Below are 57671 nucleotides of genomic sequence, written 5' to 3'. Positions count from 1 at the left end.
AACTAATAAATAGCTGTTCTGCAATTTCATTGGTATTTAACTCTGAAGCAATAAGCTTAATAATCTCTACTTCTCTTTTGGTCAGTTGTACTTGATCTACAGCATTCTGAGTTTTTTCTAAGCTGTCAAAAAGTGATTCAGTCACATCTTCGCTATAAATTCTTCTGCCCTGTGATACTTCGTTAATCGCGAAAATCAATTCCTTCTTTCCTGAATTTTTAAGAATACAACCTTGGACTCCCAGCTCAATCAGTTGCTTGGTAAACTGTGCATTGTTATGCATTGTGAGAATCAGCACATTCACTTTAATTCCTTTCTTATGCAGCTGTCTTACCACCTCGATTCCATCCATTTCGGGCATATTGATATCGAGCAATAAAACATCAACCGCACAAAATTCGAGTTTGCGTAGTGCGTCTGCTCCAGTTAAAGCGCTATCGACCACTTTTATTGAAGCATCATCTTCAAGGATTGAAGATATGCCATCAATTACCACTTGGTGATCGTCAACTATAAGAACTCTAATCATTATTTATTGGTATATCAATTGAAATTGTTGTGCCTGCCCCTCTTCCAGAATCAATATGGAAATTACCATTGAGCTTGCTAACTCTTGCCTTTAAGTTAATTAAACCTATTCCGGTTTTTTTATTTACTTCCTTCAAGTCAAAACCTACCCCGTCATCTTCCACAATAAGGTTAACACTATCTTCACCTTTTGTAAGTTGAATATTGGCTTCTTTAGCATGAGAATGCTTTAGAATATTGCTAATCAACTCTTGAACAATACGATACAACTGCAACTCTTGTTCGGCAGTCAAAACATTATTCAAATCGTTTGAATACAGACTTACCTTGAGTTTACCTGTCTGAGAAATCTTATCTTTCAAGTCTTCTAAAGCTGGCACGAGTCCAAACTTTGTAAGCACCCCCGACATTAAATTGTGTGAAATACTTCTTACCTCACCCGTAGCCTGATCCAATAAATCAGAAGCCTTCATAAACTTAGCATGAGCCTGATCATCCTTACTTAAGCTTTCAGTAACTACACTAAAGTGTAATTTAACCATCGAGAGTATACCTCCGAGTCGGTCATGAAGGTCAATAGCAATCCTTCTTCGTTCAGTTTCTTGCCCTTCCAAAACCCCTTGTAGTGAAGTTATTTCCTGTTTCTGCAAGAGCTCGTCAATTTGCTGCTTATTAATCTCTTCGTTCTTTTCCGCTAGGGTTTTAATGTTCTTCCTACGCTGATTAATGACATAAATCATTATCAAGGCAGCCACCACAAGTGTAATGGAAACGACTAATATAATAGTCTTATATTTTCGTTGCTGAAGTGCTAAATTCTTCTGTCTTTCAGATTCGAGAGCCAAAGAAGCTGTCATCACCTGCGCCTTTAACTCTAGAATTTCATCGTTTTTCCCATTTACATAGATGACTTTTGCAAGCGAGTCTGATGAGTCTGTATATCTGGCCGCCTCTTCAAACTCACCCTCGCTTCTTGCTATTTCAGATAGAAGCGTCAATACCTCTCTTGCATCATCTAAGTATTTCAAAGAATCTGCTATTTCATATGCTAGGTTTGCGTAGACTTTCGCACTATCAAGATTATTGAGCTTGAAGAAAGACATTCCTATCCTTCGGTAATCGAGCCCTACAACTCTGAAGTTATTTAATTCTTTGTTTTGTATTGAAGACTCATAACTCTTAGCAATTGCTAAATCATATTCCTCTTTTAAATAATGAAGTGACCCAATATTTGAGAGCAAAGACGCAACCATTTCCTTGTTCTTTTCCTCGTCAAACAACACCTTGGTCTTATTGTAGTAGAACAGTGCCGAATCGAGATTTTCTTCTATCTGATGAGTCACCCCAATCCCATACCATGCGTTATTCTCTAAACGCCCATTATCAATACTTTGGGACAACTTAATGGCTTTAAGGTAGTATGTTCGAGCAAAATCCGACTGTCCTAATTCAATAAACACAGCAGCGACCCCTATTGCGGAGCGAACTTGAAACTCAACATTGTTCATCTCTTCTGCCAAATCATTCACCTGACGAAAAGCAATTAGAGCCGAGTCATACTTTGACTCAGCCCTATACTTTTCACCCTGCTTCCTTAAGTTTTCCAAGTCGTTTAAAACTTGGCTAAATAGAGGTATCTGGCTGAAAAAAATTATTACAGTAATTATAACCTTCATTATTCATTACCAGAGTTAGGAGGTATTGGAGGAGGAGGATTATTAGAACCTCCTTCTTCTTCCTCTTCGGGATCTTCAGGGTCTGGATCATACCTATTGGTCATAAAGGCTTTAGATTGAAACATCAACCCAAAACTCTTTTCAATTGAACTTCTTCTTTTTGGTTTTAACATAACACACTTTTTTTGATTGAAGATTAAATATACACACAATGAATCTCTTACTTTTCAATGAAGGGAGCAAACTCGATTCAAGCCTAAAATAAGCATAATGGGCTTAGGAAGTAAATACCCATAAATAGTGAGAATAATAATTTAATATTTCTGCCCTCAAGTTTTCCTATTAGCAATTTCTTAATACCTTTGCGCCCGGCAGAGGGGTGCGACCAGCTCCCGCTGAACTCCCCCAGGCTGGGAACAGAGCAAGGGTAGGCGGTTGTAGCGGTGCGACATCCTGATGCCTTTTTTTATCCCCTTCTTTATCGTATTATTACTTCCTAGACTTTTTGATTATGTCCGTTTATCTCGCAGAATTTGTGGGCACGGCCATCCTTATCTTTTTTGGGAATGGAACCAACGCTGCCACTACACTAAATTTTTCTTACGCTAAAAACTCAGGCTGGATTGTCACCACAATTGGCTGGGGGCTGGCCGTTACTTTTGGCATTTACGCAGTTGGTCAAATTAGTGGAGCACATATCAATCCTGCCGTAACTCTTTCGCTTGCCATGACCGGTGATTTTGAATGGAACTTAGTGCCTGGTTATATTATTGCCCAAGTACTTGGCGCAATGGCAGGAGCTTCGTTTACTTGGCTACAGTATTTACCACACTGGGGTAAGACTGAGGATCAAGGAGCTAAGCTTGGCATATTTTGTACAGGTGGAGCAATAGACCAGAAAAGTGCAAACCTATTAAGTGAAGTTTTAGGTACAATGGTGTTGATTTTTGGCTTACTCATGATTGGTGCTAATCAGTTTGTCGAAGGCTTAAACCCTTTAGTTGTTGGTGGTCTTATCGTTGTTATTGGTATGGCGCAAGGTGGTACAACGGGTTATGCGATTAACCCTGCCAGAGATTTCGGACCCAGACTCGCGCATTTTCTATTGCCCATAAAAGGAAAGGGGAATTCGAAATGGAGTTATGCTTGGATTCCAATTATTGGACCTATCATCGGAGGCGGACTTGGTGCTGGACTCTATCAATTAGCTTTCAATGGTAAAACAGGGATTCTTACATGGGCCTGTATTGTTAGTAGTGTCCTAGTTATTGCTTACGCCATTGCAGAAGAGGCAAAGAAAAAATAACAACTCTCGGTTTCAAGGCTTATACAGCAATCCCAAAATGGGATTTTATTTGAACCAAAAACTGCGTTAGAATCATTTAAACGTAATGGCACTCCATTTGAATACTCAATATTAGTATATAAACATGAGTATTATGAGAACTGCAACATTACAAAACCACGGTCAAGCAAGAGTAAGAAGAACTGCTTTAAAAAAATCCAATTCCTTTATCAAACTTACCTTTTGTATTCTTGCCGCATTCATCGTTTATCAAACGTTTATTTCGGTAATGGGGCTTATTGGCTAAGATAAAACATCAACCAAGGATTATTAAAATGCATAGACAATTTCTTGTTCTATGCATTTCTGCTTTTTGAGAAGGCCTATTTATTCCCACAGGTCAAGACGATTCCCAATTCGGGACAAGCTCAATAAGAAAAAGTGGGTTTAAACCCGCTCAGGGCACTGGCACCCTATTTGGATACTTACTACTGAACTTAAATACAGAAATTATGAAAGCTGCAACAACACAAACTACCACTTCTAAAAAAACTAATTCATTAACAAAATTAGTAGTTGCTGTTTTCGTAACCTTCATTGCTTACCAAACACTCATTTCAGTAACGGGAATTATAGGCTAAGCCGAAAAAATAAAAAGTAGAGTAATTAAAAAATGCATAGACAATCCCCGACCGTCTATGCATTTCTGTTTTAAAAGAATTGGGTTTCATTTCTTCCCACCCATCATCAACAATTCGTTTAGGTTAATCTCAGTCACGAATCGTTTTTCACCAGCCGAGTTTTCGTACGACCTGTGCACCAACTTTCCTTCAATACAAACTTCCGCGCCTTTCTTTAAATATTCAGCGGCTATCTCTCCTACCTTGCCCCAAGCAATAATATTATGCCATTGTGTGTCTTCGATTTTATCTCCGTCTGCATTTTTGTAGGCATCTGTAGTGGCCAATGAAAACGTAGTAAGCTTTTTACCTGATGTTAAGTTTTTCACTTCTGGATCTTGACCTAATCTTCCGATCAACTGTACACTGTTTCTTAAATTTCTCATGATATAAAATGTTTAACGTTTGTTGTCCGTTCGGTTTGTATTTCCGAATTGACAATGGCAAAGTAACAGCAGACCGAAAAGCAAAGTCGGTTGCTAAACGTTTGTAGTCGGGTAACATTCGTTTGTAAACGTTTACAATTGGATATACCACTCTTTTACAATAACTTAACTCCCAATTCAGAAAAGTGGTAGTTTTTGTTTTTTAGATTTTTCAGCATGGAAGAAAGACAATGTTTAGAATGTGGAGACGCGATGTACGGCAGAATCGATAAAAAATTCTGCTCAGATCAGTGTCGTAACACCTTTAATAACCGCCAGAATAGCGACTCAAATAATTATGTACGCAATGTTCACAACTTGCTAAGAAGAAACAGGCGCATTTTAGAAGAACTCAATCCAGACGGCAAATCAAAAACCACCAGAAACAAACTTATAGAAAAGGGCTTCGACTTTAATTATCACACTTCTACTTACACTACAAAAGCAGGCGCCACCTATTATTTTTGCTATGAATACGGCTACTTGCCATTAGAGGGCGATGCTTTTGCCTTGGTGAAAAAGCTCGAAGAACTGAACTAGGTTTAGTTTCAAGATAATTTCTACCGTCAATAAAAAGTTGTGTTTATAAGGGCGCTTCAAGCAAACAAAAACATTAGCTTTGTAATGCATTGCAAATCAATCTAAAATAGATCAAAATGAAGTTCTTTATCGACACCGCGAATCTTGATGAAATAAGAGAAGCCTACGACTTAGGCGTGTTAGATGGTGTAACCACCAACCCTTCTTTAATGGCTAAAGAAGGCATTTCTGGCCACGATAACGTAATAGCCCATTATAAGGCGATTTGTGATATTGTAGACGACAACGTAAGTGCCGAGGTAATTGCTACCGATTATGAAGGCATGTTGAAAGAAGGTCGTGAATTGGCTCAAATCGATGACAAAATCGTTGTAAAAGTGCCAATGACTAAAGATGGTATTAAAGCCATTAAAACTTTTACAGCTGAAGACATCAGAACCAACTGTACATTAGTATTCTCTGCTGGTCAAGCTTTATTGGCTGCCAAAGCAGGTGCATCTTATGTTTCTCCATTTATTGGAAGACTTGATGACATTGGGTATGATGGTTTAGAGCTTATCGAGCAAATCTGCCAGATTTACGACAACTACGGTTTTGCTACCGAAGTACTGGCTGCCTCAGTACGTCACACTATGCACTTATTGCAGTGTGCCGAAATTGGTGCAGACGTTGCAACTTGCCCGTTGAAAGTAATCACTAGCTTGTTGAACCATCCGCTAACAGACAAAGGTTTGGCACAATTTCTTGCCGACCACGCCAAAGCAAATGGATAAAACTTTAGTTCCAACTTCGGGTTATGCAAATGACCCGAAGTTTTTAAGGAATATGTATATCATTAAAGTAAAAGGGAAAGCGAAAATCCCAGATTACATTCAGTTAAGAGACGAGAATTTCGTGCTCATAGCATACTTTCGTGCCGACCGACCGTTAAAAAAGTTAGAAAAGTATGACCTTGAAGGGAAAGAAACTGAATTGCAAGAAGTAATCAATAACTTACCTTTCGGTAAACTTCAAAAGCTGGATATTTAAATTATGCCTTTTTCAGGAGAACCCATTGTTCGCATCGAAGATGCCACCATTTTTCAAGACGATAAAACTGTATTGAACAACATTACCCTTTCCATTAATAAAGGAGAGTTAGTGTATTTGGTTGGAAGAACAGGAAGTGGTAAGAGTTCTCTGTTAAAAACGCTTTATGCCGATTTGCCGCTTCGTTTGGGTAAAATTAGAATTGCTAATCATGACATTCAGAATATCAAACGAAAGGATGTTCCACTTTTAAGAAGAAAACTAGGAGTTGTATTTCAAGACTTCCAGCTCTTCCCCGATCGCTCAGTTGCCGAAAACATCTACTTTGTAATGAAAGCCACTGGCTGGAAAAACAAAGCCAAGATGAAAAGTAAGTTGGCCGAGGTACTTATGCGTGTTGGTTTGGGAGTGGTTGCCAATAAAATGCCTCATCAACTTTCTGGCGGTGAACAACAAAGGGTAGTAATTGCACGTGCCTTAATTAATGATCCTGTGCTTTTAATTGCCGATGAACCTACCGGAAACCTCGATCCTGAAGTTTCTGATGGTATTTTCCAGACTTTTATGGAAATCAATAAGGGAGGAACTTCAATTTTAATGGCAACACACGATTACAACCTCATTAAGAACTATCCTAAACGTGTTTTAAAATGCGAAAAAGGTAGTATTCTTGATTCTAACGAAGTTGAATTAAGTCTATTTAAAGTGAGCTAACGTCTTCTGATGTTTCACTCTTACTTTCTTCTAAAACTTCCAATTGCTTTTCGAGCAAATAGAGCTTTTGTTTGAGCAAATGCACCAAAGCGCTTTTAAGCTGAGGCGTTTCTTGGCCGTTTTCAAATGCACTTTTCAACTCTTCATAATTCTGATCTAAAGATTGAATATCGGCTTCCAAAAAGCTGAAATGTCCTCCTGTTTCCACCTCTTCCGAAAGCATCATTTTCTTATCAGAAATCATTTGGGTGTAAAAAGTTTCAAGTTCCTTGAACTCTTCCATGGCAGTGCTTTCTTCTCTCATTTCTGACCCAAAATATTTTTCTGAGCCCAAGTAGGCTACTGCAATAAGCAACACCGCAACCGCTACTTTCCAAAACCAATGAGTCGAAGTTCCGGTAGTTTTATCATTCGTGTCAAGCCCTTTTTGGATTTTATTCCACACCTCTGCTCTTGGCGCTTCGGTATCGAAATGTTCCTTATTATCTTTTATGAAATCTTCTAGCTTATCCCGCATGTTGAAATTCCTCTTTTAATATTTCCCTCAATTTCTTTTTCGATCTATTGAACTGCGACTTAGAAGTTGATTCTGTAATGTTCAATATTTCTGCGATCTCTTTATGGTCATAACCCTCAATCAAGTAAAGAGTTAACACCAACCGATATCCATCAGGCAAAAGCTCAATCGCTTTTTTTACTTGACTGACATCAAAATCTCGATCATCCGTTTCTTCATGATCAAAACGCTCATCATAAGCTCCGTAATCTTCAACGGACTCAAAATCTAAACGTCTTTTCTTAACTAAACTAATGGCATTGTTAAGCGTAATTCGCTTTAACCAACTACCAAAAGCTGCCGTTCCTTTATAGCTGTGAATATTTTTGAAAGCCCTTAAAAACGACTCTTGGAGCACATCTTCAGCTTCTTGTTCATTTTGGGTTACCCGATAAGACACGTTGTACATGGCTTTCGAATAAAGCTTGTACAACTGATACTGCGCTTGTCGGTCGCCCAACATACACAGGTCAATTACCTCTTGATGAAGATTTTGATATTTCGGTTCCAAATTTCTAATCCTTGCGCTAAAGACAGCCCGCTTGTATGAGGGTTGCTTAGGAAAGGTAAAAAATTTAAAGAAGAGTTGAAGAAAGGAATGGTCTAATCTTTAACATACCCCTTCCTTAACTATTCTCATGAGCGAAAAGCCAAATAGATTAACAACAGCCTCCACCATCATAGAAGTAAGTAGAAGGCGAAACCCAAATATTTGAGTCATTCAAGGCTTCTAAATTTCCCGCTGTCTTATCACAAACCGATAATGGCTGATTCTGCAATAAAATATGACCACCGTGATCATCGAAATGGGTTTCTGTTCCATAATAAATTGCGGTTCTGCCCGTAAACACACAAGGACCATCGGCTGGCATTGGATCCTTAATCGCGCAAACCTCTACACTTTCTATATATATTGGTTCGGCAGTATCATATTGATTGGGATGCAAAATTCTATAAGGTCTTTTGGCTCTTATTTCTACTGTACCAAAACCGACATCGGTAATCATTTTAATATAGTCTTTTAAAGGCAACGAGCCGCTCAAGCAAAGTCCGCGCAATCGATCATCATTCTTGAGGTTTTCGGGCATGGTTTGCTCCGCTATTGGGTCAGATAACACCAATCGGCCATGAGGTTTCAAAACCCTATACATTTCTTGCAGTGCCTTTTTCAGGTCTTCTTCATGAAAGATATTAAACAGACAGTTTTGTGCTGCTACATCAATTGAAGCATCTTCAATAGGCAAGTTTAGCGCATCACCTTGTCGGATATCGATAAAAGAAGCATCTAGCCAATCGTTTGTTAATTCCGCTTCCTTGATGTTTTTCCTGCAAGCATCAAGCATTTCATCCACCACATCTACCCCAATAACCCCCGCTTTCTGACGGCTAAAATACGAGAACTGAAGGAGCTCCATTCCTCCGCCCACACCTACATAAAGTATTTTAGGTGAATTGACTAAATCCCGTGGGTGGACAGTACTGCCACAACCGTAATTCATTTCAAGCATGATTTTAGGGATTTCCAAACCTGGAAATGACCAAACTGGAGTAGTGGTGCAACAGAGTCCAACGTCTGGTTTTTCGGCAGCGGCTTTATATATATCTTTAGTCGTTTTTAAGTAGTCGTTCATTTGCTAGTTTTTTGTTGTGGTTCCTCCACAGCTTGAGCCTGCTCCTGCAGTACAACCGAAACAGTGTTGGTTAATCATTATCTCTCGCGCCATTAATTTATCTAGGTTGAAATCCTTGATGTGATCTGGCGCACCATCTTTCAGTTTCATTTCAAGCATTTGGTTGAAATCGCAATCATATAAATAGCCATCCCAACCAATTGACACCATAGAACGGCACATTACACCTGCCACGGCAGTAGGGTTAAAGGCATTCACCAGCTCATTCATGTATTCCTCATAATTATTGCTGTTGACGAGGTAATCCAAAAACCGACTCACTGGCAGATTGGTTATCGCATACAAGTCATTGAAAACGATATTGAAATTCTCTTTGAGCTTTCTTTCAAACTCACTTTGCAGTATCGTCTGATCGTCTGGCAGAAATGCCCCCGATGGATTATAAACCAAATCTAATTTCAAGTCCGTACCCTCCTTTCCGTAGCCAATCTCATTCAGCATTTGAAGTGCTTTAATGGACTTTTCAAACACACCATCACCGCGTTGAGCATCGGTTCTTCTGGCCGTGAATGATGGCAGTGAAGACACCACATTCACTTTGTGCTTTTTGAAAAAATCAGGCAAATCATGGTATTTCGGGTTGGCCAAAATTATGGTCAGGTTACAGCGAACAATGATGTGCTTACCCAACTTAGAAATCTCCTCTACAAACCAGCGAAAATCAGGATTCATCTCTGGAGCACCTCCTGTCAAATCCACCGTACTGGCCTTAGAAAGCTTAAGCGCATCCAAGCATTGCTGCATGGTTTCTCGCGTCATGATTTCCTTGCGATCAGGCCCAGCATCAACATGGCAATGTTTACAAACCTGGTTACACATTTTTCCCACGTTGATCTGAAATACATCGACAGAAATAGGCTTCAAGGGCATCATGCCGATAGGATCAATTTTCCGTTCGAAAGAATCAATGCCAATAGCTTCGTGATCTTCTAAAATTTTGATTTGCCTTTTAGCAACAGAAAGTGCGTGTTGTTGTCTTTTTAATGTCTGTAAAGTCATAGACTACATTAATTTTTCTTTCACCTGATTCATCATCTGCACTCCATGAGCCAATACCGCCCCGCCTTTTATAGCAGCAGCTACATGTACCGCCTCCATCATTTGTTCTTCATCGGCTCCTTTTTTCATGCAGGTATCAGTATAGGCGTCAATACAATATGGACACTGAACAGCATGCGATACTGCCAAAGCGATCAATGCTTTTTCCCTGGCCGTTAAGGCACCCTCTTCGAAAACGCTGCCGTACCAATCGAAGAATTTGTTTCCCATTTCAGGTTGGAATTCCGTTATGTTTCCAAACTTTTTAAGGTCGCTTGGGTCGTAATATTTTTTAGACATAGTCTTATTTCTTAAGTAGAAAGCCCCTTTGAATTTCAAAACAGAAGTAGTTTCAAGTCATTCGACATGAAAAACATTGCACATTGAGACTGGGCTCTTTTAAATAATTTAATTGAAAATGATTGCTCTTCGACAAATAGTAACTGCAAAGAGAAATTAGAGTAATTAAGAAACGAATGAGGGTGGCCCTCTAAGCTCTATCTGTTGAAACCAAATGGATTTTGGAAGGGTGAAATCGAAATTAGTATGTAAAGTATAAGTTCCGAAAATTGCTTTCAGAATTTGTTTAAAAGCCTTCGGTAAGTATAACCCACTCTTTATAATATTTTCAAAATCCGATCGCTTATTTATGTCAATTAGGCACTTCTCTAATTCTTCTGAAGACAATAGTGATTTGAGTTGATCGAAAACCAACCCAGTATTCCAATCAATATGAAGGAATGCACTGGCATTAAAGTCATTTTTTGAAACACCTATTAAATAAGCTCCACCATGGTTATCTCTACCTAAAACATTCTTTCCATTTTCGAGCTTATCCTTAACCCAAAGTAAGTCTTCGGAAGTGAGCTCTGGAGCATCATTACCAACAACGATTACGTTTTCAAAACCTTCTGAGAACAAGTTCGAGATGCCGTTTGTGAGTCGCTCTCCAAATGAACTACCAATTTGTTCATCAGAAAAAAGAGCTTTTACCGGAATGCTAGTTTGATCAATCGTTCTCTGAGTTTTCTTGACCAGAAGATTAAACAAATTAGAAAACTGCTGAACGTTTAACCCTACATTTTTCGCCAAGAATTCCTCTTTAAGGTTTCTTGAAAAAAATAGAATAGCAGTATTAGTAACTTGAGACATTCAGTTTTCTTTGAACTTATCAACTCGTTTTCGAGCAAAAAGATTTACCCAACTTAGAAAAGTATTGGGACAATGTCGTACAAAATACTTTTAAAGTTGCTGGCTGGTAAAAAGCCATTCAACAAAAGAAATTAAAATCTAGGGTCAGTATCCAGTATTGCGTATTCGAAATTATCGGACCAGCCTGTTTTTAATGGCAGCACTTTCCTCTTCCTTCCCTCCTTAATCATTCCTGTCTTTTCTAAAACTCGGGCAGACCCCACGTTATCTACTGCGCAGCCCGCTTCAACTCTGTGAAGTTTTAAATCATTAAAAGCAAAATCCAACATTAATTTTAAAGACTCAGTACCATATCCTTTACCCCAAAAATCAGGATGGAGTTTAAACCAAACTTCGCCAATCCGAAATTTAACATTCCCCAATTTTAGAGCAATGAGACCTACAAAATCATCCGTCTTCTTTGTCCATATTGTAAACGTATACTGTCTGGCGTCAAGTTTTTGATGTTCTGAAATCCAAGGTTCAATGATTAATTGAGTATGGGCTATGTTTTGTGGAATACCAAGCGTATTGAATTCGTCTACCTCTGGAATACTATGAAGCGCATGAACTTGCCGCAAATCCGCTAAGGATAATAAATGAAGATCAAGTCTTTTGCTCTCAAGGTGAATCATAGAGGAAAAGTAGAAAAATACCGCTACTAGTTTCTAAATCAGAAGTTAATATTTAATAAACACGGCTAAAAAACAAAGCCCTTTCCACTTACATGGAAAGGGCTTTTATGTGACCTCGGCAGGATTCAAACCTGCAACCTCTTGAGCCGTAATCAAGTGCACTATTCAGTTATGCTACGAGGCCAAAACTAAGATTCGTTAAATCCCGTTAAATTTGGTCTGCAAAGGTAATTAATTCTTCTACTTTGCAAAAGCTAGTTATTAATACTTTCAAAAAATACTATCTTTGCCCAGCTCAAAAAAGCCAATAAACATGAGGAAATTAGGAATACTACTTATAGGAGTTTTAACATTAGGATCAATTGCCAGAGCTCAAAGACCAGACCTTCCGGGAAGTCTTGTTGTAGACTGGGGTTTGAATACCTTTTTAAACGCACCAACAGATGTTAAGCTTAGCAGTTTCAATTCAAAAACAGTAAACGTAATTTATTATTACGACTTACCGATTGGCGATAATGGACTAACCTTTACTCCTGGTATTGGCTTAGGTATGGAAAGATTTACTCTTGAAGATGGAAAAACTCTTAGAACAAGTGTAAACAACTCAAATGTAAGAAGTGTAGCTGTAGCAGATTTAGCAACGGTTTATCCTCAGGCAAATACTTTTGATAAGTCGAAGGTTGGTTTAAACTACTTAGACATCCCATTGGAGTTCAGATACTACACCAGCAAGAACAATTTAAGCAGAGGTTTTAGAGTAGCTTTAGGTGCGAAAGTGGGTGTTCTTTATTCTTCTTTTACCAAAGTGAAATTTGAGGATGATGCTGCAGACCAAAGAATGGTTAAAGACCGTCAAGATCTTGGGTTTCAAAAATTTAGATATGGAGTACAAGCTAGAGTAGGATTTGGAGGATTTAGCCTTTTCGGATACTACGAACTTTCAGACAAATTCGATATTGCTCCAGCTGGCGGAGTAGATACTCAAGGTTTATCTTTTGGCATTTCACTCACTGGGTTCTAATGAAAGACTCAAACGATATAGTCACAAAAAAAGGGAAGATTTAACTTCCCTTTTTTTGTGACTTAAACTTTCTAGATTTTATTCACCTTTGAATGCTGCTTTTCTCTTTTCTAAGAAAGCGGTAGTTCCTTCCTTATAATCATAAGTAGCGCCTGCAATATCTTGACAATAAGCCTCATATTCTAGCATTTCTTTTAAACTAGAATTCTGCGACTTGTTTAACATTTTTTTCATTAAACCAATTGCCTTTGTTGGAGCCGAAGCATAATAATCGGTGTATACTTTTACAGCACTGTCCAATTCTTCATCTGGAACACACTTAGATATAAGCCCCATTTTTTCAGCATCAGAAGCCGAAACCCTAGTGCCCATAGTGGCCAATTCAAAAGCTTTTGAACTCCCTACCAATCGGGGTAAGAAATAAGAGGAGCCTGAATCTAATACCAAACCAATATTCACGAAAACTTCAATCAATTTTGCGCTTTCACCTGCCACAATCAGGTCGCAAGCCAAGGCAAAAGAACAACCTGCTCCTGCGGCTACCCCATTCAGTCTACAAATTACTGGCTTTGGCATTTCAGTAATTGCCTTAATAATTGGGTTGTACCTTTTGTGTAATGAATCTGAAAACGAACGACCAGGGTTTTTAGAGGAAGCCTTCAAATCCTGCCCTGAGCAAAATGCTTTTCCTTCTCCAGTCAATACTAATACTCTAACCTCCTTATCTCTCTTTGCATCTTTTAAAGCCGCTTGGATTTCATAGGTTATTTCATCGTTTAGGGCATTATACACATCTGGTCGATTTAAAGTAAGCGTAGCTACGCCATCTTCTTTCTCAAACTTTATAAATTCATACATATACTAAACAAACAATAATACAGAACTGAAACAAACTAAAAAGCCCAAAACAAAACCAGCCAATGATTCAGAGGGCTTATGGGCATTTAAATATAATCTAGACCAAATTACGATACCCGTTAACATAACTGCGATAACCAAAGGCCAAAACAAAGAATTACCGCTGGAATAGACTCTGGTAAACACTATAATAAAACCCAACCAGCCTGCCACACCAGCAGCATGTGCACTTATTTTCCAGAAGTAAGTAATCAGGTTGGTGCTTATTACTACAGTAGTCATTGAAATCATAATTACAGCCATGCTTGGACTAAACCAAACCTGACGACTCATTAAATAAGTAACCAGAATATAGAAAACTGAAATGAATGCAAAAGGCAGATATCTATCACGCCTTTCTTTCATGTGTAGATCTTTAATGACTTTAGTAAACATAAAGAGCAAAATAATAAAAACAGGAATAACACAAGTAGTAAGAAAAATCAAAAGTAGCACAGTAGAGCGGCCTTTTTCAGTAAGGTTCGAACTATTGTCAATATGAAAGAGATAAGTATAAAAAACCAGCGTTGGCATTAGCAATGGCTGGAAAACAGTAGATACAATTTGAGCAAGTAACTTCAACCTTATAGTTCTTTTCTTAATCTTGCGACAGGAATATTCAATTGTTCTCGATATTTGGCCACAGTTCTTCTGGCAATATTATAACCTTTTGCCTTTAGTGATTTCTCTAATTTATCATCAGATAATGGTTTACTCTTATCTTCATTATCTATAAGCTGATTTAAAATATTCTTCACTTCACGGCTACTCACATCTTCACCAGAAACTGTTGAAATACCTTCTGAGAAAAAGTACTTCAGTGGAAATATACCAAAATCTGTTTGAACCGATTTTGAGTTGGCCACACGGGAAACCGTAGAAATATCCATATTGATTTCGTTGGCAATGTCCTTCAAAATCATTGGTCGAAGTTTCGTTTCATCACCTTCTAAAAAGAATTCATACTGAAACCTCACCATCGCGTCCATGGTGCGCAAGAGTGTATTCTGACGCTGCTTTATGGCATCAATAAACCATTTGGCTGCATCTAGTTTTTGTTTTACAAAAGAAACCGTCTCTTTCAGTTTCTTGTCTTTTTTATCGCTCTTATCATAAGCCGAAAACATATCTGAATACGACTGGCTCACTCTTAATTCAGGCGCATTTCTTGAATTCAAGGTTAAATCGAATTCACCATCATTATTGGTAAGAATAAAATCAGGGATCAAATACTGGGTTTTAGCCATCCCGCCAGAAACGCCTCCTGGCTTCGGGTTTAATTTAGTAATGAGGTGAATTGCATCCTTCATCAACACTTCATCCTCAATATTGAGTTTCTTTATAATCTTATCGTAATGTTTCTTTGTAAACTCTTCAAAACAAACAGACAGGATGGCCTTTGCCATTTCTACCGCTGGATCAGGGTCATCTTCTTCCCACCTTCTCTCGAGTTGAATTAGAAGACACTCCTTTAAATTTCTTGCCCCAATGCCGGGCGGATCAAACTGCTGGATTTCACGAAGTAAGTCTTCAAGTTCATCAACGTCTGTCTCTATATTTTGAGCAAAGGCCAAGTCATTTACAATCGCATCTAACTCTCTTCTGATATATCCATCGCCTTCAATACTTCCAATAAGTTGTTTAGCAACTAAAGTTTGACGTTCATCAAGACCCAAAAATCCCAATTGCATTTCCAATTGATCATTCAAAGAGCTTTGCATAGCTACAGGCATTTCTCTGTCGTCATCCTCAGAGTAATTACCATCACCTTGCATTTTGTAACCTGCATATTCATCATCTCCCAAATAATCTTCAACATTTAGGTCTTCAGTTGAAGAAATATCGTCAGATGGTTCATCAAAATCCTCTTCTGTTGTTGGGGCTTCAGGCTCTTCTCTTCCTTCTTCTAAAGCTGGGTTGATTTCCAACTCTTCCTCAATCCTAGTGTCCAACTCAGCAGTTGGCACCTGCAACAGCTTAATAAACTGTATTTGCTGTGGCGACAGCTTTTGGCTAAGAGACTGATTTAGACTAAGTTTTTGCATTGATAGAAAAATCCTATTGGTTATAAGCAAATTTAGAATAAAGAATTGAGGAACAAATTAGATTAGCCGACTTTTTAACAAAAATCATGCAAATTTAACAAATGTGTCAAAAAACTATTTCAAGTAGGTTTTACGAACACTCCACAACATTGTTCGGAATATGTTCTCAATGCTTATTTTTAGTAATCACGTTGTGAATCACTTCAAAAAAGACTTGTTTTGCATTCGTTTTTTTTACTAAAAACCAACTCGGGTTTATTATGACAAAAAGAATCAAAATTGAAGCGTTATTAAAGAACAGTCAAACCAATATTGAGGTAACTGTAAAAGGATGGGTAAGAACCAAAAGAGGTAATAAAAATGTAAATTTCATTGCCCTAAATGATGGCTCCACAATCAATAACCTTCAAATCGTAGCCGACCCTAATTTGATTTCAGATGAAATTCTTAAACTAGTTTCTACAGGAGCATGTATTGCTGTGAACGGAACCCTTGTTGAATCTCAAGGCGCGGGACAGAAGTTTGAAATCAATGCAAAAGAAATTGAAATTCTTGGCGCTGCCGACCCAGAAAAATACCCCTTACAGCCCAAAAAGCATTCTATGGAATTCTTGAGGGAAATTGCACACTTAAGGCCTCGCACCAACACATTTGGGGCTGTGTTCAGAATTCGCCATGCCATGGCTTTTGCAGTCCATAACTTCTTTAACGACAAGAAATTCTTCTACATGCACACCCCAATTATTACGGGGTCAGATGCAGAAGGCGCTGGTGAAATGTTCCGCGTAACTACCTTAGACGCTAAAAACCCTCCTTTGAAAGAGGACGGATCGGTCGACTTTAAGGAAGACTTTTTTGAAAAGGAAACTAACCTCACCGTTTCAGGCCAATTAGAAGGTGAATTAGGCGCTTTAGCACTTTCCGATATTTACACCTTTGGACCGACTTTCAGAGCTGAAAATTCAAACACAACAAGACACCTTGCTGAGTTTTGGATGATAGAACCAGAAATGGCATTCTATGACCTTCAAGACAACATGGACTTGGCGGAAGAATTTTTAAAATACTTAATCAATTACGCTTTAGAGAACTGTGCCGATGATTTAGCATTTCTTGAACAACGATTAATCGATGAGGAGAAAAATAAGCCAGCTAACGAAAAGAGCGAAATGACGCTCACCGAAAAACTGAGGTTTGTGGCAGAAAACGACTTTGAAAGAGTTACATATACTGAAGCCATTGATATACTCAGAAACTGCAACCCCAACAAGAAAAAGAAATTCCAATACTTAATTGAAGGCTGGGGCACCGACCTTCAGTCGGAACATGAACGCTATTTGGTAGAGAAGCATTTCAAAAAACCAGTAATCCTAACCAACTACCCAAAAGACATCAAGTCGTTCTATATGAGAATGAATGACGATGAAAAAACAGTGGGCGCAATGGATATCCTTTTCCCTGGAATTGGCGAAATAGTTGGCGGTTCTCAGCGCGAAGAAAGGCTTGACAAGCTTGTTAGCAGAATGAACGAAATGGGAGTACCTACTCATGAAATGGAATGGTATTTAGATACCCGAAGATATGGTTCTGCACCTCATAGCGGCTTCGGATTAGGTTTTGAAAGGCTGATTATATTCGTGACAGGCATGGCCAATATTAGAGACGTAATTCCTTTCCCAAGAACGCCAGGAAATGCAGAGTTTTAATTGAACCACCCTTGAAATGAAAAAAGGTTTGAACTTGATTGGTTCAAACCTTTTTTTTTACACCATAGACTTACTACAGCAATGTCTTTAATCAAATCTATTTCTTGGAAAAACGAATCGTTTGCTGAAATTTAGACTGATCGTCTTTTACCAATACAAGATAATAACCTCTTGGGTAGGTAGTAACATCAACTCGATGCTTCTTATCACCAAGATCTTCAGAAGTCATTTCCATTTTACTACCAATAATATTTCTGATTTCAATTTTTGGTTGTTTCAAATCTAACTTCGATAAGTCGATTGTCAGAAAATCAGATGTTGGATTGGGGAAAACTTCTACTTTAACCTTTGGGTCATTGTTCATCTTTAAATTGGCTAAAGTCTCATTTTGAGCATTGGCCATAACCGAAAACAGCATTAATGACAGAATCATTAATGTTTTTGAGATTGATATGTTTCGGTTTAAAAGATTCATCGTCTATAAAGACCCCTAAGTCACGCTAAAGGTTTAGTTAAAGTTACAGTTTTTTCAAATAAAATCACTACTCTCTACGTTGCTAAAAACTTTTGGTAATGCAGACAGCAAATCTGATGCCATCAATGCGGTTTTCCCTACTGTTTTTTCAGCTAAATCGCCAGCCCATCCATGTATACATACCCCGACTTTTGCAGAAGTCGAAGTATCACCTCCTCGTGCTATGAATGCGCTGATGATTCCTGTCAACACATCTCCACAACCAGCAGTAGCCATCCCCGAATTTCCTGTGGAATTAAAATGAACTTTACCGTCTGGTGTAGCAATCACAGTATGTGCGCCTTTCAATACTATTACCAATTGCTTTTCAATTGCTATCGACTTCACTTTCTCAATTCGCTCCAATCCGTTATCGCATTCTCCAAATAACCGATTGAACTCTCCTATGTGGGGCGTAAGTACAGAACCCTTGGGTACTAAATCAATCAACTCTTTATCTAATGCAATTAGGTTTAAAGCATCCGCATCTATTGCCATAGGCTTGTTAAAAGATGTGAATAATGACTTAAGTATTTTCCCCGTCTTTGGGTTAGTCCCCAGCCCAGGCCCAATCCCAATGGCATCGAAGGCGTCAACATTATCTACATGAGTAATAAATTCCTCTTCTGAATCTAAAGAAACCATGGCTTCAGGTAAAGATGTCTGTAATGGCCCATAGCCTACTTTAGGAATATGTACGGTAAGAAGTCCCGTTCCGGATTTAAGAGCAGCCTTGGACGACAAATAAGCCGCACCTATTTTGCCTAAACTACCCACCACCATCAATACTCGGCCGTATTTGCCTTTATGGTCATACTTTTTCCTAATAAAAAGAGAACGATCGATGTCACTCTTTTCAAAAATTGAGTAATCAGAATTTTCTGTTATTAAAAAACTTGGATCTAAACCAATGTCAACTGCCGACCATTCGCCAACATAAAAACCAGATTCAGGAGTTAGAAATGAAAGTTTCGGAACTTGAAAAGTGATGGTCCAGTCGGCCTCTACAATCCTCCCCGTCAAATTCACTTTATCCGCAAAAAGACCTGAAGGCATATCGACAGAAACAGTTTTTGCACTGCTCTGATTTATCAATTGTATAATTTCTGCTGCAAGACCTGTTGCAGGCCTGCTCAAACCAGAACCAAACACAGCATCAATAATAAGTTCTCCGCTGAGGTCTAATTCCTTAGATTGTTTAACAATATTTACCTGACTGATATTTAAATATTTTCGATAGCTCTTTCGGCAATCTTCCGAAAGCTTCACTCCAAAATCGATCAAGTGACAATTCACTTTCAACCCATTTTCAATAAGCAACCTCGCAATAGCAACCCCATCTCCCCCATTATTCCCAGGACCACACACCACATCGACATTAGGCCTATGGTTAATTTTGGTTAATAACAGTTTGACGAAAGCTTCTGAAGCCCGCTCCATCAAATCAAATGATGAAATAGGTTCGTTTTTAATTGTATACAAATCCCATCTGCGAATTTGTTCAGCACTTAAAATTTTGATCATTGAAATTGAAGATATGGAATCAATTTAACGATTTGAATTGAATCGAAGAGGCTTAAACGTTTCAAATCCTCGGCAGACCGAAATTTCCCAAACTTGCTTTTGGCGTTCATGATTTCCTTAGTTTGCTCGTAACTGATATAAGGATGGGCGTTTATCTCTTTAAAAGTTGCTATGTTGATATTGATTTGAACAGGTTGGTAAGCCTCATCCACCCTAAGTTGTGGAGCAATGCTTTGGTACAATGAGTCAGTAATACCAAAAACTTCCTTGACTTGATCAATACTACTAAAACCACCTAACAATTGGCGAAATTTCACTATTCTACTTGAATAAGCAGGCCCAATCCCTCTCAATTTTTGTAAATCCAGAGAATCAACCTCATTAATATCTAAAATAAAATTCTCAAGTTCCAAAGTACTTTCCGTTTCCTCATTGTACGGTTTACGCTCCCTTTTAACAGGCTTTTCACTAGGGCTAGGTTGTGCAACTCTCACTTCAGACTGAGGCAGTTCGTCTGGTAACTGTATATATTTTTCTAATACTTGATAAAGACTATCGGGAAATCCATAAATACGTTTCAAATCTGACTTGACCTTGAAACTCCCACCCGCATTTCTGTAATTATTAATTCTGCTTGCCAAACGCTGACCTAAACCTACTCCCATCAACTCTTCTTCAGTTGCTGTATTGGGCTCAAAGAAAGTAAGCCGAATATTGACGTCTGGCAATACATCTTTCTCCAAGCTAGGCTTCATATTATTTCTCCATAAACCAACTAAGCTGTCTAAATGTCTTTTGTCAGAATCGAACTCATTGTATTCAATTTGAGTTAGGTTACGGTAAATACCTGGGGCAAAAAGTAGAACAAACATTAACGGAGTCAAAACCATAAAACCATTGGTCTGAGTTTTAGAAAACCCAAAGTAGTTTCTCACTAGGCGTTTTATATTCATCATCGATTGACTCAATTTATAAAATTGCGATTTAATATAATATATTCTTACTTTAAGATCAATTACATTTAATTGAAACGAAATCATTAAATAAGCAACAAGAACCAGTAGAGTTGTTTAAACTGATTCTAAATAAGAATACATGATTTTGATCACTTTTTTTACAGATAGTTAGAGGCTATTTTTGCACATAAGAATTTAGAGGAAAGGCGTAAGCAATAATGCAGGGTAAATTCAGAGCGATAAGTTTGTCTTATAAAAAGGCACCAGTTGAAATCAGGGAAATTATTTCCATTGATGAGCTCACAATCAAATCTATTCTTAGTGAAGTTTCAGAGGTTCTGTCCTTAACAGAAGCCTTGATCCTTTCTACCTGTAACCGTACAGAGGTTTATTATTCTGCAGAACAAAACCTAGATCTTGAAATCATTAAATTGATTGCCATCAAGAAAGGGATTTTAAATGCCGATGCCTATATTAATTATTTCAATTCATTTGAAAGTGAAGAGGCAGTTAATCACCTTTTCAGAGTATCATTAGGCCTTGAAGCCCAAGTAGTAGGTGACCTCCAAATTTCAAATCAAGTAAAAAGAGCTTATCAGTGGGCAGCAGACGCACAATTGGCAGGGCCTTTTTTACACCGCTTAATGCATACCATTTTCTTTAGCAGCAAAAGAGTAGTTCAAGAAACTTCATTCAGAGATGGCGCTGCAAGCGTTTCTTATGCTGCTGCCGAACTGGTTCAGAATTTAGCATCTACTATTATAGAGCCTAAAGTACTTATTTTAGGCATTGGAGAAATTGGTGCAGACGTTTGTAGACACCTTTCTGAAACCGATCTTACTGTAGCTATCTGCAATAGAACAACAGAAAAAGCAGAAGCATTAGCATTAGAGTGCAACCAAGCTGTAATTCCTTTTTCTGAATTGAAAGAAGCTATTGCAGAATACGACTTGATTATCTCTTCAGTAGCCCACAGCACCCCAATCATTAACAAAGAATTGGCAGGGGAAATAAATAATGGTTTCAAATTCTTTGTTGACCTTTCTATTCCTAGAAGTATCAGCCCTGAAGTTGGGAAATTGAGTGGCGTTACTTTGTTCAATATTGATGAAATCAACGACAAAGCATCAGCGGCTGTCGAAAAGAGAAAATCATCAATTCCATTGGTAGAAGCCATTATTGAAGAGGCCATAGCTGAATTTAATGACTGGTCGAAAGAGATGGTTGTTTCACCCACCATTCATAAACTCAAGAATGCGCTGGAGCAAATCCGTCAAGATGAGATAACCAGACACTTAAAAAATGCTTCCCCCGAAGTACAAGAATTTGCTGAGCGATTCTCTAAGAGTATCACACAAAAGATCATTAAACTTCCTGTATTACAATTAAAAGCAGCATGTAAACGTGGTGATGCTGAATCTTTAATTGATGTGCTTAATGAGCTTTTCGATCTGGAAAACACTCCGAAAGAAAAATAATCGAGTCGAAAGTCATTCAGCCTCCTTCTAATTCGTATCAAATTTTATTAAGCTTGCGTTTTGATATTGAGAATTGCGCGTTTTAATCTGTCTCATCTTAGCCTTACTTTTCATTCACCCCATATTGGGCAATGATTCCTATGAGAAATTCTCTGAAAACGGCAAGGTAGGACTCCGAAATAGCACCACCAATCAAGTAGTAATTGAAGCCATATATGATGATATTGGTTGGTCGAAGGGCAAACTTGAAGCCGCTAGTGGACTCATAGGCCTTAAGCAAAATGAGCGCTGGGCCTTGGCCAATGTTGATGGATCAAAAATTACACGCCACCTCTTTTCTGAACTTTACCCTTTTACCAACACCATTTTCATAGTGGGCGAAAGAAGCCGATTTTCGATTCTGAATGACTATGGAGCCATTAATGCAAAGGGAAACCAGATAATTCCTACCGAATATCAATGGATAGACCCTGTAGGTGAAGCCCTTATTGTTGCAAAAAAAACAGGAAAGGATAATCAGTTTGGTGTACTCAATAAGAGTGGAAACGTTTTACTTCCTTTAGAGTACAATCACATAGAACGAATTGATAGTGAAACACTTTCAGTTAAGAATAATCAAGGGCTTTATGCACTATACAATTTACAAGGAAAGCCTCTTTCCGATTTCCTTTACGAATTAATCCTGCGGTACAATGAAAACACTTTCAGAGTAAAATACTATAACAAAGAAGGCCTGATCGACAGAAAAGGAAGTTTAATAATCCCTCCTGAATACAAATCCTTAAACTTAAGAAATGGCAAGGCAGAGGTGCTCCCCTTCAACAAATGGACTGTATTTACGCTAGAATCAAATCCAAAAACTCTTGCCCATGATGAAATTTGGTTCATCGACAAAAATTTAATGGGTATTCAGACCAATGGAAATATTGGAATAGTTAACATTACTGACGAAAATTCTTTTGTGCATTATGTGCAAGGAATGCAAATTATGCATACACACTCAAACCTATTGGCCGTAAAAAAAGATGGTTTTGAAGGTGTGATCAACTTTGAGGGAAGAAACATTCTTCCCTATCAATTCGATTCAATCCAGTTTTATAAGTCTGTAATTCTTGCCCAATCAAAAAGAAAAGATGGCCAAAATTGGATTCCTTATGACCTCAGTGGAAAACGAATTGGAATTCAATTTTATGAGGAAATTACCCCAAGAAATGACGGTTCCTTTTTAGCACTTAAAAACGGAAAATACGGCTTACTCGACCATGAAGGCTACGAGCAAACACCATTTATTTTTGATAAGATTAATGATTTTGAAAAGGGGATGGCCATTGCTGAATATTTAGGGAATCAGGGTATCATTAAACCCAACGGCAACTGGTTAATAACACCCTACAAGGACAGCATCCAGATTATTGATAATCGAATTTTCTACAAACAAGGAACAGAGTATGGAATTTATGATTTATTCGAGCAACAGATTTTCAGAAGTATTGATCGCCTCATCCCCTATCAAAAAGCTTTTTCAGAATTAACCGATGGCGGCTACAAAATTTACGACTTTGGTGCGAACGAACTCAGTCCAAACACCTATGATTCGGTGTATCAGATAGCACCGGATTTCTTGGTTTTAAAATCGAAAAGCAAATTTGAATTACTTCAAATCTCAACTACTCAAACCTTTAAATTAGATTCAAAAACACAGCAGGTTAGGGCTTATAGTGAAGGCCTTATTTCGGTAATGATGGAAAATGAATGGGGTTTTGTTTCGGAACAAGGCTTATTGACCATCGCCAACCGATACCAACAAGCCAAGGAGTTTTCGCAAGGCCTTTGCGCCATCATGATCAACGGTAAATGGGGCTTTATTAATACAGAAGACCAAATCACAATTCAACCCACTCTTCAATCTGTGGAATCTTTCAGCAATGGGCTTTCACTAGTGAAAACCAATGATTTATATGGGCTAATCAACCTAAATGGAACCTTTGTGTTAGATGCTATTTATGATCAGTTGATAAGAAAGCAAGACTTTATTCTACTTGAGAAAAATAACCAATTCGGTTTAGCAAACCATGAAGGCGCCTTGGTTCGAACACCTCAATTTGATTCCATTTCTACCACCGACAATATTAACTTTATCGTCAGCCGAAATGGTAAATATGGAGTTGTCGATATTGAAGGTCGCGACCGTGTACCTGTAGCTTTCGATGAAATCAAACAATCAGGCAATACTTTTCTAGCCATGGAAAGGCAAGGATGGGTTGAAATCAGTATCAATAAGTAAAACCATTTCAACATAAAAAAACCACCCGAAGGTGGTTTTAATATTATAGGTTAAACTCGCGTCTCTTAAGCCAACTCTCTCATTCCAACCCAAGTAAATCTTCCATTTACATAACCCGGGTTAGTAAATGAAGCATTACCTGCTGGGTTTCCTCCTGTTACATGGTAATCAGAGAATGCTGCATTCTGATTCACGAAAAGACCGCCAGTCAAATTGAAGGAAACTGGAGTTGCCGCCAACGACATTTGATCAGCAATATGCTCTTTCATGGCCTCATCTGTAGTGTAAGCACCACAAGAAATAGCACCATGTTCTTCTGCCAATTCTCTAGCCAAAGCCACAGACTCTTCCGTATTTTTTGTCTTAATCAGCAACGCAATTGGCCCAAAAAGCTCCGTTGCGAACTTGTCCTTATCCGCAGAACTTAGTTCGATTACCACTGGAGTTTGCGTTCTCGTAGTTGCGAAAATCGGATTTTCAATGGTTCTGGTTTCTAACCAAACCCTTCCACCCAACTCTTTGGCTGCGTTTTTAGCTCTTTCGCCTGTATTTGGGTTTTGAATGGCTCCCAATACAAATGGTCCAGCCTTAGGATTATCGATCAAACCGTTGGTGAAGTCAGCAAATTTTTGAGCCACCTCATCGAATGATAGCACACCATCTGGTGTTTTCACTCCGCCTTCTGGAATAAAGAAGTTTTGAGGTGCGGTACACATTTGGCCCGAATACAAACATACCGAGAAGGTAATGTTCTGAATCACTTTATCGATATCGACTACCGAATCCAAAATAATTGAGTTCACACCCGTTTTCTCCGTAAACACTGCTTTCGGAAGTTTTTCTAAATAGCTACCAAACTCCGAGTTCCCAGTAAAGTCTACTAATTTCACCTTAGGGTGTTCAGCCAATTCTTTAGTGATTGGTGCGCTCGGCACGTCAACCGCTAGTTGACAGGCATCGGCATCGAAGCCAGCATCTCTCAGTGCATTTCTAATTTCAGCTACCACAATGGCCATTGGTAAAATAGCACCTGGGTGTGGCTTCACCAATACAGAGTTACCCGTAATTAAATCGGCAAAAACACCTGGCACCGAATTCCAAGTAGGGAAGGTTGAGCAACCAATCACCAAGCCAATACCTTTTGGCACTGCCCTCCACTCTTTGTTCACGACCAAGTTGTATTTACCCATTGGTTTGTCCCAAGTGGTTTTAGAAGGAAAACGACTCAATTCATCATATCCAGCAGCAACAGCTTCTAATGCACGGTCGGCAGCGTGTGGGCCAGAAGCCTGAAATGCCATCATATAACCTTGCCCTGTAGTGTGCATAGTCGCGTAGGCATTCTCGAAGAAGCGCTTAGAGAAACGATCTAAGGCATCAATCAACACAGCCGCTCTATCATCCAAGCTCACTTTTCTCCAAGAATGGAAAGCCTTTTCGGCACGGTTTATTAATTCTTCGGTACTGAAAGCTGGATACTTGGGGCCTACAGGCGCATCAAAATAAGGAGAATGCTCCTCGCCTATCCATGAAATTGCTCCTTCTTGCTTTAGTTCTTCAAAATTCTTTTTTCTTAAGGCTTTGAAAGCCTCTTTTCCATCGGCATCGGCCGTTTCGCCATAAATGGCTGGTGCCGGATGCTCAGGGTATTGTGAGTGAAACCCACGAGTATGTAAGGCTTCTACCGCCTTATCTAGTATGTCTTTTTGTGCAGTGGTCAATCCCATAACGAACGTTTGTTTGGTCGAATTTAATGGAATCGATTCACATATAACAGAAAGCTAAGCTGAATATTCGTATATTGCACCCTCTAAGAGCACAACTCTTGGAATTCCTCATTCCAAATTTTAATTAGCCCACAACAAGCAATTCTTGTAAATGCTGTTATACTAATTTGCCTTTACAAGGGCAACAAGATTGTATTATTTTAAAAATCGTTATCTTATTCCACGCTATCCCTATGAATGCCTATTTCAACCTTAGGCAAACAAACAGAGATCGTGAATAATCAATCTTAATTACTAAACAAAAAAAGCTAAACATGAAAGAATTTAAGAAATTCCTCATCCGCGGAAATGTACTAGAAATAGCCGTGGGTTTAATTATGGCCACTTATTTTGGCGCCATCGTCAAGTCATTTGTAAATGACATTTTAATGCCCCCAATCGGAATTCTCCTAGGCGGTGTTGATTTTTCAGAAATGAAATTAGTTTTACAAGAGGCCGTTGCAGAAACTGCTGCTGGTGCTGGCGATGCTACTGCCGAGGTAGCAATTGCCTACGGAGTGTTCATTAACACCATTATTACTTTTATAATTGTGGCTTTCGCCATTTTCATGGTAGTGAAATCTTACAATCATTTGAAAGAGAAAATGGAGAAGAAAGAAGCCGCAGCTCCTGCCGCTCCAGCAGCGCCTTCTAAAGAAGAAGTGCTTTTAACCGAGATAAGAGATCTATTAAAAAAATAAAACAACCACTATTCATTCTAAAATGCCGCTTTTTGCTTTTGCAGAGTCGGCATTTTTTATGCATCTCTGCCAATAGAATTCTGTAATTTGCATCGAAATAATGCATGGTTGATTTTCAACCCAGACACATCAGCACTCAATAATTAACGAATGACTACTGACCAGCCTGTTAGAATCAATAAATACCTAAGTGAAATTGGCTACTGTTCGCGCAGGGCTGCCGATAAACTGATTGAAGAAGGTCGAGTAACCATTAATGGCGCAGTACCCGAAATGGGAACTAAAGTTACAAAGGAAGATAATGTTGCTGTAGACGGAAAACCTGTGGTCGAGCCAAAGGATAAGCCTGTGTACATTGCATTTAATAAACCTGTAGGGATTGTTTGCACCACGGATGTAAAAGTGGAAAAAGACAACATCATTGATTTCATCAACTACCCTAAACGAATTTTCCCGATTGGCCGATTAGACAAACCCAGTGAGGGCCTCATCTTCCTTACCAATGATGGAGACATTGTGAACAAGATCTTACGTGCCAGAAACAATCATGAAAAAGAGTACATCGTTACGGTGAACAAGCCCATCACACGAGACTTCATTTCAAAAATGAGTAATGGTGTACCTATTTTAGATACGATTACGCGTAAATGCGAAGTAGAACAAATCGGCAAACTCAAGTTTCGGATCGTGTTGACGCAAGGGCTTAATCGGCAAATACGCAGAATGTGCGAGTACTTAGATTATGAAGTTCGACAATTAAAAAGGGTGCGCATCATGAATGTGATATTAGATATACCTGTTGGTGCTTGGCGCGACATTACCCCTAAAGAAATGGCTGAAATCAACCGATTGATTTCTACGTCCTCCAAAACTCATGATGATTAATGAATCATGGAATCGAATAGACAAACTGCCATCAATACCGCTATTTTCAGCGCGATTGCCAATGCATTTTTGGCCATTGCAAAGGGAATTGCAGGTGTGTTTGGTAATTCTTATGCCCTTATTGCCGATGCCATTGAATCCACCACAGATGTATTTGCTTCATTATTAGTTCTTTTCGGGTTAAGATACTCTACCCGACCTGCGGATGAGAACCACCCTTACGGCCATGGAAAGGCAGAGCCACTTATTACTTTTATTGTGGTTGGAATTTTAGTGATTTCAGCCACCGTAATTGCTTATGAAAGCATCCAACATATTCGCACGCCACACAAAGTTCCAGAAAAATTTACGCTAGTAGTTCTAGCTTCCATTGTCATTCTAAAAGAGATTTTCTATCGGTTTGTTTCTAAGAAGAGTGACAAAACTAAAAGCACTTCTTTGAAAGCCGATGCTTGGCATCACAGAAGCGATGCCATCACTTCCCTATTGGCCTTTATCGGAATTTCCATTGCGATTTATATGGGTGAAGGGTATGAAACAGCAGACGATTGGGCTGCTTTAATCGCTTCTGGTTTTATTGTCTACAATGCATTTCTGATTTTTCGCCCTGCCCTTGGCGAAATTATGGATGAGCATGTTTATGATGATTTAATTGTCGACATCAGAAAAGTAGCTGAAACAGTTTCCGGGGTTCAGGGCACAGAAAAATGCTTTGTTAGAAAAACAGGTATGTCGTTCCATGTAGATTTACACCTTACAGTTAAAGGTGAAATCTCAGTTAAAAAAGGACATGATATAGCCCATGATGTGAAAAATGCAATTCAAAACGAAATGCCCGAAATAGCCGATGTGCTAATTCACATCGAACCCGAAGAATAAAGCCGACAATTTTTATATTTAGGCTCAATCTCATTTAAACATGAAGAAATTCCTCAAAGCAACACTAGTACTCCTCCTCATTTTTGTGGCCTATGTGCTTATCAAAACCTTTACTTTTAATTCGAAACAATTAGAAGTTGAGCCAGTCTCAAAAATCGACATTCCTGATTCTTCAATTCAAAGGCTTACAGAAGCTTTGAGAATAAAAACCATTTCTCACGAAGACCCAGCCAATTTTGACTCTACAGCTTTCGAGGCTTTCAATGAATTTCTTAAAATCAGTTATCCTCTAATTGATTCTGTTTTGGAACACAAAACTTTTAACCAATACAGCCATTTATTTAGTTGGAGGGGAAAAGACCTAACGCTTAAGCCTATCGTTTTGATGGGCCATATTGATGTGGTTCCTATTGCTTCCCCAGAAAAATGGTCGGTTGATCCTTTTGGCGGAATTGTGAAAGACGGAGTGATTTGGGGCCGTGGCACTATTGACGATAAGTTTTCGGTAATCGGTATTTTAGAAGCTGTAGAAATGCTTCTTTCTGAAGGTGCCCAACCTGAAAGAACTATTTATTTGGCTTTTGGTCACGATGAAGAAGTGGGTGGAGAAAAAGGCGCTGTAGCCATTGCCCGATATCTTGAACACGAGGGAATTCATGCTGAATATATTTTGGATGAAGGATATGCCATCACCCAAAAGCTTGTACCGGGCGTAGATTCTGATGTGGCCTTTATTGGCGTAGCCGAGAAAGGCTCTACCACCATTGAACTGACAGTTGATATGGATGGCGGTCATTCTTCTCGACCTGACGCGGAAACAGCCATTGATGTATTAGCCAAAGCGGTAGCTAAGGTAAAAAGCAATCCATCCAAAGGAACAATTTCAGAACCGATGCAAGGTTTTATCAATCAAATTGGGCCGGAAATGGGTTTTGTGAATAAAATGGCTTTCGCCAATCTTTCTATCTTCAAACCACTGGTACTAAGCACTTATGAAAGTGCAGGTGGCGCAGGAAATGCCTTGATCAGAACAACCACTGCACCAACGATTTTTAATGCAGGGATTAAAGAGAACATCATTCCAACGCAAGCCCGAGCACTGATCAACTTCCGAATTATTCCGGGAGAAACTTCCGAAGATGTGCTGAACCATGTCAATCAAACCATTGACGATTCACGTGTTAAAACCAGATTCTCTGGTTTTAACTCAGAGCCATCCCCAGTTTCTCCGGTGGAAACCAGTGGTTACAATGCAATTAATATGTCTATTAAAGAAGTTTTTGATGGAGTTTTAACCGCGCCTAACTTAGTCATCGCAGCTACAGACTCTAGGCATTTTGGAGCCATCAGCCCAAATATTTATCGCTTTGTTCCATATCATATTAATAGTGAGAACATCAGCACTTTCCATGGTATTGACGAGCGAATTCCAGTAGAAGATTATGAAAACGCCATTCGTTTTTACCGACAGCTGATCCTAAACAGTAAAGGGCAATAAAAAAGCAGAAGAGTTGACTTCTGCTTCATTTACAAATTTTCGATGGGTATGCTTAGAACCAACCCGACCCTAAGTTTCTGAACGGCCAAGGAATAGAGGCTAAAATCAGAATAAGTCCGATAAGATAGAAAGTAGCAATAGCTCCAAATTTCTTAGCGTCAGTTACAGCTTTTTTAGACTTACTATGACCAATTGTGATTAAGACAATCGCAACCACCATTAGTAAAACGTGCTCTACAGCAAAAAAGCGAAGTACATCATCTTTCATAAAGCCTTCCACAAAATTCACTTTCGGGCTAATAAAATAGAGTACCAAGCCAATTAAAAGCTGAACATGGGTAAAGACCATAGCGAAAAGTGAAATTTTCTTGTCTTTGGCTGTCCATACTCCTGATTTCTTTTTAGAAAAAGCATTAAGAATGGCGGCCAATAATAAGATCAAAACGATCCACCTTAACCCAGAGTGCGCGTGAAGTAATCCGTTATACATAGTTTCTTGGTTTAGACTAGAAAGTTAAGCACAAAAGGCTTCTAGAAAAGAAATAATATTAAATAAGTATCAGTTGCCCCCCAATCGAGTGAGTTCTTCCATGGTCATAGCAGTATAACCTTCAGGTACACCAAAATGCTCGTCACCAAGCTTTTTTTCTTCTACTTTTAAAGCTGAAATATGCATTATCATTCCCTCTTGTTCTGTTTCATATTCAAGAGGAAAGCCATTCAAATACTGAAAATCTTTGTGTTTTACAGATATCTTATCCGTAATCCACATTACCGACTCCGAACCATCCTCAGTTTTAACCAATACCTTTTTACAGGTAAACCCAGCCAATTTTTTTGTTTCATTGAGATAGGTGACTTCTGGGTTTTTAGTGTTGGCTTCTTCGGCCTCTATTTCTTCTTTCGACATATGGATATGAATCTTCTGTCCCATCATATCCATGAGAATCTCAGCAGTTTTTTCTTTCTGGTTAGAGATTACCACCTGTGAGCCTCCCATTAAGCTCTGCTCAATTTTTATCTTCGAATCCTTAATAGAAAACATCATTTCTGATGGCAACATAGACTCCATGCCTTTCATCTCTTTGGGAAGTTGAGAATACTTTATACCATAAGTAATTACACCCTGAAAATCCTTAAAAGGGCTGCTGGCTGTGAGCAAAATACTCACCATCAAAAGAATGGCCATTTTTTTCATAATAGACGATTTAAAAACCAAAGATATGTATTCTGGTCAAATTCATAACACTATCTATATTACAATACTCATTTTCAATAATCAAACGAAACATTATGTCCACCCAAATTCAATCATCGGAAAAAACAGTGGATTTTTGGCTAAATTTCACCACAATGAAAGCAACAGTCTACACCAAATTTCAAGCACCCATTACTATAGAAACCGTAGCCGAACCAAAACCCGTTAATGGTGGAGTGGTACTGAAAGTAGGCGCCACAGGTTTGTGCCGAAGTGATTGGCATGGCTGGATGGGGCACGATACAGATATTGAGTTACCTCATGTACCAGGTCATGAATTGGCAGGAACTGTAGTAGAGTTAGGCGCAGGTATTACCAAATTTAAAATTGGAGACAGGGTAACCGTTCCCTTTGTGAGTGGATGTGGTAGATGCGAGCAATGTAATTCGGGCAATCAGCAAGTGTGTGACCAACAGTTTCAACCCGGCTTTACCCATTGGGGAAGTTTTGCTGAATATGTAGGTATTCATTATGCGGATACCAATTTGGTGCACCTGCCCGATAAAATCAGTTTTGAAACCGCGGCAAGCTTGGGTTGTAGGTTTATCACTTCCTTCAGAGCAGTAGCGCACCAAGCCAAAACAACTGGAGGAAATTGGGTGGCAGTGCATGGTTGCGGTGGAGTTGGACTTTCTGCCATTATGATTGCCGAAGCTTTGGGTGCTCAAGTAATTGCTGTTGACATTGACGACAGCAAGCTGGCATTTGCCAAAACGATTGGCGCGCACTACACCGTAAATGGTGGAAAAGAAAACGTGATTGAAGCGGTCAAAGAAATATCGAAAGGCGGTGTACATGTTTCTGTAGATGCACTCGGAAGCAAAACCACCTGCTTTAATTCCATTGCCAACCTCAGAAAGAGAGGTAAGCATATTCAGGTGGGATTAATGGCTGGCAATGATTACCTGCCGGAAATCCCAATGCATTTGGTGGTGGCCAATGAATTAGAAGTGATTGGGAGCCACGGTATGCAAGCCCATGCTTATCCAGAAATGATGGAAATGATTAAATCAGGAAAACTTCAACCCGAAAAACTGATTGGTGAGCTGATTTCTTTAGAAGAAGCCACAAACCTACTTCCCAAAATGAATGAATTTCAGGGAGTAGGTGTGAAAGTGATTAATAGGTTTTAGTTACTTATTCGTATCGAAGTGAATCTACGGGGTTTTTTCGCGCGGCTATGACCGTCTGCGAAACAACGGTAAGGAAAGCAATCGCTATAACGGAAATACAGGTGATAACCAAAATCCCCCAACCAATGTCAATTCGATTTGCAAAATCACTCAGCCACACATCAGCCCCTATGTAAGCGATCGGCAAGCCAATAATTAATGCTAAAAAGACCCATTTGATAAATGAAAAGGTCAGAAGTGACACTAGCGATTTAACCGAAGCACCTAGAACTCTTCTAACACCCACTTCTTTAACTCTCCTTTGCGTATCATATAACGAGAGTGTAAAGAGACCAATTATGGAAATAATGAACGCCACGGAGGTAAACACGAGTATAATTACGCTTAGTCTCTTTTCTTTTTCGTATTGGAGCTGAACTTCATTTTGAAGGCTGGTGTACTCAAATAATTTCTCAGGATTAATTTGACCGTTCAAACGCTCTAAAGAAACCATTGCCTCCTCTACCCTGTTCGGGTTAAGTCGAAATAGAAAGTTATTCTCATTATTCTGCATGTACATGAGCATCAAGGGTTGAATCTTTTTAGAAAGATGCTCATAATGAAAATCCTTAACCACACCGATCACTGTAAAAGGCTCTTCCTCTTCGCCCCAAGATTTATTCGCAATTCTAGCTTCTCCAATATTCTGAATATTAAAATATGCCTTAGCAGCCTCGTTGATTACCAGTTTATAATCCCTATTTTGATCAAGGGAATCAGAGAAGAACCTTCCCTCCAACATCTCTAGCTTCAATAATTGGCTATATGCAGGGTCAACGGACATTAAGTTATTAGTTGTATAGTCATCTTGGCCTCCTAATAACTTCCAAGACATTGGATAAGCTGCTTCCGCCAAAGGCATCTCCCCTTGAGAAAGCCCCATCAAACTAGGATCTGACGCAACAGTTGAATGTACAAGTTGAAAATCCCTTTTTTGCTCACTTCTTTTCTTTATTATCTCTTCTCGAGGTAAAGAAAAAGAGTATTCATCAATCAGTTTAATGGAAACAATATCGCTAGAATCATACCCCAAGTCTTTAGTTGTCAAATATTTAAACTGTTGGTAAATCACTAAACTTGAAAACATAAGCACGATAGCGCAGACAAATTGTACAACCGTCACGCCTTTTTTTGCCAGACCTATTTTACCAATTGACGATTGTTTTAACAATAAACTTGTTTTACTACTTGAAAGCTGCCTGGCAGAATAAAGTAGAGTAGCGCTTGTGAACGCTATGGAAATCAAAAAGAAAGTGGCAAGCTGGGTGAAAAACTCAATGTCAAATTTCTTGTCAAGTAAATTTTCTAAATATGACTTTGAATAATACAGAAGCAAAACACCTATCATCGTGGCAAAAACTGCGTAAATGATATTTACTATAAATGCCTCAATCAATAAATCAGCCTTACTAGCTCCATTAATCATCTTGATGGATATGCTCTTGATATGAGCGGAAATCTTTGTGATCTGTAGATTGGTAAAGTTGACAAGGCTGACTGCCAAAATAATGAGGGCAATAATTGAAATAACATAGATATTATTTCTATCACCCGATCTCGTAAATAAGGAATGATTAAATGGGTTCTCTAAATAGATGTCACTAAAAGGGAATAGAGAACCGACACTTTCCGAACTTCTGGGGTTAGACTGAATATCTGTGGTAAACCGTTCTTCAAAGCGAGCTTTATCAAACGAATCGTTTACCAAAAGAAGTTCAACTCCCATTCTTCCCCAGAATTTTTGAGAGTGAGTTGGTACTAAAAAATCAAACTGGATAGAACTGTTTGATGGTATCTTCAAAACAGCGGCTACTGTATACAAGCCCTCATTATCAGCTTCAAGTTTTACTACTTCTCCAACAGCCATTTTATCTCCAAACATTTTCTGAGCAAAACCCTCTGTAAGAATTACGTGTGAAGGGGAATGCAATAGATTAGTTGACTCTCCCTGAATGATTTTGAAATCGAAGAAATCGAAGAAAGTACTGTCGACAACCATGCCCTTGCCAAAGAACTCAGCATCTTTGAAGATTAATTTGATTTCATTATCAGAGTATGTTCTAGTAGCGAGTGTTTTCTCAACCTCAGCATAACCAGATAAATCTACTGAATTAGTCGCCATTGTTGGCCTTGGCTTTGCCATCACGTTCTGCTGAATTGCGACAATATGAATATTATCATATTCGGCATGGAATTGATCGGCCGTGACCTCAGACTGTACCCAGAGAAAAATAATATAAGGACACAGCACCCCCATAATAAGGCTGAAAACACTCCCAAAGAAGATGAGTTTATTCTTTAATAATTGTCTGTAAGCAAATTTAAAATGGTAGCTCATTGGAATGGTTTAAGGATGAAAAAGGCGCATCAAAAAATTATGGTTAACACATGGATGACTTGAACACCATTAAAGTTCTATAAAAAATCCGTCTTTAAAAATGAATTAACATAGAATAACCTTTTATAAACATCTGAAAACCAACTCATCGACCATTCAACCTTGATAAAAATCCAAACATAGGCTGTCTCGTTTTAGAAACTATAATTAAAAACCATGGACTAGTCTGCACTGGACAAGAAACATCAAGTTTACAACTATCAGCCAAAAATTACCTTTGAAAAAGAGCAAAAAGTTTTCAGAAAAAGAATGAAAAACGCCCCAATTCTCAACTCCTCTGACCCGCAGTTAGTGACTACCAACTTTGATGAGTTATTCTCTATAAGAAAACAAAACGCGCAAAAAAAGGCCAGCGCCAATAGAAGGTTTATGTTCTTTATTGGGCTGGCCATTATCATTACTATTGCCATAGTGCTTTGGGAAACACTACGACAGCTTCCTTAAAAGCTTAAAACTTCAAAGCCGCATAGCCTTTCAACTGGTAGGTGGTTAGCGTGCTTAACATTGACGTAGCCACTTTAATACCAGGTGCAAGTTTTGTATGATCAATATCGCGGCCTAAAATGGATTGAGAACAAGCAAATAACTTCACTCCTGCCCCCTCTAATTCTTTGAAAAGTGGAATATGCGGATTATCTACTCCGTATTTTGTCCTGTAAGTGTCATTATCTAATGTAGACCATATAGCTTGGCCGTGAATAGCCAACACCACCTTCATGTTTTTGGCAGGTACTCCACCCATTGCATGCAAGTTCAAAAGTCGAGCTACATTTTCTAAAGAATACATTACTGCTTTAGGATCCGCATCGCCTGTTGCTATGTCAATGATTATTTTGTACTCCAGCTTAGGATCAGGCTTTTCGACAGCAAAAGGAGCATCAATGATTCCTCCGTATCCTTTAATAATTGGGTTAATCTTTTCTTGTGAAAAACCGATGTTAACGATTAACAAAGCGGCAAAAGCAAAGAGGTATTTATTCAATCTTGTCATGCTATTCAGGGTTATTTACAATCGAACCCAATAGACACAATTTCAAAGAATAAATCAATCAATCTTTTGGGAAAGGATTATTCCCATTTAAAAAAAGCGTAGCCTTTAAGTTGATAGGTGCTTATGGTAGTGAGTGCCGAAGTGCCAATTTTCACGCCAGGCATTAAGTCCTCCACCTTATTTCCATACATGGAATACGACTGACCGCAAACAATCACTTCAACACCAGCTTCCATCAGCTCTTTGTATAAAGGAGCATAGGGGCTTTCTACTTCATATTTTGATTTGTAAGCGTCAGCGTTCAAAATAGAACTCGTGGCCCCGGCATGAATCACCACCGCAACTTTAAGGTTTTCAGGCTTCACTCCTCCTACACCATGCAGGTTAATCAGACGCGCCACGTTTGTTGCCGCAAAAGCCGCACTTTCAGGCTTATCTAGTTTATGCACCAATTCAATGAGAATTTTATATTCCATATTTGGATCTGGCGCAACATCCACCTTTTCCAATTCTAAAATTCTTCCGTAGTTCTTAATAATAGGGTTTACCCACTTCTTTTCTTGAGAAAAACTCAACTGAGTAATGAGGAGCAAAGAAAAGGCAATGATGATTCTAAGTTTCATAGGAGTGTTTTTTTTGACCAGTTCAATTACAATAATCCAACCAGTAAATTCAAATCATAGAAGTAAAATAATTACCACCTTGAAATTAAGACTCTAGTTGTTTGCAAAAATATACCGATTGGTATATTTTTACATGTGACTTTTTCTAAATCTGAAAGAACCAAGAAAAGAATCATAGAAACGGTAGCTCCCATTTTCAACAAAAAGGGTTACCAGAGCACTGCTTTGTCAGACATTACCACCGCTACTGGATTGACCAAAGGCGCCATTTATGGTAATTTTGGAAATAAGGAAAATCTGGCCGAAGCTTGTTTCATTCACAATGTAAAATTCTTACAGAAGGGTTTACAAATAACATGGGCTGCCAACCCTTCGAGTATCGGCAAACTCATCGGTTTACTCAATTTCTATCATCAGAATTATGAAACTGTGGCCAACAATGGGGGTTGTCCGTTAATGAATGTAGCGGTGGAAGCAGATGACTTCTATCCCTTCTTTAAGGAAAAGGCCAAAACCATACTACTGAATTGGCAATCCGAAATTACCAGCGTAATCAAAGAGGGGCAAAATTCAGGCGAAATCAAGCCGGAAGTTGATGCAGCCAATTTTGCCAATTTCTACATTGCCACCATTGAAGGTGGTATTCTAATAGCAAAAACCGCAAACGATCCTGCATCGTTTTTTAACATTATTGAAAACTTGAAATCATTGGTAAATCACCAATTAAAAATAACAACATGAAAAGAGTAGTAATTACAGGAATGGGGGCTTTGACCCCAATTGGAAATAACTTAGAAACGTATTGGACCAACCTAAAAGCTGGAAAAAGCGGTGGTGCACCAATAACGAGGTTCGATACCACGAAATTTAAAAGTCACTTTGCCTGTGAGTTGAAAGATTTTAATGTGGAAGATTACATTCCACGAAATGAGGCCAGGCGCATGGACCCATTCACACAGTACGCCCTAATTGCTACGGAAGAGGCCATAAAAAATGCTAAAATCGATTTCGATGTTTTAAACAGGAATAGAATTGGGGTGATTTGGGGCTCTGGCAATGGCGGCATTCAGACCTTTACTGAAGAGATGATAGACTATGTAAAAAATGACGAAACCCCTCGCTTCTCCCCTTTCTTCATTCCCAAAATCATAGCAGACATTGCTTCGGGACTTATCTCCATTAAATATGGACTAAGAGGTGTGAACTTCACCACAATTTCTGCATGCGCCTCTTCTACCACTGCCATTATTGATGCCTTTAACTACATTAAATGGGGCAAGGCCGACATGATTATTACGGGTGGATCGGAAGCGCCAATTACCGCAGCTGGACTGGGCGGCTTTACTGCTTCTCGTGCACTTTCTACCAATAATGAGAACCCAGCAACTGCCTGCCGTCCGTTCGATGTAAGTCGTGATGGCTTTGTAATGGGTGAAGGTGCTGGTACTTTAATCTTAGAATCTTACGAACACGCCATCGCCAGAGGCGCTACTATTATAGCGGAAGTTGCTGGTGGCGGAATGGCCGCAGATGCGTATCATTTAACCGGAACTCACCCCGAAGGAGAAGGTGCTTTTTTAGGAATGCATGAAGCCCTCAATGATGCAGGTATTGAACCAAAAGACATTGATTATATCAATATGCACGCCACCTCTACACCTGTTGGTGATCCAAGTGAATTGATTGCAATTGAAAGACTGTTCGGAACGAACCCTGATTTGAATATTTCAGCTACGAAATCCATGACTGGCCACTTACTCGGTGCGGCAGGTGCTATAGAAGCTATTGCCAGTGTAATGGCAATTGTAGATGGCATTATTCCGCCAACGATTAATACGAAAAATGTAGATGCTGAATTTGATGGTAAGTTTGAGCTCACCCTTGGTTCGGCACAAAAGCGAGAAGTGAAATATGCATTGAGTAACACCTTTGGCTTTGGTGGACATATGGCCAGCGCGGTGTTTAAGAGGTTTGAGGATAGTTAGTAGTTCGAAACGAGATTAAGAAACGTCAGGCTGATTTCTTTCAAGTAGAAACTCAACCTATAAATCCTTAACAAAGAAGTGAACTCAACCCTCCAAAAGTTCAAAACTTTTGGAGGGTTTTTATATCCTTAATAAAACACAACTTCCACATTCGGAAGAGCACTTTTCAGCTTTTCAATGTCGTTGCTTCGCAAAGAGGTATTGAAACAGATAACGGTTTCTAGTTTCTTCAATTCTGTTAGTCGGTCGAACTTGAAAACTTTCGTGTTTGAACAGTCAATCCATTTTAAGTTAGACAGCCCTTCTAGCCCCGTGAAACGCTTCACATTTGTTCCTGAGCAATTGATTCGCTCTAATTTCGTCATCGTTGTGAGCGGACGTAAATCATCAATGGCGGTATTGCTAAAATTCAGTGACTTGAGATTATTGAATTTAAGTACAGACAATAAATCCGCTACTGGCATTTCGGTAAAACTCAGAGACTCTAAAGTTTTTAGGTCTGGTAATGAGTTTAAATCTCTCATTCCAAGCCGGTTTAAGCTCAGCTCTTTCAATCGGTAAAACTCAGACAGTTCCACCAAACTAATAATCGATGAGCCTTGAATATTCAACCTTTCAAGGGAAACCAATTGATGTAGCTGTTTGGCGGTTGGCTGAGCAGCCATTACCACATTTTCTTTGAAAGCCCTTTTCATAGGTTCGCTTAAGATTCCCCACCAAGCATTTAGAGCTTTGGTTTGGAAAATCACGGTCAAGTCTTCCTTCTTATCGAGTATTAACGAAACCGCAGTTTTATCCACATTACTCCCCTCTAAACTCAAGTATTTCAACATGGCCAATCGCCCCAAGTCAGTAATATTTTTGACCTTGGTGTTCTCAGCCTCAATATGTCTTAAGTTAGATAAGTTCGCCAAAGGCGAAAGATCTGCTACGGAAGTATTATTCAGGGTAAGTGTTTCTAAACGTTCCAATGACTCAAGGCCTTGAAGGTTCTTTAATGGATTAGAATTTAAGTTCAAATGCGCGATTTTCTTCAGTTGCGCCAGTGGTGCTAAAGTTATAATTCCGGCTCCTTCTAAGTTCAAAGAATCGATTCTTAAGAGCTGAATTAAATCTTCATTATCAGGGTTAGGCGTATCCATATATTTTGCTAAAACGCCCTTCCACATGTCTGACATACCACCCCACCATTGTTCTAATTGCTTGGTATTTCTCACCACCAAAACTCGTGGATTGGCTTCCATATACGCTTCTGTACTCGCTTCATTGAGGGGCGCATTGTCGCAGTATATCTTTGTTAAAGATTTCACCTGACTCAGTGGCTCAAGTGATTCTACCTTAGTATTGGTAATGTTCAAGGTCTTCAATTGCCCTAAACCCGAAAGCGAAGTCAAGTCACTTACATTTGTCAATTCCAGCTTTAAATCTTGCAGCGCAATAGCCGACTGAAACCCATTCAGATTTATAATATCGCTTGCTGATAAGTCTAACTTTTTAAGCTTATTCAACTTAGAAAAATCAACCGTTGCCGTTTGTGCGGCTTCAGATAAATTGAGTTCTTCCAAAGAAACCAGTTCACTTATGAATGATAAATCTATTTGCTTGATTCTAGAAAGATTCAATTTCTCCAATTTCTCAAACGACTTCAATAGTGAGAAATCCTCAACATGACAATTGGAGAGATTAAGCGATTCAATTTCGTTGTGGTATTTTAGGTATTGAAGGTCGAAAACTGAAGTGTTGGAAACATCAAGTGACTTTAATGTATTGATAGATCGCAAAGGTTTTAGATCATTGACCCATGTATTGCTTATTTTCAGATACTTCAGGTTGGTAAGCTGATAAATTGGATCAAGATTAAGCACAAGGTCATTTCCTGATAAATCAAGGGAATCGATAGAAGCCAAACGCACCAAATCCTGATTGGACATACTGTCACCTTCAAACTTAATTTTATCTTTAAAAACTTGCTTCCACCCTAAGGTCAGCAAAGACCACCACTCCCTTAACTGCTTATCTCTGCTCAGTTTATTTGTATATATACTGGCAATTTTAAGTTCACTCTTTTTCGGGTCTAAATTCAGCTCTATAAATCGCTTTTGACTACTGTTTACAGGCTCTCCACCTAGTGAAGTACCTTGTAAATTTCTTATAATTTCGGCCTTATAGAAGGGCGTGCCATCCTCTTTGGTTTGCACCAATATTTCTGTGATCTCGAAATCGAACACCACATTCTTGAAAAAGAAATCAATATCTTTTAAGTAGGCCTGAATGTCTTTAAAAATCGGAGTTGATCTTTTCTCTTCCAAGTCATCTTCTACCTGAACTTTGGGGTCGACAAAAAGCTTTGCATAGCTGTTGCTAATAATCACTTCCTTTTCGCTTACAGCAGTTCGCTCCGATCCAATTACATTCAGATAATACTCCAGTGCACTGATAATTTCTTTTACTCCCTCTTTCTTTTTTTCCAATACCGAGTCTGGCAAAACAGGGAATTGCGCCCACAATGAGGCACTTGCACTAAAAAAGAGCAGTAATAATATGAGTCTATTTCTTCTCATAAATTATTTTCAATAAATCTTCCTTTTGAGAAGTGTTGACTTGAAGTAAGTCTGAAATTAACCAACCTGAATTATCGTTGGCACGATTAAAATTGGTGAGAGAAAAGTACCAGCCATCAATACCAAAGAAATGGTAATTCATTCGGTTTACAGTTTGAAATTGAAGAATTCCCATTTTTACCTCATAGAGAAATATGGTCAAGAAATCTGGTTTGTAATCGGCCAAAGTATATGATTCTGGAACGCCTCCTTTCACAAGGGCCTTTCGTAAATTCATAAAGTCAAGCTCGTGGCTCATTGGGTGCAAAAACACTTTGGTTTCGCCTCGCTGCTTGTCAAACATGGTTTTGTAAGGATCGAAAGCCACATCGGCTATAACCCATTCGTAACCAAGTGCCTCCTGCTGAATTTTCATATAGAGCAGTAATGGCATTTCTTTCCCTTTGTAGAGAAAAGTAGTGTTTACTACTGCAAACCAATCTGTAGAGTGCAGGTTTAAAAATTCAGGATTATCGCCTTGAGTTACTCTTTCGATAAAGTCATTCTTGGCTTGAGAAGAAATATCAGTATCCTCCTCATCGAAGAGGATACTGAGGTATTTTTTACGCAATCTTTCATTGCGATATTGCCTATCATCAGGCTCAAACGTTCTTCCTTTTACGTCTTCTTCTCCGTTAAAGCGCTTAAAAAACTGATTGAGTTGCTTCGTGCTTGCCAACAGTTGCTGCTCGATTTCATAATTTTCACCCACAATTTGGGCAGAAGAATATGAGGTAAAAACGAAGAAAAAAGAAAGTGAAAGAAGAATTAGTTTTTTCATACTGAAGTTTCAGATACTCTGATATCGCCTAAAATTACGTCCCAAAATTCGATAGTTCTACCAGCAATCTGAGTCTTTTTCTTTTCTACGTAAATGGTAATATCCTTTTTAGTTGTGTCTTTATAGTTCATTTTATCCGCGGTAGTTCCTTCAAACTTCTGATAGATAGTAACTACACCAACATAACGGCCATCAGGCTGTCTTTCTAAATCAGATATATATTGAACATCGTACCATTCAATATTTACCTTATCATAGTTAAGCGCCATTAATCGCTGGAAATACTCACGTACTTTGTAGTACTTAATTTCTTCCGAAGCGAGTGATGACACACCCATTTCGCTACCCGGAGCGAATAATTCTTCGGCCCTATCCATTACGCGGTTGGCTTCAGAAAAAGGAGTATCCTTATTACCAATAATGGCAATGTACTTTCCTAAGTCTTTAACTTTTTCTAAGGCTAGTGAGTCAATTGCTTTTTCACGATTGGGGTCTACAGGACTTTGAGCTTGGGTTGAAACAGCAAAAAAAGCCATTAAAGCAACCACATAAGAAAGTCTTTTAAATATTTGATTGTTCATAATTTCTTGTGTTAGGGTATTTTTGACTATTTCTTTACTAATACTAGTTCCTTGATTCTGCCTTGAGAATCCATCACCATTTCTTTTACCTTGTGTGGAGCCTTCTTAAGGTCCTTTAAATAGTTAAGGTACTTAGTAATCGTAGTTGGTTCGTCAAAATCTTCAGTTCCATTGGCTGCGTAAAAAATGATCAATACTGGAGCTTCTCCATTACTAAACATTCCAACGGCTTCTCTGATATTATTATTTGCTGCGTTAATAGAAGAAGCATTCGCGATTTGCCCAAAATAATTAGACAACCTAGCGTCAAGCGCCCTATTGGCCGCCTCTGGGTCTTCTTTTGGTTCTTCCTTCTTTACAGGAGGTGTTGGCTCGGGAGTGGTTTCTTCAATAACTTCTTCTGGTTCTTGGTTGGCATCAACCACCGCTTTTTGACTCTTACAAGAAGACATTACAAAGAGCAGTAAACAGAAGACTGGCACTAATTTAAAGATGCTTTTCATGTTGTGTGAATTTGGTTTCATATATATGGCTTCGTTAAACGATTTCTCTTCAAGCAAGTTCTGTTCCAAGTAACTATTATTTTCACTAAACAGCTCTTTTAGCAACTTTTCACAAAGTTTTCTTTTCGAATAGAGAAAATTGCTGTCAAAATGAAAACAAGAATCTTGTAAGCGGACAAATATGGGGAAAGAATGACTCATTCGCTTGTCATTTCTTGCCGAGTTTTTGAGTAAGAATCTGCACAAAAAAAATGTCGCAACAGGAATAAACCCATTGCGACATTTCATGAAAATTAAACTAAGCTTTAACCTCTTGGAGCTATTTGTGCACCTTCAGGCATTTTGAAATTATCCATGTTTGGAACTTCCTTTGAAAGCTTTACATTCTCGAAAAGCAGCTCATTTCTCATTCCGCCCACTTCTCCGTCTTTATATTGATACCACTGCAAAGATTTTGGAATGGTAATTCCGTTAATGGTTTGCCATTGATCATACTTAATTAAGCTCCACCTGTCACTTGCCTCTTCTCCACCAAAAGTGGCAGTATACATTAGCCAAGCCATTTTATTGGTTTCCGGATCGGAATAAATAATGTAATTATCTTTTGAAGACTCACCTATTCCGTTTTCATACGATATTTTAACTCCATTATAAGTAGTACCTAGGATGTTCATTGGCTCTACATCTTCATAAATAACTCCTTCATCGCCTACCACAAAAGGAAACGCATAAAAGTAAAAATATAGATTATAGGTCATTCGAGCTCTGGAAGCATTGACCGTTGCTGGGGTTACCCAAACCTCATTACCATCAAAACCTGTGGTGTCATTTTCTGATTCAATTCGGGTATACCTACTTTGGAGCTCAATCAAGTGATGTTGTCCATTGGACATATCATAAGAAAGCTGCTTCATTTCAGACCAATTACCAAAACCACCATGAGCATCAAAAACTTTAGTGATGCTTTCTGAGTGATGTTCTGTTTTTGGCGAAATCACTTTTACCTCTTCAATTTTATTCTCAGTTTTTGTTCCTCCACAGCCCATTAGGGATGCCATAAGGAAAACCATTAAACATTTTTTCATTTCGGATTGATTAAATTCAACTGTAAAGTTCACGAATTTACAGATTTTCAAGGTCAGATGGCTTACTCTATTCGCATACTTATTCAAGAATAATAGGAATCCTTTTCTCTAGCTGTTTCCGAATGTATATTTGGGTCAGAAATGATTTGAATGAAAGAGAAGCAAAAACAATTCGAAACCGAGGCAATTCGCACTCAGATTGAAGGCACACATGCGCAGGAACACTCTACTCCTATGTACCTTACTTCTAGCTTCACTTATGAGGACGCGGAAGAAATGCGTGCGGCTTTTGCTGGTGAGAACGACAAAAACATTTATAGCCGCTTTAGCAATCCAAACCTACAAGAACTCGTAGACAAGGTTTGCAAAATGGAAAAGGCCGAAGCGGGTTACGCTTTTGCTTCAGGAATGGCTGCCATTTTCTCTACATTCGCTGCCTTACTTTCCTCTGGCGACCACATCATTTCTTGTCGATCCATTTTTGGTTCAACCCATACCGTTTTAGGTAAAATATTATCCAAATGGAAAATCGACACCACTTATGTGGACATTGACAATACCAGCGATTGGGACAATGCGGTTCAACCCAATAGCAAAATTTTATATGTAGAAACCCCAACAAACCCAGCTGTAGATATTATTGATTTAGAATGGTTGGGTCATTTTGCAAAAAAACACAAACTGATTTTAGTAGTCGACAACTGCTTTGCTACACCTTACCTACAACAACCGATTCAATACGGTGCCGACTTAGTTATTCATTCGGCCACCAAATTCATGGACGGACAAGGCCGTGTAATGGGTGGGATTACGGTTGGTAAAAAGGAATTGATAGATGAAATCTATGCCTTTAGCAGAAGCACTGGCCCTGCCCTTTCTGCCTTTAATGCCTGGGTAATTTCTAAAAGCTTAGAAACCTTGGCTGTACGCATGGATCGCCATTCTGAAAATGCACTCAAGCTGGCTGAATTTCTCGAAAATTCTGAATTTGTGGAATGGGTTAAATACCCATTCTTAAAGTCACACCCTATGTATGAAGTGGCTAAAAAACAAATGAAGGCTGGTGGAGCAATGGTCGCGTTTGGCATTAAAGGAGGTTTAGAAAGCGGAAGAGTATTTTTGAACAACATTAAAATCTGTTCCCTTACTGCGAATTTAGGCGATAGCCGAACCATTGTAACTCACCCTTCTTCTACCACACATGCAAAACTCTCGGAAGAAGAGAGAATAAAAGTGGGAATAACTCCGGAACTGATTAGGGTTTCAGTAGGTTTAGAGCACATTACAGATATTATAACCGACATTGAGCAAGCCTTAAAAGCCGCCCAATAATTTCCATATGAAAAACGTAACTGCGGAAATCCTGACCATTGGAGATGAAATTCTCTTTGGTCAAATTTTAGATACCAATGCTCAATGGATGAGTGCTCAGCTCGACCTACTAGGCGTTAGAGTAGTGAGAAAAACTACTGTTGGCGACAATGAACCAGATATACTGCATGCATTTACAGAAGCCGAAAGCCGAGCAGATTTGGTGTTAATTACGGGCGGTTTAGGCCCTACAAATGACGACCTTACTATGCCCAGTCTGGCCAAATATTTTGGTTGCAAAATTGTAGAAAACGCTAGTGTTTTGGCACACGTGAAAGACTTCTTCGAAAAACGAGGAAGAGATTTTACAGAAATGAATAAAAGGCAGGCGCTAGTTCCTGAAATTGCCGAGGTGATTCATAACTCTTTGGGCACGGCACCTTGCACATGGTATGAAAGAAACGGGAAAATATTTGTTTCTATGCCAGGCGTACCCCATGAGATGAAGAACGTAATGAAGGAATTCATTATTCCGAAGGTTCGTACTTTCTTTCAAACCCCAGTAATTTACCATAAGGTAATTAGAACGGTAGGAATTGGCGAATCCTTTCTAGCAGATAAAATAAAAGATTGGGAAAACGCCCTCCCTCCTCATATTCGCTTGGCCTATCTTCCGAGTGTTGGCCATGTGAAATTAAGACTTACTGCCATTGGTGACGACCGCAGTCAACTGGAAAAAGATGTGCAACAACTGATTGAAGCATTTATTCCTCTAGGCGGTAAATACATTTATGGTTATGATGAAACGAGCCTAGAAGAAGCCATTGGACAGCTTCTACTGGCCCAAAAGAAAACAATTGCCCTTGCAGAAAGTTGTTCAGGTGGATTTATTCAACATAAAATCACTCAAATTCCCGGATCATCTGCTTACTTTCAGGGCGGAATTGTACCTTACCACAACCAATTTAAGATTGATGTGTTAGGTGTGAAGGCTTCCACACTTGAAAAACATGGTGCGGTAAGCGAAGAATGCGTTAAAGAAATGGCCGAGAGGGTTAGAGAAAAATTTAACTCAGACATAGGTGTAGCTAGTAGTGGAATTGCCGGACCAGGCGGTGGTTCTGAAGAAAAACCAGTCGGAACAGTATGGATTGCCTTTGCAGATGGCAAACAAACCATAACCAAACGACTTCAATTAACACAGAATAGAATATTAAATATTGAATTAACAGAAATAGCCGTATTAAATTTGGTTAGAAAAAGTTTGAGCCAATAGAACATTGATAATATTTGGTTTAATGCTATTTTTGTCTTTTTAATGCGAACGTTTTTAATCTCTAAGAACATAAGAATATGGCACTTGTAGAAATGGTGATGCCTAAAATGGGCGAGAGTATAATGGAAGGCACGGTCTTGACTTGGCTAAAACAGGAAGGCGACACAATTGAAGCCGATGAGTCTGTATTGGAAGTAGCCACAGACAAGGTAGACACTGAAGTTCCTGCCATTCACGCAGGTGTTTTAAAAGAAATATTAGTAAAAGAAGGCGATGTAGTGGCTGTCGGAGCTCCAATTGCCCGAATAGAAACAGAAGCATCTGCTGGTGGTGATACTACACCAGCTGTGGAAGCCACTAAAGCTACCACCGCAAGTGAAAAACCTGCAGAAGCCACTTCCAATAATCAAGCGGTCGTATTAGAGAAACCCTCTGGCGATAGGTTCTATTCACCTTTGGTAATGAACATTGCCCGTGAAGAAGGCATTTCTATGAGTGAATTGGAAAGAGTTCCAGGCACTGGTAGAGAAGACAGAGTAACTAAAAAAGATATTTTGGCCTACGTTAAAAACAGGCCACAAGGTGGTGTAGCAGCAGCTCCTACTCAGACGCAAACAGCACCGTCTGCGCCAGCGCAGTCGGCTCCGAAACAAATGCCAGTTTCTATTTCAGGCGAAGATGAAATCATAGAAATGGACAGAATGCGTAAGATGATTGCCGAGCGAATGGTAGACTCTAAACGCATTTCTCCACACGTTACTTCTTTTGTTGAAGCAGATGTATCGAATGTAGTTGCATGGAGAAACAAGGTGAAAAATGGTTTTATGGAAAGAGAAGGTGAGCCAATTACCTTTACCCCAATCTTTATTGAGGCCATTGTAAAAGCCATTAAGGACTACCCAATGATTAATATTCAGGTAGACGGCTCTAGAATCATTAAGAAAAAAGACATCAACATCGGTTTAGCTGTAGCTTTACCTAGTGGTAACCTTATCGTTCCTGTAATTCACCGAGCTGACCAATACAACTTAACTGGCCTTACTAAGAAGGTAAACGCCTTGGCTAAAAAAGCACGTGAAAACAAATTGACGCCAGACGATTTGCAAGGAGGTACATTCACCGTTTCAAACGTTGGCTCTTTCGGTAACGTAATGGGAACTCCAATTATCATGCAACCTCAAGTTGCAATTATGGCTTTAGGTGCGGTGGTTAAAAAGCCCGCAGTAATTGAAACTCCTTCTGGTGATGCAATTGCAATTCGTCATAAGATGTTCCTTTCACACTCATACGACCACAGAGTTGTTGATGGATCTTTAGGTGGAATGGTGGTAAGAAGAGTAGCTGATTATTTAGAGAAATTCGATCTAAAACAGACCTTATAATATTCCAGAGAAAATTAACCATAAACCTCAATCAGAAATGGTTGAGGTTTTTTTGTTTTCATATACTGGGCTTAAAAAATGGATTTCACAAATCTTGTAAACTTGTGCATTTACTTCAAAAAAAGGACACTTCATTATTTCAGTTCATCAGAAATAAAGTACAACATGGCATTTAGTATATATTTAAGTAACTTATCAGGAGTTTAAATTATCAGATAAAGACTGATACGTAATAAGACAATTCACTATAAAAATTAATGTCTAAAACCGAAGACACACATGAACTAGCCAAAACTAGTAGAGATGAAAAGACACTTCTCGAAGCATTAAATCATGCTTCTATTATTTCTGTTGTTGATACGAAAGGCAACTTCACTTTCGTAAACGACAATTTTTGTAACATCTCGGGCTACAGTCGAGAAGAATTATTGGGTGAAAATCACAGCCTCATTTCAACCATTGATAGTCAAATTTCTTCTAACCATGCCTGGAAAGGAGAGTTGAAAAACCGAAAGAAAAATGGAGCCTACTTCTGGACTCAGTCATCTATTGTTCCCTCGATAAACGATCAAGGAAAAATTGAATGCTATACCGCTGTCCATTTAGACATTACTGAAAGCAAGTCAAAAGTTAACTACCTCTTAAATAAAGACATAAATCAAGACGCAGAATATAATCTTAACCAAGCCCAAAAAGTGGCTAAAATTGGAAGCTTTGACACATCCTTACCTACTAATGAAATCTGGTGGTCTGATGAGCTCTTTTCCTTATTCGGTTTAAACCCGAATCTTTTCACACCACAAAGAGATAGTTTCTACGAACTAATTCACCCAAATGATCAACCATTATTTGAGAAACTAGTAAAGTCTTTGACAAGCGAAAAAACGACTAAGTTTGAATTTAGAGCAAAACATTCCAGCGGAAAATGGTTGCATCTTGAGCTAATAGCAGAAGCAAAATACGATAAGAACAACAACTTTATTGGGTCAATTGGCACAATGCAAGACATAACGGAGAGGAAAGAAGCTCAAGCAGCCCTTAGGTATGCCTATAATATAATCAACCGAAGTCCAGCCGTAGTTTTTCGGTGGAAAAACATTAAAGATTTACCTGTTGATTTTGTATCAAAAAACGTTGTAGAGTTGACAGGATACTCTACTGAAGACTTTTTAAACAGAGTAATACGCTATGACGACATAATCCATCCAGATGATATAGAAAGAGTATCTAAAGAAGTGGTAAGAGCTAATCAAAGTGATACCAACAACATGTATCATCATGAACCATATAGACTCATCACTAAAAATGGAGAAATAAAATGGGTGCTCGACACCACCTACATTAGACGTAATACCGCTGGCAAAGTAATGTTTCGCGAAGGCATTGTTTATGACATTACCAAACAAAGGTTGGCTGAGGAAGATCTTAGAAAAAACGAAGCTTTATTAGCTAGAATGAGTGAGACGGCTAAAATTGGCGGGTGGGAGTTAGATGTTAATTCATTAGAAATTGATTGGACAGAGGAGACATACTTAATTTATGAACTAGACCCTAATAAAAAACCGGTCTTATCAGAAGGAATTAAATATTATCACCCCGATGATCGACCTAAAATTGAAAAAGCTGTTCAAAACGCCATTGACCTAAATGAATCATTCGATTTAGAGGTTAAATTTATAACCGCAAAAGGAAAACATCTATGGGTTCGTTCGATTGGTAGGCCAATCATCCAAAATGGAGTTACAGTTAAAGTTACTGGTACATTTCAAGACATCACAGAACAAAAAAAGGCAGAGTTATTAGTCCATCAACACTTACAATTACTCGAACAAAAAAACAAAGAGCTCAATCAATTTGCTTACATCGCCTCGCATGATTTACAGGAGCCACTTAGAACAGTAGCAAATTATGTGGAGCTACTTAATTGGAAATACAATAACCAACTGGATGAAGATTCAAATCTGTACCTAAATTATATTACTCGGTCTGTAGAGCGAATGCAAGACTTGCTGCATGCATTATTAGAGTATACAAGCATTGGGAAATACGAAAAGGAACCAACTCTTGTTGATTGTAATAACATAGTAGAACAGATAAAAATTGATTTATCAGTCCAATTAGAAAAAAAGAAAGTTAAGCTGAACATCGACAGACTAGTTCAAGTTAAAGGCTATGAACATGAGCTACGTTCACTTTTCCAAAACCTGATATCCAATGCTATAAAATACTCTAAGCCAAATACGACCCCCGAAATTAACATTTCAGTAAAAAAAGAAATGAACCAAAACATATTTGCTGTAAAGGATAATGGAATAGGCATTGAGGAAAAATATAAAGAAAAAATATTTGTCATTTTTCAACGACTTCATAATCAAGATTCATATGAAGGCACGGGGATTGGACTAGCTCGCTGTCTGAAAATAGCTGAACTACACGGTGGCAAAATATGGGTCGAATCTCAACCCGATCGTGGTAGCACATTCTATTTTTCAATACCAAATTAAACAATCATGAAAAAGAAAATTCCCTGCGTTCTATTAATTGACGACAATGAAGCTGATAATTTTTATCATAAAATTGTAATAGAAAGGTCTGAATTTGCAGAAGAAGTAGTATCAGTTACGGGAGGACAAGAGGCCCTAGAATATCTTCAGTTAAGCCTAAAAGGTGAAAAAACATCTCCAGACTTAATTTTTCTAGATATCAACATGCCCAGAATGGATGGCTGGGAATTTTTACAAGCATATGCAGCACTGGAGAAGCCAGACAACGAAAGAATCATAGTGGTTATGCTATCCACATCCAAAAACCCGGATTACGTAAAAAAGGCAAACGAAATAAACGAAGTAAGCGAATTTACGAGTAAACCACTCACTGCAGAATATTTAGAAGAACTACGTGAAAAATACTTCAGTAAATAGGTTCACATAACAGGCTCAATTATACCATTCCAATCTTAATTCACTAATTTTCAATTCCATATTAAATAGTGTTATGAAAGAAACTACCGTAAAGGAACTAGCAGAACTAAAAGCATCAGGAGCAGACTTTCAGTTGATTGATGTAAGAGAACAAAATGAATTTGAAATAGCCGAAATTGGTGGAGAGTTGATCCCCATGAATACCATTCCGGGAAACGTAGATAAAATTAGCCGTGATAAAAAAGTAGTGATCCATTGCCGTAGCGGAAAACGCAGTGGAGATGTGATCAACTGGTTAGAGCAAAACCATGGTTTCGAAAATCTCTATAACCTTAAGGGTGGAATTTTGGCCTATGCTGATGAAATTGACAATAGCTTAACGAAATACTAAACTGATTTTTTCAGAAGGTTGAAGTTCTTTCAACCTTCTGAAAAACCTAGAAACGGCTATATTTTCTAACGCGAATAAAGTTGCGAATCACTCCAAAGAGCACTAACAAAACAATTGGCCCAACAAGGTTAATCATCTGCCATTTCAACTTTTCTTTTTGCGCTCGAATTCTATCTAAAGGTCGTAGCTTAATCTCTTTATTTCTTGCCTGAATTAATCCATCATCGTTTATCAAATAGGTCAGCGCATTCATCATAAAGTCTTTATTGGCAAACACCTTTTTTTCTTCACCTTCGGCATATGGATTAAACCCTAAATCGAGCGGTACTCCTCGCTGCATTTCATTTCTGATTATATCACCATCACCAATGACAATGATTTTCGTGTCGGGACTATCGGCTTTAAAATCGCTGGTATTCACTCCCTCTTTCGGTAAAACTCTATTTTTAAAAAGACTCTCAAATTCCCCTTCCAATAAATAAGCAATAGGATACTGCCCACCTTGGTAAAGACTTGGATCATTCTCTGCTGCAATTTCTTCGAACGAAACAGGTGCTGGCGCATTCAGAATTCGAGTGTATTGAGAAGTAAACATCAATGGAGTTTTCCTGATCCCCTCAGCAGCAACCGTGTCAATTGTACTAGTAAAACGTGTGTAAACGGCATCTAAATTACGAGTAATTGGATGATCGCTAAACCACGAAGCACCAAAGAAAAATGGCCAGCGTAAATTGGTAATGGTTTGAGAGTCATCCATCCTTACCGGGTATCGACCAAAATTTTGCACATCTAAGATGAAGTCATTTTTCAGCCTAATTCCATAACGAAAAAACAGATCATCCAAATCAAGCGTGTAGGGCAAGCCAAAAGTACCAACTCCGCCTGCTTGTCGCATGTCTACTCCAAGGGCATCGACCATAAAAATGGCCTTGCCTCCATTCATCAAATGCTGATCAATTTTAAATTTGTCTTCCCTAGAAAAAGGCTTGGTGGGTTTTGCCATAATAATCACATCGAAGTTTTTCAACTCCGTTGTCTCACTCAAGTTGACCGGTACAATATTAAATGCTTCAGAAAAATCACGCGCAAACCAATAGATGTTCAACGAATCAAGTTCACCATGTCCTTGAAGCAAGCCAATACGCTTTCTATCAACATCCGCAATGCGCTGAATTCCAGTGGCTAATTCGTATTCAATACCCTCAAGCGATTGATTGAGCTTCATTTCAAATGATGCTCCTTGATTCCCTTTCAGCAATAACACACTGGAAGTTCGATCTCCGTAACGAAGCACTACATAAGGAAAAATAAGCTTCTGTACATCGGTTCCATTATCATTGTCAAATATTCTGGTAGGCGAAAGCCCCGCATCTATCCAAGCCTGATAGTTTTTATTTCGTTCACTTTCAGTATCAGCCGCTCCAGGATCATTAACTGAATAGTAAATAGGCTGACTGCTGTAAATACCTAGTTCTTCTACAGTTTCTACAATGGATTTCTGAAAACGCTGAAATTCGGTTGGTAAATCGGTTCCCAATAAAATTTCCACATGTAAAGGCTGATTCAGTTTTCCCAATAGTTCCTTAGTAGGATCTTGAAGCGTATATCGTTTTTCTTCTGTTAAATCGAACCTCCAAAAAAAGTTGGCAGCAACTACATTAACTGCAAATACAATGAAAAGCCCCAGTGCGAATACCTTAATAGCCTTCACTCTATGGGGTTTGAAGGACATTCTTCGCGCAGCGAATTTGAGTGAAGTAAGCAGCAAAACCACAGTGATTGTACTTAAGAAATACACTAAGTTTCTGGAATCAATCAGGCCACGGCTCATAGCATCATAATGAAATGAAAGGCTCATTTCATCAATATAAAGGGCAGTTTGACCAGTGAAAATATCGGCCAATGCACTTATGCCTGTAAACATAAAGAAACAGAAGAACACAGCTAGAATAAAAGCTACTATCTGGTTTTCGCTGATTGCAGAAGCAAATAGCCCAATGGATGTAAAAACGCCTCCTAATAAAATAAGACCTACATAAGACCCAATAATGCCGGGTGTATCTAAATTTCCGGTTGGGTTTCCGAGCTGATAAACCGAGTAATAATAAACCAACGTGGGCAGCACAGAGAAAACCACCAAAGAAAAAGCAGCCATGTACTTCCCTATAATAATCTGAAAGTCACTCAATGGACGGGTAAGCAGCAACTCTAAGGTTCCTGCTTTTCTCTCTTCAGCCAACATCCGCATGGTAATGGCTGGAATAAGAAACATGTATACAAAAGGGCCTAATGAGAATAGTGTATCGAGCTGGGCATAACCGTAATCGATTACACTGGTTTCAGGGAAAACCCACATCAATAACCCAATACCAGTAAGAAAAACACCGATCACAACATAAGCGATCAACGAATTCAGAAACTGCTGAACCTCCTTTCTATAAATCGCCCACATTGCTCTGTTGGTTAGTTAAGTCATAGAAAATTTGTTCTAGGTCTTGCTCAATCAGTTGCATTTCTAAAATCACCCAGTTTCTTTCCGAAGCCAGCTTAAAAAATCGCTCTCTAATATACTTATTAACCTTTGATGTAACCTGGTATTTTCCTGCGCCTAAATCTTTAAACTGAAAATCTTTAATTTCAGAAATAGCTTTAAGATCAACTGGTTTAGATAATTCCACATACAAAACCTGTTTTACACCCGAAGTCAAATGAGCAACCGAGTCGTTGGCCACAATTCTACCCTGATTTATAATCACCACTCTATTACACAAAGCTTTCACTTCTTGCATAATATGAGTCGATAGAATTACCGTTTTATCTTTACTGATTTGCTTAATTAAACCTCTGATTTCAGCAAGTTGGTTGGGGTCTAAGCCAGTGGTGGGTTCATCGAGAATAAGCACTTCAGGGTCATGCAATAATGCCTGAGCCAGTCCGACCCTTTGCCTGTACCCTTTTGAAAGCGAGCTTATCTTCTTATTCTGCTCACGTGTTAAGCCACAAAGCCGAATCATTTCAGCTATCCGCTGCTTCCTCTTCTCTCCTTTTATTTGATGAAGGGAAGCAATAAATGCCAGATACTCGTGAACGAACATATCTAAATACAGCGGATTGTGCTCTGGTAAATAACCTATAATGGCTCTCGCTTTTTTAGACTCCTTCACAATATCAAACCCATTCACAATTACCTCGCCTTCGGAAGGTGGTAGGTAACCTGTCGCAATTTTCATTGTTGTGGACTTACCCGCACCATTAGGCCCCAGAAAACCAAGAATATCTCCTTTGTTTACTTCAAAAGAGATTCCATCAACAGCTTTCTGTTGTCCGTAAACTTTGGTGAGTTGCTTTACCTGTATCGACATTGAATCCTTAACGAGGCCTAATATTATTTATTGGGCTTTCCTTTTGGCCATAATGGTCGAACTTCTACATCCACCACATGGTAATTTGCAAAAGTTTGAACAGACTGAACAATTGAACTTGCTACATCTTGCGGACGCATCATATTATCGTTGGCATTTGCCAATTCAATACTATCGAAGAAATTGGTATTGGTTGAACCTGGGTAAATTGTCGTCACCTTTATTCCGTATTCTCTTAGCTCTTGAAAAATAGAATGTGAAATTCCTCGAACCGCATGTTTTGTTCCCACATAGCCTGACATTGTTTTAATTCCACTTGTTCCTGCAATGGAAGAAATATTAACGATATGACCTTCTCCCAATTCTATCATGCTAGGTACGGCTACTTTAATACAATAAAACAATCCATGAACATTAATGTCATACATCTCTCTCCATTCTGCCACATCCATTTCGTGAATAAGCCCTTGATAACCCATTCCAGCATTATTCACCAAAACACTTGCCTTACCAAGCTTATCAGAAGTGGCTTTATAGGAAGCCTGAACATTATCCCAATCAGAAACATCTGTTTTAAAAAAGTGAAAATTAGCATGCTCCAATTTGGGTGAAGTTCTTCCCCATCCTGCTACAATGGCTCCAGCTTCCAACAATTGCTTCACCGTTTCCAAACCTATTCCTTTACTTACGCCAGTTACAATGGCCACTTTCCCTTGAATATCCATAGTGTGAAATTAACAAGCTAAAACTGATTATGGAACTGTAGAGCAATGTTAATCTTAAAACGATTTTATAGTAACTTCTCAAAAAAAAGAAAATGATACTATCAACAACAGACTTTGTTCCGAATAAAGAAATTATAGAGATCGTAGGTATTGCTAGAGGTAGTACTGTAAGAGCTAGAAATGTAGGTAGGGATATCTTCGCTGGCTTTAAGAATTTAGTTGGGGGCGAAATAGATGAATATACCCAACTACAAGCTGAATCAAGAGAAGAGGCAATTTTTAGAATGACGAAGGACGCTGAAAAACTAGGAGCAGATGCTATTATCAATGTTCGATTTACAACCGCTATGATTATGCAAGGAACAGCTGAAATACTTGCCTATGGAACAGCAGTCAAATTAAAATAATTTACTTCAAATGGCTGAGTTGATAATTTGGACAGCGATTACATTTTGGGTTATAATCGCTGTTAGAATAACTTTCAGTATTAAAAAGAGAGTTAATCAACGTAATCGAGAAGAATTTGAAAAACGTAGTAATTAACAATTACTGTAGCGAAATCAACTTCTGTAATAGAATAGTCATCCCATTTTCGGCCTTTGCTGCCGCTGCCAATATTTTAGATAGTTCGGCAACTTCCAAGTGATCTGGGTCACACAAATCTGTAATAGCAGAAATAGCAAACACAGGAAGATTCATATGTCGAGCTACAATTACTTCTGGTACAGTAGACATTCCTACAGCATCTGCACCAATGATTTTCAGAAAACGATATTCGGCTCTTGTTTCCAAATTAGGGCCACTCACCCCAGCGTATACGCCTTCATGACACCTTATCCCTTCCTCCTTCGCAATCGCTAAAGCTTGATCAATCATATTACGTTCATAAGGCTCGCTCATATCAGGAAAGCGTCCTCCGAATTCATCAAGGTTAGCACCTGTTAACGGATTCTCCTTAGTCAAATCAATATGATCTTCAATGATCATTAAATCAGCCACTTGAAAATTCAAGTTTAATCCCCCTGCGGCATTAGAAACAAAAAGTTTCTTAACCCCTAAGAGTTTCAATACGCGGACAGGAAAAGTTACCTGCTTCATGTCATAGCCTTCGTAATAATGAAACCGCCCCTGCATAGCTACAACCTTCTTTCCAGAAAGTTCTCCGAAAATCAGCCTACCACTATGGCTCTCTACCGTTGAAATGGGAAAGTGAGGTATCTCTTTATATTCAATTGTATGCTCAATTCTAATCTTATCTACTAAAGCCCCTAAACCAGTCCCCAATATGATACCAAATTCAGGTTGAAAATCATTTTCGGATTGAATGTAGTTAAGCGCTTCAAAAATTCGTTTGGTATAGTCCATAGTGTCAATGCTCAATTCAATTTCAAAGATGCAAAAGATTTCATTTTGAGAGGAACTTTAGAAGTCAAAACTTAATTCCATAATCATACTTCTATAAAAGCTTATAGTCCTATGCTCTTTCAGACAAAGGCCTTAATTTCGAATTGAAATCAAATCACAGTATGATCACAATTGTAGTAGGAACCAATCGTATTAATTCAGTTAGTAGACAAGTCGCAGATTACTATCAATCCATTATTCAAGAAAAAGGCATTACTGCCGAAATTGTTGATCTCGTTGACTTACCTCATGATTTCACTGGAACGGCTCTTTACGAAAACAATGGAAATAACGCTATTTTCAATACAATGAGAGATAAAGTCCAAAGTGCTAAAAAGCTAATTTTCATCGTCCCTGAATACAACGGTTCCTTCCCTGGTATACTTAAAACATTCATCGATGGATTAAAATATCCTCAAGGAGTTAGAGATAAAAAGGCTGCATTAGTGGGCATTTCCTCAGGCGTACAAGGCGGAGTTTTTGCCATGTCTCACCTCACAGACATTTTTAATTATTTAGGGATGCATGTATTTGCTCTTAAACCTAAACTAGCCGGTATTGAAAGAAACTTCTCAAATGGAAAGGTCATAAACCAACTATATAACGAACTTATTAATACTCAAATAGATAAGTTTATTGAATTCTAAACAAACTCTAATACTAACCTCTTACTTTCCTCAGTTCGGTGAACAAATTGTAGCTCAATAATCAATTGAGTATTGATGCTGAATCAGTACTTAGTAAGCTCTACTTTCCCTCCCTCCCAAAGTAAAGGTCATA

59 protein-coding genes, 1 tRNA gene and 1 other RNA gene (1 of these 61 running past the window's edge) are annotated in these 57671 nt (G+C 38.7%); 28 read left to right on the top strand and 33 right to left on the bottom strand.

All coding sequences use genetic code 11. The annotated features are described in order from the left end of the window. The 3 genes from MB14_RS17565 to MB14_RS19020 form a co-directional block, all read right to left on the bottom strand. A protein-coding gene (locus MB14_RS17565) for a response regulator (RefSeq protein ID WP_053224625.1) crosses the window boundary here: on the bottom strand, positions 1–529 show its 5' portion. The gene continues 101 nt to the left of window position 1, outside the view; the window shows 529 of its 630 coding nt (coding positions 1–529); its start codon is at positions 527–529; its stop codon lies off the left edge, out of view. Then, positions 522–2135, bottom strand: coding sequence for a tetratricopeptide repeat-containing sensor histidine kinase (locus MB14_RS17560; RefSeq protein WP_165899504.1), 1614 nt, complete (start codon positions 2133–2135; stop codon positions 522–524). The genes MB14_RS17565 and MB14_RS17560 overlap by 8 nt, the downstream gene beginning before the upstream one ends. A gap of 68 nt (positions 2136–2203) precedes the next feature. Beyond that, positions 2204–2377: a hypothetical protein gene (locus MB14_RS19020; RefSeq protein ID WP_157716614.1), complete on the bottom strand. Its 174-nt coding sequence runs from the start codon at positions 2375–2377 to the stop codon at positions 2204–2206. A 195-nt stretch (positions 2378–2572) separates the two neighbouring features. Here MB14_RS19020 and ffs point away from each other — a divergent pair. From ffs to MB14_RS19180, 4 genes are all read left to right on the top strand, one after another. Continuing rightward, an RNA gene (gene ffs / locus MB14_RS17555) (signal recognition particle sRNA small type) lies at positions 2573–2670 on the top strand. Between the two features lie 45 nt (positions 2671–2715). Further along, entirely contained in the window at positions 2716–3510 is a 795-nt protein-coding gene (locus MB14_RS17550) for an MIP/aquaporin family protein (RefSeq protein ID WP_062593950.1), read from the top strand. A gap of 133 nt (positions 3511–3643) precedes the next feature. Then, positions 3644–3796 (top strand): hypothetical protein, encoded by a 153-nt coding sequence (locus tag MB14_RS19015; RefSeq protein WP_157716613.1) that lies wholly within the window; start codon positions 3644–3646, stop codon positions 3794–3796. Positions 3797–4001: 205 nt separating this feature from the next. After that, on the top strand, positions 4002–4130 hold the full coding sequence (locus tag MB14_RS19180) for a hypothetical protein (protein ID WP_260310861.1): 129 nt from the start codon (positions 4002–4004) through the stop codon (positions 4128–4130). A gap of 86 nt (positions 4131–4216) precedes the next feature. Here MB14_RS19180 and MB14_RS17545 read toward each other — a convergent pair whose 3' ends face one another. After that, positions 4217–4555 (bottom strand): single-stranded DNA-binding protein, encoded by a 339-nt coding sequence (locus MB14_RS17545; protein ID WP_062300120.1) that lies wholly within the window; start codon positions 4553–4555, stop codon positions 4217–4219. A 216-nt stretch (positions 4556–4771) separates the two neighbouring features. Between MB14_RS17545 and MB14_RS17540 the strand changes: the two genes are divergently transcribed. The 4 genes from MB14_RS17540 to MB14_RS17525 all read left to right on the top strand — a co-directional run bounded on the left by MB14_RS17540 (position 4772) and on the right by MB14_RS17525 (position 6877). After that, positions 4772–5134 (top strand): hypothetical protein, encoded by a 363-nt coding sequence (locus MB14_RS17540; protein ID WP_062593948.1) that lies wholly within the window; start codon positions 4772–4774, stop codon positions 5132–5134. 116 nt (positions 5135–5250) lie between these two features. Continuing rightward, complete coding sequence (fsa, locus tag MB14_RS17535; protein ID WP_053224619.1) at positions 5251–5907, top strand: fructose-6-phosphate aldolase; 657 nt, start codon at positions 5251–5253, stop codon at positions 5905–5907. 52 nt (positions 5908–5959) lie between these two features. Next, a complete protein-coding gene (locus MB14_RS17530) occupies positions 5960–6163 on the top strand; it encodes a hypothetical protein (RefSeq protein ID WP_053224804.1) in 204 nt (67 codons plus the stop codon). 3 nt (positions 6164–6166) lie between these two features. Beyond that, positions 6167–6877, top strand: coding sequence for a cell division ATP-binding protein FtsE (locus tag MB14_RS17525; protein WP_062300118.1), 711 nt, complete (start codon positions 6167–6169; stop codon positions 6875–6877). Here the strand turns inward: MB14_RS17525 and MB14_RS17520 are convergent. The 8 genes from MB14_RS17520 to MB14_RS17485 form a co-directional block, all read right to left on the bottom strand. Continuing rightward, complete coding sequence (locus MB14_RS17520; protein ID WP_062593946.1) at positions 6864–7394, bottom strand: hypothetical protein; 531 nt, start codon at positions 7392–7394, stop codon at positions 6864–6866. The two genes, MB14_RS17525 and MB14_RS17520, sit on opposite strands and share 14 nt — an antisense overlap. After that, positions 7384–7944, bottom strand: a complete 561-nt coding sequence (locus MB14_RS17515; RefSeq protein ID WP_089082185.1) for an RNA polymerase sigma factor — start codon at positions 7942–7944, stop codon at positions 7384–7386. Before MB14_RS17515 ends, MB14_RS17520 begins: the two co-directional genes overlap by 11 nt. Positions 7945–8092: 148 nt before the next feature. Beyond that, positions 8093–9064: an arsenosugar biosynthesis arsenite methyltransferase ArsM gene (gene arsM / locus MB14_RS17510; RefSeq protein ID WP_062593943.1), complete on the bottom strand. Its 972-nt coding sequence runs from the start codon at positions 9062–9064 to the stop codon at positions 8093–8095. Between the two features lie 3 nt (positions 9065–9067). After that, the gene (gene arsS, locus MB14_RS17505; protein WP_062593941.1) at positions 9068–10123 is read right to left on the bottom strand and encodes an arsenosugar biosynthesis radical SAM (seleno)protein ArsS; all 1056 of its coding nucleotides are present in this window, start codon (positions 10121–10123) and stop codon (positions 9068–9070) included. Positions 10124–10126: 3 nt separating this feature from the next. Further along, on the bottom strand, positions 10127–10462 hold the full coding sequence (locus MB14_RS17500; RefSeq protein WP_062593940.1) for an arsenosugar biosynthesis-associated peroxidase-like protein: 336 nt from the start codon (positions 10460–10462) through the stop codon (positions 10127–10129). Between the two features lie 165 nt (positions 10463–10627). Then, positions 10628–11314 (bottom strand): DUF2064 domain-containing protein, encoded by a 687-nt coding sequence (locus MB14_RS17495; RefSeq protein ID WP_062593937.1) that lies wholly within the window; start codon positions 11312–11314, stop codon positions 10628–10630. 131 nt (positions 11315–11445) lie between these two features. Then, positions 11446–11988: a GNAT family N-acetyltransferase gene (locus MB14_RS17490; RefSeq protein ID WP_062593935.1), complete on the bottom strand. Its 543-nt coding sequence runs from the start codon at positions 11986–11988 to the stop codon at positions 11446–11448. 110 nt (positions 11989–12098) lie between these two features. Beyond that, positions 12099–12172 (bottom strand) — tRNA-Arg (locus tag MB14_RS17485). Between the two features lie 129 nt (positions 12173–12301). Between MB14_RS17485 and MB14_RS17480 the strand changes: the two genes are divergently transcribed. Continuing rightward, positions 12302–13009 carry an outer membrane beta-barrel protein gene (locus MB14_RS17480; protein ID WP_062593933.1) on the top strand — a complete coding sequence of 236 codons (708 nt, stop codon included), beginning with the start codon at positions 12302–12304 and terminating at the stop codon, positions 13007–13009. 78 nt (positions 13010–13087) lie between these two features. On the opposite strand, the gene MB14_RS17475 is transcribed toward MB14_RS17480, so the two are convergent. Genes MB14_RS17475 through rpoN form a run of 3 tightly spaced genes read right to left on the bottom strand, consistent with a single transcriptional unit; the run spans position 13088 to position 15951 of the window. Then, positions 13088–13867: an enoyl-CoA hydratase-related protein gene (locus MB14_RS17475; RefSeq protein ID WP_062593931.1), complete on the bottom strand. Its 780-nt coding sequence runs from the start codon at positions 13865–13867 to the stop codon at positions 13088–13090. A gap of 3 nt (positions 13868–13870) precedes the next feature. Further along, complete coding sequence (locus tag MB14_RS17470; RefSeq protein ID WP_132644142.1) at positions 13871–14488, bottom strand: phosphatase PAP2 family protein; 618 nt, start codon at positions 14486–14488, stop codon at positions 13871–13873. Between the two features lie 2 nt (positions 14489–14490). Next, a complete protein-coding gene (gene rpoN, locus MB14_RS17465) occupies positions 14491–15951 on the bottom strand; it encodes an RNA polymerase factor sigma-54 (RefSeq protein WP_062593927.1) in 1461 nt (486 codons plus the stop codon). Between the two features lie 260 nt (positions 15952–16211). Between rpoN and asnS the strand changes: the two genes are divergently transcribed. After that, complete coding sequence (gene asnS / locus MB14_RS17460) at positions 16212–17657, top strand: asparagine--tRNA ligase (RefSeq protein ID WP_062593925.1); 1446 nt, start codon at positions 16212–16214, stop codon at positions 17655–17657. A 97-nt stretch (positions 17658–17754) separates the two neighbouring features. Here the strand turns inward: asnS and MB14_RS17455 are convergent, their stop codons facing one another. From MB14_RS17455 to MB14_RS17445, 3 genes are all read right to left on the bottom strand, one after another. Then, positions 17755–18090, bottom strand: coding sequence for a T9SS type A sorting domain-containing protein (locus MB14_RS17455; RefSeq protein WP_053224605.1), 336 nt, complete (start codon positions 18088–18090; stop codon positions 17755–17757). Positions 18091–18186: 96 nt separating this feature from the next. Next, positions 18187–19695, bottom strand: coding sequence for an NAD(P)H-hydrate dehydratase (locus MB14_RS17450; RefSeq protein WP_062593923.1), 1509 nt, complete (start codon positions 19693–19695; stop codon positions 18187–18189). Continuing rightward, complete coding sequence (locus tag MB14_RS17445; protein WP_165899505.1) at positions 19692–20651, bottom strand: ComEA family DNA-binding protein; 960 nt, start codon at positions 20649–20651, stop codon at positions 19692–19694. Before MB14_RS17445 ends, MB14_RS17450 begins: the two co-directional genes overlap by 4 nt. A gap of 218 nt (positions 20652–20869) precedes the next feature. On the opposite strand from MB14_RS17445, the gene hemA reads away from it, so the two are divergent. Together hemA and MB14_RS17435 are read left to right on the top strand one after the other, a co-directional pair. Beyond that, on the top strand, positions 20870–22129 hold the full coding sequence (hemA, locus tag MB14_RS17440; RefSeq protein ID WP_062593919.1) for a glutamyl-tRNA reductase: 1260 nt from the start codon (positions 20870–20872) through the stop codon (positions 22127–22129). A 73-nt stretch (positions 22130–22202) separates the two neighbouring features. Next, positions 22203–24413: a WG repeat-containing protein gene (locus tag MB14_RS17435; protein WP_084376138.1), complete on the top strand. Its 2211-nt coding sequence runs from the start codon at positions 22203–22205 to the stop codon at positions 24411–24413. 65 nt (positions 24414–24478) lie between these two features. On the opposite strand, the gene paaN is transcribed toward MB14_RS17435, so the two are convergent. Beyond that, on the bottom strand, positions 24479–26140 hold the full coding sequence (gene paaN / locus MB14_RS17430) for a phenylacetic acid degradation protein PaaN (protein ID WP_062593915.1): 1662 nt from the start codon (positions 26138–26140) through the stop codon (positions 24479–24481). 314 nt (positions 26141–26454) lie between these two features. Between paaN and mscL the strand changes: the two genes are divergently transcribed. The 4 genes from mscL to MB14_RS17410 all read left to right on the top strand — a co-directional run bounded on the left by mscL (position 26455) and on the right by MB14_RS17410 (position 30142). Continuing rightward, positions 26455–26880 (top strand): large-conductance mechanosensitive channel protein MscL, encoded by a 426-nt coding sequence (gene mscL / locus MB14_RS17425; protein ID WP_062593913.1) that lies wholly within the window; start codon positions 26455–26457, stop codon positions 26878–26880. A 150-nt stretch (positions 26881–27030) separates the two neighbouring features. Further along, the gene (gene rluF / locus MB14_RS17420) at positions 27031–27765 is read left to right on the top strand and encodes a 23S rRNA pseudouridine(2604) synthase RluF (RefSeq protein WP_062593911.1); all 735 of its coding nucleotides are present in this window, start codon (positions 27031–27033) and stop codon (positions 27763–27765) included. Between the two features lie 6 nt (positions 27766–27771). Further along, positions 27772–28644, top strand: a complete 873-nt coding sequence (locus MB14_RS17415; protein ID WP_062593910.1) for a cation diffusion facilitator family transporter — start codon at positions 27772–27774, stop codon at positions 28642–28644. A gap of 40 nt (positions 28645–28684) precedes the next feature. Next, positions 28685–30142, top strand: a complete 1458-nt coding sequence (locus MB14_RS17410) for a M20 family peptidase (protein ID WP_062593908.1) — start codon at positions 28685–28687, stop codon at positions 30140–30142. A gap of 52 nt (positions 30143–30194) precedes the next feature. Here MB14_RS17410 and MB14_RS17405 read toward each other — a convergent pair whose 3' ends face one another. Together MB14_RS17405 and MB14_RS17400 are read right to left on the bottom strand one after the other, a co-directional pair. Next, entirely contained in the window at positions 30195–30632 is a 438-nt protein-coding gene (locus MB14_RS17405) for a hypothetical protein (RefSeq protein WP_062593906.1), read from the bottom strand. A gap of 69 nt (positions 30633–30701) precedes the next feature. Then, the gene (locus tag MB14_RS17400) at positions 30702–31340 is read right to left on the bottom strand and encodes a DUF4412 domain-containing protein (protein WP_062593904.1); all 639 of its coding nucleotides are present in this window, start codon (positions 31338–31340) and stop codon (positions 30702–30704) included. Positions 31341–31495: 155 nt separating this feature from the next. Here MB14_RS17400 and MB14_RS17395 point away from each other — a divergent pair, with 155 nt between their 5' ends. Further along, a complete protein-coding gene (locus MB14_RS17395) occupies positions 31496–32533 on the top strand; it encodes a zinc-dependent alcohol dehydrogenase family protein (protein WP_062594205.1) in 1038 nt (345 codons plus the stop codon). 4 nt (positions 32534–32537) lie between these two features. On the opposite strand, the gene MB14_RS17390 is transcribed toward MB14_RS17395, so the two are convergent. Further along, the gene (locus tag MB14_RS17390) at positions 32538–34910 is read right to left on the bottom strand and encodes an ABC transporter permease (RefSeq protein WP_062593902.1); all 2373 of its coding nucleotides are present in this window, start codon (positions 34908–34910) and stop codon (positions 32538–32540) included. 309 nt (positions 34911–35219) lie between these two features. On the opposite strand from MB14_RS17390, the gene MB14_RS17385 reads away from it, so the two are divergent. Then, positions 35220–35414: a hypothetical protein gene (locus MB14_RS17385; protein WP_062593900.1), complete on the top strand. Its 195-nt coding sequence runs from the start codon at positions 35220–35222 to the stop codon at positions 35412–35414. A gap of 4 nt (positions 35415–35418) precedes the next feature. Here the strand turns inward: MB14_RS17385 and MB14_RS17380 are convergent, their stop codons facing one another. Next, the gene (locus MB14_RS17380) at positions 35419–35961 is read right to left on the bottom strand and encodes a DsrE family protein (protein ID WP_084376137.1); all 543 of its coding nucleotides are present in this window, start codon (positions 35959–35961) and stop codon (positions 35419–35421) included. Positions 35962–36038: 77 nt separating this feature from the next. Further along, positions 36039–36584, bottom strand: a complete 546-nt coding sequence (locus tag MB14_RS17375) for a DsrE family protein (protein ID WP_062593899.1) — start codon at positions 36582–36584, stop codon at positions 36039–36041. A gap of 135 nt (positions 36585–36719) precedes the next feature. Between MB14_RS17375 and MB14_RS17370 the strand changes: the two genes are divergently transcribed. Both MB14_RS17370 and fabF read left to right on the top strand, forming a co-directional pair. Next, positions 36720–37325 carry a TetR/AcrR family transcriptional regulator gene (locus MB14_RS17370; RefSeq protein WP_062593897.1) on the top strand — a complete coding sequence of 202 codons (606 nt, stop codon included), beginning with the start codon at positions 36720–36722 and terminating at the stop codon, positions 37323–37325. Further along, positions 37322–38569, top strand: coding sequence for a beta-ketoacyl-ACP synthase II (gene fabF, locus MB14_RS17365; protein ID WP_062593895.1), 1248 nt, complete (start codon positions 37322–37324; stop codon positions 38567–38569). The genes MB14_RS17370 and fabF overlap by 4 nt, the downstream gene beginning before the upstream one ends. A 128-nt stretch (positions 38570–38697) precedes the next feature. On the opposite strand, the gene MB14_RS17360 is transcribed toward fabF, so the two are convergent. The 5 genes from MB14_RS17360 to MB14_RS17340 form a co-directional block, all read right to left on the bottom strand. After that, positions 38698–41130: a leucine-rich repeat domain-containing protein gene (locus tag MB14_RS17360; protein WP_062593893.1), complete on the bottom strand. Its 2433-nt coding sequence runs from the start codon at positions 41128–41130 to the stop codon at positions 38698–38700. Further along, positions 41117–41950: a hypothetical protein gene (locus MB14_RS17355; RefSeq protein WP_062593891.1), complete on the bottom strand. Its 834-nt coding sequence runs from the start codon at positions 41948–41950 to the stop codon at positions 41117–41119. Before MB14_RS17355 ends, MB14_RS17360 begins: the two co-directional genes overlap by 14 nt. Further along, positions 41947–42486: a hypothetical protein gene (locus MB14_RS17350; RefSeq protein WP_245620839.1), complete on the bottom strand. Its 540-nt coding sequence runs from the start codon at positions 42484–42486 to the stop codon at positions 41947–41949. Before MB14_RS17350 ends, MB14_RS17355 begins: the two co-directional genes overlap by 4 nt. A 71-nt stretch (positions 42487–42557) precedes the next feature. Continuing rightward, the gene (locus MB14_RS19010; protein WP_132644143.1) at positions 42558–43034 is read right to left on the bottom strand and encodes a nucleoid-structuring protein H-NS; all 477 of its coding nucleotides are present in this window, start codon (positions 43032–43034) and stop codon (positions 42558–42560) included. A 305-nt stretch (positions 43035–43339) separates the two neighbouring features. Beyond that, entirely contained in the window at positions 43340–44119 is a 780-nt protein-coding gene (locus MB14_RS17340; RefSeq protein ID WP_062593887.1) for a DUF6503 family protein, read from the bottom strand. 150 nt (positions 44120–44269) lie between these two features. On the opposite strand from MB14_RS17340, the gene MB14_RS17335 reads away from it, so the two are divergent. The 6 genes from MB14_RS17335 to MB14_RS17310 all read left to right on the top strand — a co-directional run bounded on the left by MB14_RS17335 (position 44270) and on the right by MB14_RS17310 (position 51400). Further along, positions 44270–45451, top strand: a complete 1182-nt coding sequence (locus MB14_RS17335; protein ID WP_062593885.1) for a trans-sulfuration enzyme family protein — start codon at positions 44270–44272, stop codon at positions 45449–45451. A gap of 7 nt (positions 45452–45458) precedes the next feature. Continuing rightward, a complete protein-coding gene (locus tag MB14_RS17330; RefSeq protein WP_062593883.1) occupies positions 45459–46706 on the top strand; it encodes a competence/damage-inducible protein A in 1248 nt (415 codons plus the stop codon). Positions 46707–46783: 77 nt separating this feature from the next. Next, a complete protein-coding gene (locus tag MB14_RS17325; RefSeq protein WP_062593881.1) occupies positions 46784–48088 on the top strand; it encodes a dihydrolipoamide acetyltransferase family protein in 1305 nt (434 codons plus the stop codon). A gap of 257 nt (positions 48089–48345) precedes the next feature. Further along, positions 48346–50592: a PAS domain-containing protein gene (locus tag MB14_RS17320; RefSeq protein WP_062593879.1), complete on the top strand. Its 2247-nt coding sequence runs from the start codon at positions 48346–48348 to the stop codon at positions 50590–50592. Between the two features lie 6 nt (positions 50593–50598). Beyond that, entirely contained in the window at positions 50599–51009 is a 411-nt protein-coding gene (locus tag MB14_RS17315; protein WP_062593878.1) for a response regulator, read from the top strand. A gap of 73 nt (positions 51010–51082) precedes the next feature. Continuing rightward, entirely contained in the window at positions 51083–51400 is a 318-nt protein-coding gene (locus MB14_RS17310; RefSeq protein WP_062593876.1) for a rhodanese-like domain-containing protein, read from the top strand. A 46-nt stretch (positions 51401–51446) separates the two neighbouring features. On the opposite strand, the gene gldG is transcribed toward MB14_RS17310, so the two are convergent. Genes gldG through MB14_RS17295 form a run of 3 tightly spaced genes read right to left on the bottom strand, consistent with a single transcriptional unit; the run spans position 51447 to position 55487 of the window. After that, positions 51447–53852: a gliding motility-associated ABC transporter substrate-binding protein GldG gene (gene gldG / locus MB14_RS17305; RefSeq protein ID WP_062593874.1), complete on the bottom strand. Its 2406-nt coding sequence runs from the start codon at positions 53850–53852 to the stop codon at positions 51447–51449. Further along, positions 53836–54762: a gliding motility-associated ABC transporter ATP-binding subunit GldA gene (gldA, locus tag MB14_RS17300; RefSeq protein WP_062593872.1), complete on the bottom strand. Its 927-nt coding sequence runs from the start codon at positions 54760–54762 to the stop codon at positions 53836–53838. The genes gldG and gldA overlap by 17 nt, the downstream gene beginning before the upstream one ends. 23 nt (positions 54763–54785) lie before the next feature. Then, positions 54786–55487 (bottom strand): SDR family oxidoreductase, encoded by a 702-nt coding sequence (locus MB14_RS17295; RefSeq protein WP_062593870.1) that lies wholly within the window; start codon positions 55485–55487, stop codon positions 54786–54788. Positions 55488–55579: 92 nt separating this feature from the next. Here MB14_RS17295 and MB14_RS17290 point away from each other — a divergent pair, with 92 nt between their 5' ends. Next, entirely contained in the window at positions 55580–55894 is a 315-nt protein-coding gene (locus MB14_RS17290) for a YbjQ family protein (protein WP_062593868.1), read from the top strand. Positions 55895–56033: 139 nt separating this feature from the next. On the opposite strand, the gene MB14_RS17285 is transcribed toward MB14_RS17290, so the two are convergent. Further along, positions 56034–56852 carry a purine-nucleoside phosphorylase gene (locus MB14_RS17285; RefSeq protein ID WP_062593866.1) on the bottom strand — a complete coding sequence of 273 codons (819 nt, stop codon included), beginning with the start codon at positions 56850–56852 and terminating at the stop codon, positions 56034–56036. 161 nt (positions 56853–57013) lie between these two features. On the opposite strand from MB14_RS17285, the gene MB14_RS17280 reads away from it, so the two are divergent. Next, positions 57014–57538, top strand: a complete 525-nt coding sequence (locus MB14_RS17280; protein ID WP_062593864.1) for an NADPH-dependent FMN reductase — start codon at positions 57014–57016, stop codon at positions 57536–57538. Positions 57539–57671: the final 133 nt, after the last annotated feature.

This window comes from Roseivirga ehrenbergii (genome assembly GCF_001593005.1).
In the GTDB taxonomy this organism is placed as follows: domain Bacteria; phylum Bacteroidota; class Bacteroidia; order Cytophagales; family Cyclobacteriaceae; genus Roseivirga; species Roseivirga ehrenbergii.
This window is presented reverse-complemented; position numbering and strand designations above follow the sequence as displayed.

Excerpts from the sequence above, each read along its gene's own strand:
- MB14_RS19020 (WP_157716614.1), bottom strand. The coding sequence starts at position 2,377 with ATGTTAAAACCAAAAAGAAGAAGTTCAATTGAAAAGAGTTTTGGGTTG.
- MB14_RS17550 (WP_062593950.1), top strand. The coding sequence starts at position 2,716 with ATGTCCGTTTATCTCGCAGAATTTGTGGGCACGGCCATCCTTATCTTT.
- MB14_RS19015 (WP_157716613.1), top strand. The coding sequence starts at position 3,644 with ATGAGAACTGCAACATTACAAAACCACGGTCAAGCAAGAGTAAGAAGA.
- MB14_RS19180 (WP_260310861.1), top strand. The coding sequence starts at position 4,002 with ATGAAAGCTGCAACAACACAAACTACCACTTCTAAAAAAACTAATTCA.
- MB14_RS17545 (WP_062300120.1), bottom strand. The coding sequence starts at position 4,555 with ATGAGAAATTTAAGAAACAGTGTACAGTTGATCGGAAGATTAGGTCAA.
- MB14_RS17540 (WP_062593948.1), top strand. The coding sequence starts at position 4,772 with ATGGAAGAAAGACAATGTTTAGAATGTGGAGACGCGATGTACGGCAGA.
- fsa (WP_053224619.1), top strand. The coding sequence starts at position 5,251 with ATGAAGTTCTTTATCGACACCGCGAATCTTGATGAAATAAGAGAAGCC.
- MB14_RS17530 (WP_053224804.1), top strand. The coding sequence starts at position 5,960 with ATGTATATCATTAAAGTAAAAGGGAAAGCGAAAATCCCAGATTACATT.
- MB14_RS17525 (WP_062300118.1), top strand. The coding sequence starts at position 6,167 with ATGCCTTTTTCAGGAGAACCCATTGTTCGCATCGAAGATGCCACCATT.
- MB14_RS17520 (WP_062593946.1), bottom strand. The coding sequence starts at position 7,394 with ATGCGGGATAAGCTAGAAGATTTCATAAAAGATAATAAGGAACATTTC.
- arsM (WP_062593943.1), bottom strand. The coding sequence starts at position 9,064 with ATGAACGACTACTTAAAAACGACTAAAGATATATATAAAGCCGCTGCC.
- arsS (WP_062593941.1), bottom strand. The coding sequence starts at position 10,123 with ATGACTTTACAGACATTAAAAAGACAACAACACGCACTTTCTGTTGCT.
- MB14_RS17500 (WP_062593940.1), bottom strand. The coding sequence starts at position 10,462 with ATGTCTAAAAAATATTACGACCCAAGCGACCTTAAAAAGTTTGGAAAC.
- MB14_RS17495 (WP_062593937.1), bottom strand. The coding sequence starts at position 11,314 with ATGTCTCAAGTTACTAATACTGCTATTCTATTTTTTTCAAGAAACCTT.
- MB14_RS17490 (WP_062593935.1), bottom strand. The coding sequence starts at position 11,988 with ATGATTCACCTTGAGAGCAAAAGACTTGATCTTCATTTATTATCCTTA.
- MB14_RS17480 (WP_062593933.1), top strand. The coding sequence starts at position 12,302 with ATGAGGAAATTAGGAATACTACTTATAGGAGTTTTAACATTAGGATCA.
- MB14_RS17475 (WP_062593931.1), bottom strand. The coding sequence starts at position 13,867 with ATGTATGAATTTATAAAGTTTGAGAAAGAAGATGGCGTAGCTACGCTT.
- rpoN (WP_062593927.1), bottom strand. The coding sequence starts at position 15,951 with ATGCAAAAACTTAGTCTAAATCAGTCTCTTAGCCAAAAGCTGTCGCCA.
- asnS (WP_062593925.1), top strand. The coding sequence starts at position 16,212 with ATGACAAAAAGAATCAAAATTGAAGCGTTATTAAAGAACAGTCAAACC.
- MB14_RS17455 (WP_053224605.1), bottom strand. The coding sequence starts at position 18,090 with ATGATTCTGTCATTAATGCTGTTTTCGGTTATGGCCAATGCTCAAAAT.
- MB14_RS17450 (WP_062593923.1), bottom strand. The coding sequence starts at position 19,695 with ATGATCAAAATTTTAAGTGCTGAACAAATTCGCAGATGGGATTTGTAT.
- MB14_RS17445 (WP_165899505.1), bottom strand. The coding sequence starts at position 20,651 with ATGATGAATATAAAACGCCTAGTGAGAAACTACTTTGGGTTTTCTAAA.
- hemA (WP_062593919.1), top strand. The coding sequence starts at position 20,870 with ATGCAGGGTAAATTCAGAGCGATAAGTTTGTCTTATAAAAAGGCACCA.
- paaN (WP_062593915.1), bottom strand. The coding sequence starts at position 26,140 with ATGGGATTGACCACTGCACAAAAAGACATACTAGATAAGGCGGTAGAA.
- mscL (WP_062593913.1), top strand. The coding sequence starts at position 26,455 with ATGAAAGAATTTAAGAAATTCCTCATCCGCGGAAATGTACTAGAAATA.
- rluF (WP_062593911.1), top strand. The coding sequence starts at position 27,031 with ATGACTACTGACCAGCCTGTTAGAATCAATAAATACCTAAGTGAAATT.
- MB14_RS17415 (WP_062593910.1), top strand. The coding sequence starts at position 27,772 with ATGGAATCGAATAGACAAACTGCCATCAATACCGCTATTTTCAGCGCG.
- MB14_RS17410 (WP_062593908.1), top strand. The coding sequence starts at position 28,685 with ATGAAGAAATTCCTCAAAGCAACACTAGTACTCCTCCTCATTTTTGTG.
- MB14_RS17405 (WP_062593906.1), bottom strand. The coding sequence starts at position 30,632 with ATGTATAACGGATTACTTCACGCGCACTCTGGGTTAAGGTGGATCGTT.
- MB14_RS17400 (WP_062593904.1), bottom strand. The coding sequence starts at position 31,340 with ATGAAAAAAATGGCCATTCTTTTGATGGTGAGTATTTTGCTCACAGCC.
- MB14_RS17395 (WP_062594205.1), top strand. The coding sequence starts at position 31,496 with ATGAAAGCAACAGTCTACACCAAATTTCAAGCACCCATTACTATAGAA.
- MB14_RS17390 (WP_062593902.1), bottom strand. The coding sequence starts at position 34,910 with ATGAGCTACCATTTTAAATTTGCTTACAGACAATTATTAAAGAATAAA.
- MB14_RS17385 (WP_062593900.1), top strand. The coding sequence starts at position 35,220 with ATGAAAAACGCCCCAATTCTCAACTCCTCTGACCCGCAGTTAGTGACT.
- MB14_RS17380 (WP_084376137.1), bottom strand. The coding sequence starts at position 35,961 with ATGACAAGATTGAATAAATACCTCTTTGCTTTTGCCGCTTTGTTAATC.
- MB14_RS17375 (WP_062593899.1), bottom strand. The coding sequence starts at position 36,584 with ATGAAACTTAGAATCATCATTGCCTTTTCTTTGCTCCTCATTACTCAG.
- fabF (WP_062593895.1), top strand. The coding sequence starts at position 37,322 with ATGAAAAGAGTAGTAATTACAGGAATGGGGGCTTTGACCCCAATTGGA.
- MB14_RS17360 (WP_062593893.1), bottom strand. The coding sequence starts at position 41,130 with ATGAGAAGAAATAGACTCATATTATTACTGCTCTTTTTTAGTGCAAGT.
- MB14_RS17355 (WP_062593891.1), bottom strand. The coding sequence starts at position 41,950 with ATGAAAAAACTAATTCTTCTTTCACTTTCTTTTTTCTTCGTTTTTACC.
- MB14_RS17350 (WP_245620839.1), bottom strand. The coding sequence starts at position 42,486 with ATGGCTTTTTTTGCTGTTTCAACCCAAGCTCAAAGTCCTGTAGACCCC.
- MB14_RS19010 (WP_132644143.1), bottom strand. The coding sequence starts at position 43,034 with ATGAAAAGCATCTTTAAATTAGTGCCAGTCTTCTGTTTACTGCTCTTT.
- MB14_RS17340 (WP_062593887.1), bottom strand. The coding sequence starts at position 44,119 with ATGAAAAAATGTTTAATGGTTTTCCTTATGGCATCCCTAATGGGCTGT.
- MB14_RS17335 (WP_062593885.1), top strand. The coding sequence starts at position 44,270 with ATGAAAGAGAAGCAAAAACAATTCGAAACCGAGGCAATTCGCACTCAG.
- MB14_RS17330 (WP_062593883.1), top strand. The coding sequence starts at position 45,459 with ATGAAAAACGTAACTGCGGAAATCCTGACCATTGGAGATGAAATTCTC.
- MB14_RS17325 (WP_062593881.1), top strand. The coding sequence starts at position 46,784 with ATGGCACTTGTAGAAATGGTGATGCCTAAAATGGGCGAGAGTATAATG.
- MB14_RS17320 (WP_062593879.1), top strand. The coding sequence starts at position 48,346 with ATGTCTAAAACCGAAGACACACATGAACTAGCCAAAACTAGTAGAGAT.
- MB14_RS17315 (WP_062593878.1), top strand. The coding sequence starts at position 50,599 with ATGAAAAAGAAAATTCCCTGCGTTCTATTAATTGACGACAATGAAGCT.
- MB14_RS17310 (WP_062593876.1), top strand. The coding sequence starts at position 51,083 with ATGAAAGAAACTACCGTAAAGGAACTAGCAGAACTAAAAGCATCAGGA.
- gldG (WP_062593874.1), bottom strand. The coding sequence starts at position 53,852 with ATGTGGGCGATTTATAGAAAGGAGGTTCAGCAGTTTCTGAATTCGTTG.
- gldA (WP_062593872.1), bottom strand. The coding sequence starts at position 54,762 with ATGTCGATACAGGTAAAGCAACTCACCAAAGTTTACGGACAACAGAAA.
- MB14_RS17295 (WP_062593870.1), bottom strand. The coding sequence starts at position 55,487 with ATGGATATTCAAGGGAAAGTGGCCATTGTAACTGGCGTAAGTAAAGGA.
- MB14_RS17290 (WP_062593868.1), top strand. The coding sequence starts at position 55,580 with ATGATACTATCAACAACAGACTTTGTTCCGAATAAAGAAATTATAGAG.
- MB14_RS17285 (WP_062593866.1), bottom strand. The coding sequence starts at position 56,852 with ATGGACTATACCAAACGAATTTTTGAAGCGCTTAACTACATTCAATCC.
- MB14_RS17280 (WP_062593864.1), top strand. The coding sequence starts at position 57,014 with ATGATCACAATTGTAGTAGGAACCAATCGTATTAATTCAGTTAGTAGA.